The organism is Pseudomonas sp. Tav-5-1A (assembly GCF_055755055.1).
Window position 1 is genome coordinate 2,419,016 of the sequence record NZ_CM146901.1, and the last position, 54,826, is coordinate 2,473,841.

A 54,826-nucleotide genomic window follows, 5' to 3' on the forward strand; every position below is an offset into this window, starting at 1 on the left:
GTTCAGGAATGGAAAGACGTGCTGCTGCGCGGCAAGCAACCTGCGGACCTGGCCAAGTACTGGGGCCAGTTCGAAGACCGCCAGCGTGACGTGCAGGAAATCCTTGGCCGCCTCGTGGCCCAGCCGGGCATCGATGCCAACCTGAAAGCCGATATCCAGGGCCTGCGTGACAAGCATCGGGCGCTGGAGCAGGACTACCAGCGTGGCCGCGATGCCTTCGTGGCTGCGGGCGCCGACCCGGCCGCCGGCGATGCAGCGGTGAAGGGCGTGGACCGCGCCGTGAGCGAGCAGATGAGCGCGCTGGTGAGCCAGATCCGCAAGGCCGGCGAGCAGCAGGCTGCGGCCATTCGTGACTCGGCCAACACCACGGTGTGGGGCGGCCTGCTGGTGCTGGTGGTGTCCGGGCTGCTGATCGGCCTGCTGAGCCTGGTGCTGGTCAGCCGCTACCTGGTGGTGCCTATCCAGCAGCTGATCGAGTACGTGGCCGACCTCAGCCGCGGCCAGTTCAACCAGCGCGTGGACAGCCATCGCCAGGATGAACTGGGCCGCCTGGCCGTGGCAGCCAATACCCTGCGCGACTTCCTCGCCGAGACCTTCACCGGCCTGAAGCGCAACGCTGGTGACCTGGATGGCGCCAGCGCCGACCTGCACGGCATTGCCGGGCAGATGTCGCAAGGCACCCACGACCAGTTCAACCGCACCGACCAGGTGGCCACGGCCATGACCGAAATGTCCGCCACCGCCCAGGAAGTGGCACGCCACGCCGTGGACGCGGCCCAGGCGGCCGACCAGGCCGATGCCTCCGCGCACCGGGGTGAGCAGGTGATGCGCGCCACCATCGAGACCATCACTCACATGCGCGGCGAGATCACCACCACCGCCCAGGTCATCGGCAACCTGGAAAACGACAGCGCACGCATCGGCAAGGTGCTGGAAGTGATTCGCGGCATCGCCGAGCAGACTAACCTGCTGGCCCTCAACGCCGCCATCGAGGCGGCCCGCGCTGGTGAGGCAGGGCGTGGCTTTGCCGTGGTCGCCGACGAGGTCCGCAGCCTGGCCCAGCGCACGGCTGCGTCGATCATTGAGATCAACCAGATCATCAACGCCGTGCAGGCCGGTGCCAGCGACGCGGTGAAAGCGATCCAGAGCGGCCAGGCGCGCAGCGAGGAGGGCGTGGCCCAGGTGACCCAGGCCGGTGACATGCTGCGCCAGATCACCTCGGCGGTGGAGGCGATCCGCGACATGAACCGGCAGATCGCCACGGCGGCCGAGGAGCAGACCTCGGTGGCCGAGGACATCTCGCGCAACCTCACCGACATCACCGAGATCGCCAGCACCAACCAGGGCAACGTGCAGCGCACCGAAGTGGCCAGCCGGCGGCTGCACGACCTGTCGCGTCAACTCAACGAGGTGACCGCGCGGCTGGGGGCATAAGCCTCAGTTCGCGGCTTGCAACTCGCCGATGGCCTGCCACAGGCGCTCGTCGTTGAAGTCCTCGATCACCAGGTGCGCGCCGGCCGCCAGCAGGGTCTCGCGGCTCTGGCTGGTGGTCAGGGCCACGGTGAAAATACCGGCCTTGACCGCCGCGGTCAGGCCCGGCACCGAGTCCTCGAAGGCGATGGCGTCGCTGGCGCGGGCGCCCAGGCGTTCCAGGCCGGTGAGGTAGGGCAGCGGGTCGGGCTTGGCCCGTGGCAATTCCTCGGCCACCACCACGCTGTGGAAGCGCGGCGCAATGCCCAGCGCGCCCAGCATGTGGTCAGCGTTGGCGCGCGGGGCGTTGGTGACCACCACCTTGCCGATGCCCTGGGCTTCTGCGAAGTCCAGCAGGCGCGGCAGGCCGGCCAGCGGGGCCAGTTGCGGCGACAGCTCGCGGAAGCGCGCTTCCTTGCGGTCGGCGAACAGTTGGTGCTCGGCCACCGAGCGCTCCGGGAACAGGTTGCGGCACATGTTCGGGTTGGCCTGGCCGCTGCAGTGCTTGACGAAGTCTTCCTCGGTAAAGTCGCGGCCTTCTTCGGCCAGCAGTTGCTGGATGGCCAGCAGGTGCAGCTTGTCGGTGTCAGTCAGGGTGCCATCAAGGTCAAACAGCAAGGCGGTGAGCATCGCGATATCCATTCAGGGTGGCTGAAAGCTTTAAGCGCGTAATCCTATCAGGTGATTACCCTAACGTCAGGGCGAAGGCGGCCGATAAAACCTTGTCACCGATCAGTTTGTGGTGATGTTAATTCGCTATTATGTGACGACCGTTCGTTGCCTGACCGGCCCTGCAGGAGTTACACATGCTTCAACACGCTTACGCCCAGCCATCGGCGGCTTCGCGGCTGGACCCCATCAGTGGCCTGCCCAATCGCGAACAGTTCGCCATCGATCTGGGCGTATTGGCCAGCCAGCACCCGGGCGAGGCACGCACCCTGGTGTTGATCGATGCGCTGGACATGCACTGGGCCCATGACATGACCCTGGCCATGGGCCTGGCGCCGTTCGAGGGCATCATCCGCTGCATTTCCGCGCGGTTGAACCAGCAACTGGACGGTGTGGCACGTTTGTACCATATCGGCGTCAAGCGCTTCGCCTTCGTGATCAGCGCCGGCCTGGATGACTTCCCGGCGTTCATCGAAGGCCTGGTGGACACCCTGCGCCAGCCGGCCCTGCTCGACACCGTGCCGATACACCCCACGGTGCGCGCCGGCAGCGTCGACTTCGCGCTGGAGGCCGACGCCCTGCGCGACGTGCTGCGCAAGGCCATGTACGCCACTGAGCTGGCGGTGCTGGCAGGCCAGCGCTGGGCGGCGTATGACCCGGTGCGCGACGCCGAGTACCGGCGCAGCTTCTACCTGGCCGCCGACATCACCGAGGCCATGGCCGACGGGCAGTTGAGCCTGCACTTCCAGCCGCGCTTCGCCATTGGCGACGGCGCCCAGGTCAGCGCCGAGGTGCTGCTGCGCTGGCAGCACCCGCGCCTGGGACGGGTGTCGCCGGCCGAGTTCATTCCGGTGCTGGAACGCAACGGCATGATCCACGAGGTCACCCGCTGGGTCATCGACACGGCCCTGGGCAAGCTTGCCCAGTGGCGCGGCCAGACGCTGAGCCAGCTGTCCATCAACCTGTCGCCGATGGACTTCGACGGCCACGATGTCAGCGGCACCCTGCGGCGCCTGTGCCAGCAGCACGGCATCGACCCGCAGCGGGTGGAAGTGGAGATCACCGAGGGCGAATGGCTGCGCTCCAACCCCAAGGTGCTGGGCGAGCTGGCGCAGATTCGCGGGCTGGGCATGGACGTGGCCATCGACGATTTCGGCTCGGGCTACAGCAACTTTTCGTACCTGCACGAAATTCCCGCCAACGTGGTCAAGCTCGACCGTTCCATGGTGACCGGCATCGAGGACAACCCGCGCTACCAGAAGATCGCCCGTTCGATTCTCAAGCTCGCCAGCGAGCTGGGCTACCGCACGGTGGCCGAGGGCGTGGAGACGTTCCGCTGCCTGCAACTGGTGCGTGAATACGGTTGCGACGAGGCCCAGGGGTATTTCTTCGCCCGGCCGATGGACGAGGCGCAGTTCCTGGCGTGGAGCGAGTGCGGCGAGTTTCCGCTGGCGTATTGAGGGCAGGCACGGCCCCCGTAGCAGCGGCCGTCTTGTGGGAGCTGGCTTGCCAGCGAGCTTTTATGGCCCCAACAGCTCGCTGGCAAGCCAGCTCCCACAGGAGGTAGTCAACGCCGCAAGTAGGCCGCGAAGTCGATCTCGCCAGCGCTGAGAATCGCCTGCACCCGATTGTGCACGTTGAGCTTGCGCAGGATCGCCGACACATGGGCCTTCACCGTGGTCTCGGCGATTTCCAGGTGCCAGGCGATCTGCTTGTTCGACTCGCCCTTGGTCATGCGCTCCAGCACCTGCAACTGCTTGCGGGTCAGCGCCTCCAATAATGCCACCGACAACCCCGGCGTCGGCGTGCCGGCCTGCACCGGGCGGCCAGCGCCGCTGCGGATAATGTCCGCCGGCAGGTACACGTCACCCTCCAGCACCTGGGTCAGGGCGCTGGTCATCTGCGCCCGCGGCGAGGACTTGGTGATGAAGCCGGCGGCGCCGTAGGTGATGGCCTGCAGCACCACCTGCTTGTCCTGTTCGGCCGACACCACCACCACCGGGATGGTCGGCGCCTCGTTGCGCAGGTTGAGCAGGCCGCCCAGGCCGTGCATGCCCGGCATGTTCAGGTCCAGCAGGATCAGGTCCAGGTCATCGTGCTGCTGGGTCAGCTGCAGGGTGCTGTCCAGGTCGGCGGTTTCCAGCACTTCGCAGCCCTCGAAGGCGTCGAGCAGCACGCGGGCCATGGCTTCGCGGAACAACGGGTGGTCGTCGGCAATCAGGAATCGGTACATGGGCGTCGGCTGTTCTTGTTGTGGGCAAAGGGCCTGGAACAGGGTATCACAGGGCGTGCAGAACCTTGCCGCGGTGGCCGGGCGGCGGGGTGTCGGCGTGGGCAACGTTGGCGAGGAGGCAACCGAACGCCAGGCCGAGCGCGGCTTGGCAGAGCAGGGGGGCAAGGAAGCGAATCATGGCGGCGATGCTCTTTCTAGTTATGGGGGCATTACAGGGCGCATCGCAGGCTTTGCAAATGCTCCTTTGGGCCTGCCGAACCAGTACCAAAGTAGTAGGCGGGCAGGGCTGGCCAGGCTGCGCATTGGCCCGGCAATGCATTACCCTGACGCCAACTGTCCCTGCCAGAAGAACAGACATGAGCCCTGCCATCAGCCAGCTGCGCAAATTCGTCTCCCCGGAAATCATCTTCGGCGCCGGTTGCCGCCATCACGTTGCCAACTACGCGAAGAACTTCGGTGCCCGCAAGGTGCTGCTGGTCAGCGACCCGGGGGTGGTGGCGGCCGGCTGGGTCGCCGACGTCGAGGCCAGCCTGGCCGGCGAGGGCATCGACTACTGCCTGTACAGCACGGTGTCGCCCAACCCACGGGTGGAAGAGGTGATGCTGGGCGCCGAACGCTACCGCGCCGAGCACTGCGACGTGATTGTCGCGGTGGGCGGCGGCAGCCCCATGGACTGCGCCAAGGCCATCGGCATCGTCGTCGCCCATGACCGCCACATCCTCGAGTTCGAGGGCGTGGATACCCTGCGCGTGCCCAGCCCGCCGCTGATCCTGATCCCCACCACCGCCGGCACCTCGGCGGACGTCTCGCAGTTCGTCATCCTCTCCAACCAGGAGCGGCGCATGAAGATCTCCATCGTCAGCAAGGGCGCGGTGCCCGACGTGGCGCTGATCGACCCCGAGACTACCCTGAGCATGGACCCCTTCCTGTCCGCCTGCACCGGCATTGACGCGCTGGTGCACGCCATCGAAGCCTTCGTGTCCACCGGCCACGGGCCGCTCACCGACCCCCATGCCCTGGAAGCCATCCGCCTGATCAACGGCCACCTGGTGCAGATGATCGCCAACCCCCACGACCTGGCCCTGCGCGAAAAGGTCATGCTGGGCAGCATGCAGGCCGGGCTGGCGTTCTCCAACGCCATCCTTGGCGCGGTGCACGCCATGTCCCACAGCCTGGGCGGCTTTCTCGACCTGCCCCACGGGTTGTGCAACGCGGTGCTGGTGGAGCACGTGGTGGCCTTCAACTACAGCGCCGCGCCCGAGCGCTTCCAGGTCATTGCCCAGACCTGCGGCATCGACTGCCGCGGCCTCAACCACGCGCAGATTCGCCAGCGCCTGGTGGAGCACCTGATTGCCCTGAAGCACGCCATCGGCTTCCACGAGACCCTGGGCCTGCATGGCGTGCGGGTGGCGGACATTCCGTTCCTGTCGCACCACGCCATGCACGACCCGTGCATCCTCACCAACCCGCGCCAGTCCAGCCAGCGCGATGTCGAGGTGGTCTTTGGCGAAGCCCTCTGACCCGCGCCAACAAGCCCTGGCCGGGCTGCTGGGGCTGACCAACCATTCGGTGCGCAAAAGCCATTACCCCGAGCTGGCCGCACGCCTGCAGGAACTGGAAACCGAGCGCAACCGCTACCAGGCGCTGTCCCTGCGCCTGCAAGAGCTTAACGACGAACTGGAGCGGCGCGTCAGCGAACGCACCGAGGAACTGCGCGAGGCCCGCGACGCCGCCCAGGCCGCCAACCTCAGCAAGGACAAGTACCTGGCCGCCGCCAGCCACGACCTGCTGCAACCGCTGAACGCGGCGCGGCTGCTGATTTCCACCTTGCGTGAACGACCGTTGCCCAGCGCCGAGAAGGGCCTGGTGGAACGCACGCACCAGGCGCTGGAAGGCGCCGAGGACCTGCTCACCGACCTGCTGGATATCTCGCGCCTGGACCAGGCCGCGATCAAGCCGGATGTCGATGTGTACCGCCTGGAGGAAGTCCTCGCGCCGCTGGCCTCGGAATTCCAGCCGGTGGCCGAAGCCGCCGGGCTAAGCCTGAGCCTGCGCTGCGGGCGCTTCGCCGTGCGCACCGACCTGCGCCTGCTGGCGCGCATCCTGCGCAACCTGCTCAGCAACGCCTGCCGCTACACCGAACGGGGGCGCATCTTGCTGGGCGCGCGGCGGCGCGGCGACCAGTTGCGCATCGAGGTGTGGGACACCGGGCGCGGCATTGCCGCCGACCAGTTGCAAGCGATCTTCCTCGAGTTCAACCAGCTGGAAGTGGGCCGCGCCGCCGAGCGCAAGGGCGTCGGCCTGGGCCTGGCCATCGTCGAGCGTATCGCCCGCATCCTCGACACTGGCGTGCAGGTGCGCTCCACCCCAGGGCGTGGCTCCTGCTTCAGCCTGCTGGTGCCCCTGGCGGCCCAACCGCCGGCGCCCAGCCCGGTGCCGCAGCCGCGCCTGGGCAACCCGCTGCCGGGGCGGCGCCTGCTGGTGCTGGACAACGAACCGGACATTCTGCGCAGCATGGCCGACCTGCTCGGCCAGTGGGGTTGCCAGGTGATCACCGCCACCGACGAGACCGCCGCCCTGGCGGCCCTGCACGGCCAGGCCCCGGAGCTGATCATCGCCGACTACCACCTGGACCATGGCGTCACCGGCTGCGAAGTGGCCCGCCACCTGCGCGAACACTTCGCCCAGGCCATCCCGGTGGTGGTGATCACCGCCGAGCGCAGCGACCAGTGCCGCCGGCAGTTGCAGCGGCTCGGCGCGCCGTTGTTGAACAAGCCGGTGAAGGCGGGGAAGTTGCGGGCGGTGTTGAGTCAGTTGTTGGGGTGAGCGGGGCCGGCCGCCGGCGGCTTGCCCATTCGCCAACCCAACCACCCGCCGGCCAGCGCGCCGGCAAGCATGACCAGCGGCATCATCGGTGCAATCAACGCGGCCGCCAGCCCTGCCGCTGCGCCACCGCTCAGTGCGGTCGCCAGGCGGGTTGCGATGTGAGGGTCGACTTCCGGGGCATCTGCAGGTGGCTCGAAGCGCTCCAGAGTACTTTTCAAGGCATCGATATCCGGGGCCCGTGCGCTGGGGTGGGTGATGCGGTAGTAGTTGAGGATGGTGTCGACTTCTGCGGGGGTCAGCGACGGGGCGGGCGTGCCTTTCATTGCAATTCTCCAGTGATCATGGTTTGCGCCTGGTATCCGGCGCACAAAATGACGATGACCAGCAAGACCGAGAAGGTTTTTAGCCGGGCGGGTGGCAACCAGCCCTGATTTTTCCCGCGTTCGGTCATTGCAGCCATCAAGATCAGCAGGCAGACAGCGGAGACGGTGAAGCAGGCAGCAGGTAGTACCCCAGGCTCCTTGAGTGACAACGTTTTGATGCCTGCCTGTACGGCGATGATAGTGCCGCCGTAAAGCCAGCCCAATGGATCGAAGGCCTGGACCCAATGAAACGTGAACCTGCCCTGGCTGCTGACCACATAACTGGAGAGCCCCATCAGCAGGTAAAGAATGGCGGCACCCAGCAGTGGAAGGATGCCTTCGAGCAGAAGCCATTTTGTCGCGTTGTCCATCACCATTACCGCGTCCCTGATACCCGTGCTGGTTAGGTGCGATAGCGTGTTGGTGTTTAGGCTGTGGGTCAATCCGACAGATACAAAACACTACACTTTTGCTGGGGCATAGGGCGCGGACGCAGCCTGGCGGCAGCTGCTACGTGAAGGTGTTCATGCCGGCCCCGCGTTAATCCTCGAAGCCCACCTGCTCATGCATCTCGTCCACCTTCAACTCCAGCCGGTAGGCCACGGCGATGAACAGCGCCTGGCACAGGCACAGGGTGGCGCTCAGGGAGCGGAAGGCGAAGGAGCTGCCTTCGTTCACCAGCAGCACGCTGTTGGCGCGCTTGGCCAGGGGTGAGAGGTTGGAGTCGGTGATGATCAGGGTCTTGGCCAGGTGGTGCTGGGCAATGCGCAGGCAGTGCTGGGTTTCCTTGCCGTAGGGGGTGAAGCTGATGGCGATGACCAGGTCGCCCTGGCGCACGCTGCGCATCTGCTCGCGGTAGCTGCCGCCCAGGCCGGACACCAGGTGGATGCGCTTGTTGGTGTGCTGCAGGTTATAGACCAGGTAGTCGGCCACCGCGAACGAGCGGCGCACGCCCACCACGTAGATGTTCTCGGCGTTGACCACCAGGTCCACGGCCTTCTCGAAGGCCACGTCGTCCAGTTCCCCGCCCAGGCGCTCGATGCCCGACAGGGTGGCGTCGATGCACTCGCGCGCCAGGTCCGCGCCGCTGGCCTTCTGCGACTTGTTGGCGATCAGGTTGCGAATGCGCTGCTGGTAATTCTGTACCGGCGTGGCCTTGTGGGTGTAGGCCTCGCGGAACAGCGCCTGCATTTCGCTGAAGCCGCTGAAGCCGAAGCGCTGGGAAAAGCGCACGATGGCCGAGGGGTGCACCTCGCATTCGCCGGCGATGTCGCTGATGCGGTCGACCATGATGCGGTCGCTCTGCTGGCTCATGTAGCTGGCGATGCGCTTGAGCTGGCGCGGCAGCCCTTCGTACTCACGGGTGATCAGTTGCAGCAGCTGCTCGGCGGTGGCCGGGGCGCTGGCGGCGGTTGGCTCGCTGAGGGCCGGCTGATCGGGGCGGGACATGTGCTTATCCTTCTTGGGGTTGGAGCTGTTGGCTCGCGCAGTCTACAGGGTAGGCAAGAAAAAAAACCTGAGCAAAAGGTCCAGTTCCCGTGGCAAACCCGCCAGAAACGCTCAAGCCCAGTATGCGCGATAGAAAATAGAAAATAAATTCCGCATAAAATTTTTATGGAAAAAAAGTTGATCCGATGGAAAAGCCGTTCTAATCTGGACCCAAGACAACGACATCGGCCGCCATTGGCCGGTGCGCAGGCTGATAAAAATAACAGGAGCCAGCATGGGCCAGACTCGTTTTGCCACTGGGCGTCAATTGGATCTGATTTGTCTGGGGCGCCTGGGCGTCGACCTCTACGCCCAGCAGGTGGGCGCCAGGCTGGAAGACGTCGCCAGTTTCGCCAAGTACCTGGGCGGCTCGTCCGCCAACATCGCCTTCGGCACGGCGCGGCTGGGGCTCAAGTCCGCCATGCTGAGCCGGGTAGGGGACGACCACATGGGCCGGTTCCTGGTGGAGTCGCTGCAACGTGAAGGCTGCGACACCTCGGCCATCAAGGTCGACCCCGAGCGCCTCACCGCCATGGTTCTACTGGGCCTCAAGGATCGCGAAACCTTCCCCCTGGTGTTCTACCGCGAAAACTGCGCCGACATGGCCCTGCGCGCCGAAGACGTGCGCGAGGACTTCATCGCCGCCAGCAAGGCGCTGCTGATCACCGGCACGCATTTCTCCACCGACGGCGTGTTCAAGGCCAGCAGCCAGGCGCTGGACTACGCCGAACGGCACAACGTCAAGCGCATCCTCGACATCGACTACCGCCCGGTGCTGTGGGGGCTGGCGGGCAAGGCCGATGGCGAGACGCGCTTCGTCGCCGACCACAAGGTCAGCGCCCACGTGCAGCGCATCCTGCCGCGCTTTGACCTGATCGTCGGCACCGAGGAGGAATTCCTCATCGCCGGCGGCAGCACCGATTTGCTCACCGCCCTGCGCACCGTGCGTGAACTGAGCGCCGCCACCCTGGTGGTGAAGCTCGGCGCCCAGGGCTGCACGGTGATCCACGGCGCCATTCCGGCGCGCCTCGAGGACGGCGAGATTCACCCCGGCACCCGCGTCGAAGTGCTCAACGTGCTGGGTGCCGGCGACGCCTTCATGTCCGGCTTCCTCAGCGGCTGGCTGAACGATGCCGACGACGCCCGCTGCTGCCAGCTGGCCAATGCCTGCGGCGGCCTGGTGGTGTCGCGCCACGCCTGTGCCCCGGCCATGCCCACGCCTGCCGAGCTGGACTACCTGTTCAACAGCCCGGTGCCCATCACCCGCCCGGACAAGGACGAAACCCTGCAACGCCTGCATCGGGTCACGGTGCCGCGCAAGCAGTGGCAACAGCTGTTCATCTTCGCCTTCGACCACCGCGGGCAGTTGGTGGAACTGGCGCAGCAGGCCGGCCGCGACCTGGCGACCATTCCCGCGCTGAAGCAGCTGTTCCTGCGCGCCATTGAAGAAGTGCAAGCCGACCTGGCCAAGCGCGGCATCGCCGCCGACGTCGGCCTGCTGGCCGACCAGCGCTTCGGCCAGGACAGCCTCAACGCCGCCACCGGCCGTGGCTGGTGGGTGGCCCGCCCGGTGGAGGTGCAGGGCTCGCGGCCGCTGGCCTTCGAGCATGGCCGTTCGGTGGCCAGCAACCTGATTGCCTGGCCCAGCGAGCAGATCATCAAGTGCCTGGTGCAATTCCACCCCGACGATGAGCCTTTGCTGCGCCTGGAACAGGAAGCGCAGATCCGCGGCCTGTACGAGGCGTCCATCGCCAGCGGCCACGAGCTGCTGCTGGAAGTCATCCCGCCCAAGGACCTGCCCGGCGCCCACCCCGACGTGCTCTACCGCGCCATCAAGCGCCTGTACAACCTGGGCATCTACCCGGCCTGGTGGAAAATCGAGGCCCAGGACGCCGCGCAGTGGCAGGCCCTCGACGCGCTGATCAACGAGCGCGACCCCTATTGCCGCGGCGTGGTGCTGCTGGGCTTGAACGCGCCGGCCAGCGACCTTGCCGAGGGCTTTGCCCAGGCGGCCGCCAGCACCACCTGCCGCGGCTTTGCCGTGGGCCGCACGATTTTCCATGAGCCCAGCCGCGCCTGGTTCCAGGGCGAACTGGACGACGCCGGCCTGATAGCCGCGGTGCGCCAGCGGTTCAGCCAATTGATCGAAGCCTGGCGCTCGGCCCGTCACGGTCGCTGAGCGTCACCCCACCGATAACAACAACAGGTGCAGCCATGCCATCCGCGATTCGTATCGGCATCAACCCGATTTCCTGGAGCAACGACGACCTGCCGTCCCTGGGCGGCGAAACCCCGCTGAGCACGGCCTTGAGCGAAGGTAAGGCCATCGGCTACGCAGGCTTTGAACTCAACGGCAAATTCCCCAAGGACGCCCAGGGCGTGGCCCAGGTGCTCAAGCCCTATGACCTGGCGCTGGTGTCGGGCTGGTATTCCGGGCGCCTGGCCCAGCGGTCGGCCGCCGAGGAGATCGACGCCATCGCCAGCCACGTGCAGCTGCTGGCCGCCAACGGCGCCAATGTGCTGGTGTACGGCGAGGTGGCCGACTCCATCCAGGGCAGCCGCATCCGCCTGGTGGAGCGCCCGCGCTTCCACAGCGAAGCGGCCTGGAAAGCCTACGCCGCCAAGCTCGACGAGCTGGCCAGCTATACCCTGAGCCAGGGCGTGCGCCTGGCCTACCATCACCACATGGGTGCCTACGTGGAGGCGCCCGAGGACATCGACACGCTGATGGCCCTGACTGGCGAGCAGGTGGGCCTGCTGTTCGACGCCGGGCACTGCTTCATGGGTGGCGGCGACCCGCTGGCGGTGTTGCGCAAGCACATCAAGCGCGTCTGCCACGTGCACTTCAAGGACGTGCGCCAGCCGGTGGTGCAGCTGGCGCGCAACAACCTCTGGAGTTTCCCCGACTGCATCGTCAACGGCACCTTCACCGTGCCGGGCGATGGCGACATCGATTTCGCGTCGCTGCTCGACGAGCTGCTGGCGGTGGACTACAACGGCTGGCTGGTGGTGGAGGCCGAGCAAGACCCGGCCGTGGCCCCTAGCTATTTCTACGCCAAGAAAGGCTACGACACCCTGAGCACCTTGCTTGCCCAGGCCCGGCAACGGAGGACTGCAGCATGAGCCTGTTGGTGAAGAGTAATAAGCAGGGCCAGGAAGTGGTACGCCTGGCCGAGGGCGCTCTGGAATATGTGGGCTTCAGCGCCCACCGCCTTAGCCTGGGCGAAAGCCTGCCGCTGCACGCCGGCAGCCAGGAACTGTGCGTGGTGCTGCTCAGTGGCCGCGCCAGCGTGGCCGGCGAGGCGCCGGTGCAGGGCGCGTTCAGCTGGGACAACCTGGGTGAACGGCAATCGGTATTCGAGGACAAGTCGCCGTGGGCGGTGTACCTGCCCAGCGGCAGCCAGGCGCGCCTGCAGGCGCTGAGCGATGTGCAGGTGGCGGTGTGCGCCGCCCCCGGTGCGCCGGCCGGCGAGTTGCAGGCGCGGGTCATCAGCGCCCAGAGCATGAAGCGCAGCACCCGCGGCAAGGGCGCCAACACCCGCTACGTCTGCGACATCCTGCCGGACACCGAAGTGGCCCATTCGCTGCTGGTGGTGGAGGTACGCACGCCGTCGGGGCACAGCTCCAGCTACCCGCCGCACAAGCACGACCGCGACGCACTGCCCGCCGAAAGCTTCCTGGAAGAGACCTACTACCACCAGGTCAACCCGCCCCAGGGCTTCGTGTTCCAGCGCGTGTACACCGACGACCGCAGCATCGACCAGGCCATGGCCGTGGAGAACAACGACCTGGTGGTGGTGCCCGAGGGCTACCACCCGGTCAGCGTGCCGTATGGCTACGAGAGCTACTACCTGAACGTCATGGCCGGCCCACGCCGGGTATGGCAATTCAACAACGACCCGCAGCACGAGTGGCTGCTGGACCTCTGACTGCGCCCGCTTGCCCCACACACGGTTTGCCAACTCAGGAGAACAACAAGAATGCGCCAGCCCCTGCGTTTCGCCCTCAACCGCATGGTTGCCCCGCGCCTGCCCCTGGCTGAGTTCATCCAGCTGGCGGTGGCGCTGAAGGCCGATGCCATCGAGATCCGCAACGACCTCAAGGGTGTCGAGATCGAAGACGGCACGCCCGCCGAGACCGTGCGCCAGCTGTGCGCCGCCGAGGGCATCAGCGTGCTGTCGATCAACGCCCTGTACCCCTTCGATGTCTGGAACGACCAGCGCCGCGCCCAGGCCCTGAAGCTGGCGGCCTATGCCCGTGGCTGCGGTGCCCGTGGCCTGGTGCTGTGCCCGTTCAACGAGGCCGACAGCCGCAGCAGCGCCGAGCGCGCCGCCGGCCTGCGCACGGCGCTCACCGAGCTGGCGCCGATCCTGCGCGAGCATGGCCTGCTGGGCTTTGTCGAACCGCTGGGCTTCGAACAATCGGCCCTGCGCCGCAAACGCACTGCGGTGGAGGCGATCAAGGCCATCGGCGGCCTGGACGTGTTCCGCCTGGTGCATGACACCTTCCACCACCACCTGGCCGGCGAGCAGGAGTTTTTCCCGGCGCTGACGGGCCTGGTGCACATCAGCGGCGTGGAAGACAGCCAGGCGCCGCTGGCCAGCATTCTCGACGGCCACCGGGTGCTGATCGGCGACGGCGACATCCTCGGCAACGCCGAACAGCTCGACAGCCTGCTCAGCAGCGGCTACGACGGCTACGTGTCGTGGGAGCCGTTCGCCGACAGCGTCCAGGACCTTGCCGACATCCGCACGGCGCTGGGGCAGAGCATGGCGTACCTCAATCGCCAGCTGGCGCCCTGACCTGCGGCCGCTCATTTTCGAACAATAAAAGGTGCAAGCATGAGCACGACACGATTGACCATGGCCCAGGCCCTGGTGCGCTTTCTGGACAACCAGTACATTGAAGTCGACGGGGTGCAGAGCAAATTCGTCGAAGGCGTGTTCACCATTTTCGGCCACGGCAACGTGCTGGGCCTGGGCCAGGCGCTGGAGCAGGACCGTGGCCAGCTGGTGGTGCACCAGGGCCGCAACGAGCAGGGCATGGCCCACGCCGCCATCGGCTTTGCCAAGCAGCACCTGCGCCGCAGGATCTACGCCTGCAGTTCGTCGGTAGGGCCTGGCGCGGCGAACATGCTCACCGCCGCGGCCACCGCCACGGCCAACCGCATTCCCTTGCTGCTGTTGCCCGGCGACGTCTACGCCAGCCGCCAGCCCGACCCGGTGCTGCAGCAGATCGAGCAGTTCCACGACCTGAGCATCAGCACCAACGATGCGTTCAAGGCCGTGAGCAAATACTGGGACCGCATCAACCGCCCCGAACAGCTGATCAGCGCCGCCCTGCAGGCCATGCGCGTGCTCACCGACCCTGCCGAGACCGGCGCGGTGACCCTGGCGCTGCCCCAGGACGTGCAGGCCGAGGCCCACGACTACCCCGACAGCTTCCTGGCCCGGCGCGTGCACCGCGTGGAGCGGCGCCAGCCGGGCGAGGCCTCGTTGGCCGATGCTGTGGCGCTGCTGGCCAGCAAGCGCAAGCCGTTGATCATTTGCGGCGGCGGGGTGAAATACGCCGGCGCCGCCGACACCCTGCAGGCCTTCGCCGAACGTTTCGACATTCCCTTCGCCGAAACCCAGGCCGGCAAGAGCGCCATCGTCTCCAGCCACCCGCTGAACGTCGGTGGCATTGGCGAGACCGGCTGCCTGGCGGCCAACCTGCTGGCCAGGGAGGCCGACCTGATCATCGGCATCGGCACCCGCTACACCGACTTCACCACTTCGTCGAAGTGGCTGTACCAGCACCCCGAAGTGCAGTTCATCAACCTCAACGTCAACGGCGGCGACGTGCTCAAGCTCGACGCCGTGCAGCTGCTGGCCGACGCCAAGCTGGGCCTGCAGCAGCTGGCCGAACCGCTGGCGCGCCAGGGCTACCGGGCCGGCTGGGGCAACCAGGTGATCGAGGCGCGCGGCCAGTACCACGCCGAGGTCGAGCGGGTGTACGCGGCGCACTACAGCAGCGAGGACTTCAGCCCGGAGATCACCGACCACCTGGACCCGGCGGTGCTGCGCGAATTCATCGAGCTGACCGGCTCGGCGCTGACCCAGAGCCAGGTGCTGGGGGTGATCAACCGCGAGCTGGACGCCGATGCGGTGATCGTCGCCGCCGCCGGCAGCCTGCCCGGCGACCTGCAGCGGGTGTGGCAAAGCCGCAGCGTCAACAGCTACCACCTGGAGTACGGCTACTCGTGCATGGGCTATGAGGTCAACGCGGCGCTGGGGGTCAAGCTCGCCGAGCCGGCGCGCGAGGTCTACGCGCTGGTGGGCGATGGCTCGTACCTGATGCTGCACTCGGAGCTGGCCACCTCGATCCAGGAGCGCCGCAAGATCAACGTGCTGCTGCTCGACAACATGACCTTCGGCTGCATCAACAACCTGCAGATGGGCCATGGCATGGGCAGCTTCGCCACCGAGTTCCGCTACCGCAACGCCGAGACCGGCAACCTGGACGGCGGCTTCGTGCCGGTGGACTTCGCCATGAGCGCAGCGGCCTACGGCTGCAAGACCTACAAGGTCAGCACCCTGGAGCAGTTGCACGCGGCGCTGCGTGACGCCCGCCAGCAGACGGTGTCGACGCTGATCGATATCAAGGTACTGCCCAAGACCATGATCCACGGTTACCTGTCCTGGTGGCGGGTGGGCGTGGCCGAAGTATCCACCAGCGCGCGCACGGCCCAAGCCAGGCGCGCGCTCGACGAACAGCTGGCCAAGGCGCGCCAGTACTAGGGCCTGCACGAACACTTGAGGGTGGGTACGTGGTGTGGGAGCTGGCTTGCCAGCGAGCTTCGCAGCGCCACAACAGCTCGCTGGCAAGCCAGCTCCCACATTTATCGATTTCGTACTGGGCCGACTCGCCACACGGGAGAATGATCATGCGTATCGGATTAGTAGGTTACGGCCGCGGCGGCCGCGTGTTCCATGCACCGCTGCTGGCCAGCCTGGGCGGCGCCCGGTGGGTGGGCGTGGTGACGCGCTCGGCCGAGCGCCGAGCGCAGCTGGCGGCGGATTTCCCCGGCGTGCCGGCCTTTGACAGCCTGGCGCAGCTGGTGGAGGCAGGCGTTGACGCGGTGGTGATCTCCACCTCGCTCAAGGGCCGCCCGGCGCTGGTGCTGGAGGCCATCGAGCATGGCGTGGCGGTGGTCAGCGACAAGCCCTTCGCCGCCGATGCCCAGCAGGCGCAGGTGCTGGTGGAGTCGGCCGAGCGCCAGGGCGTGCCCATCAGCGTCTACCAGAACCGCCGCTGGGATTCGGACTTCCTCACCGTGCGCAAGCTGCTGGACAGCGGCGTGCTGGGGCGGGTGCAGCGCTTCGAGTCGGCGGTGGAACGCTACGAGCCGCAGAACCTGGGCAACGACAGTGGCGGCGGCTGGCTGCGTGACCTGGGCAGCCACCTGGTGGACCAGGCGCTGCAGCTGTTCGGCCCGGTGACCCAAGTGTACGCCGAGCTGGCGCTGGCGCCCGGGCAGACCGTCGACCACGGTTTCTTCGTGTCCCTTACCCACGCCAGCGGCACCATCAGCCACCTGCACGGCAACGGCCTGCAAAGCGCGCCACGCCCACGCTTCCGGGTGTGCGGCGAGCATGGCAGCTACAGTGTCGAGGGCCTGGACGTGCAAAGCGAGCAGGCCGAGGCCGGGCTCACCCCGGCCAGTGCCGGCGATAACTGGGGCGTGGAGGAACACCGGCGCTGGGGTTGGTTCGAGCAGGGCGCGGAACGCGAGAAGGTGCCCTCGGAACGCGGCAACTGGCTGCAGTTCTACCAGCAGTTGCAGGCCGCCGTGGACCAGGGCGCGGCGCTGCCGGTGGACGCCCGCGACGCGGTGCAGGTGCTGGTGGTGCTGGACGCCGCGCGCCGCAGCGCAACCCTGGGTGAGGTGGTGAAATTATAGGATGCAATAAAATTCTAAATTCATTTGATATGGAATTTATTTTCTACTAGAGTCAATTGCAGGTTCCGACTTTCACATCCGCCGCCCAACCGGCGCGGCGGATGAAAAAAACCAAGCACAACAATAAAAAGGTGCCGTCGATGAAAACCTTCACCCCGCAAGCCTCCCGGCTGCGTTCCACCCGCACGTCCCCCGTTCGCCGCCTCTGCCTGGCAATTGCCCTGACCATGGCCAGTGGCGTGGCCCTGGCCGACATCAAGGTCGGCGTGGCCATGTCGCAGTTCGATGACACCTGGCTGACCTACCTGCGCGAAGCCATGGGCGCCAAGGCCAAGGCCATGCCCGACGGCGTCTCGCTGCAGTTCGAGGACGCCCGCGGCGACGTGGTCAAGCAGCTCAGCCAGGTGGAAAGCTTCATCAGCCAGAAGGTCGACGCCATCATCGTCAACCCGGTGGACACCGCCGCCACCAAGCGCATCACCGACGAAGCCACCCAGGCCGGCATCCCGCTGGTGTACGTCAACCGCAGCCCCGACGACCCCAACCAGCCCAAGGGCGTGGTCGTGGTGGCCTCCGATGACATCAAGGCCGGCGAAATGCAGGCCCAGTACCTGGCCGACAAAATGGGCGGCAAGGGCAGCGTGGTGATCCTGCTGGGCGACCTGGCCAACAACTCCACCCAGAACCGCACCAAGGGCGTGAAGGAAGTGCTGGCCAAGTACCCCGGCATCAAGATCGACCAGGAACAGACCGGCATCTGGCTGCGCCAGAAGGGCATGGACCTGGTCAATGACTGGATCACCCAGGGCCGCGAATTCAACGCCGTGCTCTCCAACAACGACGAGATGGCCATCGGTGCCGCCATGGCGCTCAAGCAGGCGGGCGTGGAGAAAGGCAAGGTGCTGATCGGTGGCGTCGACGGTACGCCCGACGGCCTCAACGCGGTGAAGAAGGGTGACCTGGCCGTGTCCGTGTACCAGGACGCGAAAGGGCAGGCCGACGCCTCGGTGGAAGCCGCGGTGAAAATGGCCCACAAGGAAACCGTGGCGCCCCGGCTCATGGTTCCGTACCAGCTGATTACCGCGGACAACGCCGACCAGTTCAAACACTGATCGCCCGCCCAGCCTGTGGAGTGCACCTCGATGCTTGCCTTTGCCAACGATCCAATCGAACACGAATGCCTGCTGGAAGTCACCGGCGTGACCAAGCGCTTCCCCGGCGTCACCGCCCTGGACAACGTGCGCCTGAGCGTGCACCGCGGTGAGGTGCTGGCGCTGATGGGCGAGAACGGCGCCGGCAAGTCGACGCTGATGAAGATCATCGCCGGCATCCACCAGCCCGACAGCGGCGAGCTGCGCCTGCGCGGCGAGCCGCTGGTGATGGACAACCCGCTGGCGGCGCAGCTGGCCGGCATCGCCATGATCCACCAGGAACTCAACCTGATGCCGCACATGAGCATCGCCGAGAACATCTGGATCGGCCGCGAACCGCTGACCCCCTGGCACCTGGTGGACCACGGCGCCATGCACCGCGCCACCGCGCAACTGCTGGAGCGCCTGCGCATCTCGCTGTCGCCCGACGACCTGGTGGGCGAGCTGAGCATCGCCGCCCGGCAGATGGTCGAGATCGCCAAGGCGGTGAGCTACGACTCCGACATCCTGATCATGGACGAGCCCACCTCGGCCATTACCGAGAAGGAAGTGGCGCATCTGTTCTCCATCATCCAGGACCTCAAGGCCCAGGGTAAGGCCATCGTCTACATCACCCATAAAATGGACGAGGTGTTCGCCATCGCCGACCAGGTGGCGGTGTTCCGCGACGGCTGCTTCATCGGCCAGTACCCGGCGCACAGCCTCGATGGCGACCAGTTGATCACGTTGATGGTCGGCCGCGAGCTGACCCAGCTGTTCCCTCAGCGCACTCAGCCGCTGGGGCCGGTGCGCCTGGCCGCGCAGAACCTGGGCCTGGCCGGGGTGTTCGAGGGCGTGTCCTTCGAGCTGCACGCCGGCGAGGTGCTGGGCATCGCCGGGCTGATGGGGGCAGGGCGCACCAACATCGCCGAGACCCTGTTCGGCATTACCCCCGCCACCCAGGGCGAGATTTTCGTCGACGGCAAGGCGGTGCGCATGAGCGACCCGGGCCAGGCCATTCACCTGGGCCTGGCGCTGCTGACCGAGGACCGCAAGCTGACCGGGCTGTTCCCGTGCCTGTCGGTGCTGGAGAACATGCAGGTGGCGGTGCTGCCACACCATGTGGGCCACGGTTTCGTCCACGAGAAGACCCTGCGGCTGCTGTGCGAGGACATGTGCAAGCGTTTGCGGGTCAAGACCCCGTCGCTGGACCAGTGCATCGACAGCCTCTCGGGTGGCAACCAGCAGAAGGCCCTGCTGGCGCGCTGGCTGATGACCAACCCGCGGGTGCTGATCCTCGACGAGCCCACCCGTGGCGTCGACGTCGGCGCCAAGGCTGAAATCTACCGCTTGATCGCGCAGCTGGCCGACGAAGGCCTGGCGGTGATCATGATCTCTTCGGAACTGCCGGAAGTGCTGGGCATGAGCGACCGCGTGCTGGTGATGCACGAAGGCCACATGACCGGCATCCTCGACCGCGCCGACGCGACCCAGGAGCGCATCATGCACCTGGCCTCCGGCGTGACCGCAGCGGCGCCCAACCCTGCCGCGCCTGCGCACGCCCAATAGGAACCCTGCCATGACTACCCTGACTGAAAACAAACCTGTAGCCGCACCGCCCAGCCGCTCGCGGCGTCGCATGCCCACCGAGCTGAGCATCCTGCTGGTGCTGATCGGCATTGGCCTGGTGTTCGAGGTGTTCGGCTGGATTGTGCGCGACCAGAGCTTCCTGATGAACTCACAGCGCCTGGTGCTGATGATTCTGCAGGTCTCCATCATCGGCCTGATCGCCATCGGCGTGACCCAGGTGATCATCACCACCGGCATCGACCTGTCGTCGGGCTCGGTGCTGGCGCTGTCGGCCATGGTCGCCGCCAGCCTGGCGCAGAGTTCCGACTACGCCCGGGCAGTGTTCCCGCACCTCACCGACCTGCCCGTGTGGGCGCCGGTGATTGCCGGCCTGGCGGTGGGGCTGCTGGCGGGGGCCATCAACGGCAGCATCATCGCCATGACCGGCATCCCGCCCTTCATCGCCACCCTCGGCATGATGGTCTCGGCCCGCGGCCTGGCGCGGCTGTACACCGAAGGCCAGCCCATCAGCATGCTCTCGGACAGCTACACGGCGATCGGCCGCGGGGCCATGCCGGTGATCATCTTCCTGGTGGTGGCGGTGATCTTCCACATCGCCCTGCGCTACACCCGCTACGGCAAGTACACCTACGCCATCGGCGGCAACATGCAGGCGGCGCGCACCAGCGGCATCAACGTCAAGCGCCACCTGATCATCGTCTACAGCATCGCCGGCCTGCTGGCCGGGCTGGCAGGCGTGGTGGCCTCGGCGCGGGCGGCCACCGGCCAGGCCGGCATGGGCATGTCCTACGAGCTGGACGCCATTGCCGCGGCCGTGATCGGCGGCACCAGCCTGGTGGGCGGGGTAGGGCGCATCAGCGGCACGGTAATCGGCGCGCTGATCCTCGGGGTGATGGCGTCGGGCTTCACCTTCGTGGGGGTAGATGCCTACGTGCAGGACATCATCAAGGGCGTGATCATCGTGGTGGCGGTGGTCATCGACCAGTATCGCAACAAACGCATACTCAAACGCTGACTTCGCTGCGGCTTTTCGCCCGCGTCGCATCGCTCCCGGTGCCTCGCGGGCTTTTTTACATTTGGCCACTTGTTACCGGCCTGATCGCCGTCAATTCCCGCAAATTTCCCAAGCACAATTCGCCTATGGGGTGTATTTTTGGCCTCCGCCATCCACCCGATTGCGTTTATATAGCGGTTATTGGTCAAATCTACCGTCAATTCAGTTGCTGCGCGCGAAAACCGGCCTTAGACTGCCGCCCCTCATAAATTGAGTGCCAGTTGGCGCTTGAAGAATTCCGTGAGGTCGGGCAAGGCCCGGTCACACCTTTTGATTCGCCTTAATGCACGTATTTTTTATAGAGAAATCAATGACAAAGGAAAAGTTGCTGGCCATGCCGGCCGATGACTACATGAATGCTGAGCAACTGGCATTCTTCACCGAGCTGCTGCAGGCGCTGAAGGTGGAAACCCACGAGCGCATCGAGCAGAGCCGCATCGCCATCGAGAGCCTGGACACCCCGGCTGACCCGGCCGACGCCGCTTCCGTGGAAGAAGAGCGCCACTGGCTGGTGAACGTCATCGACCGCGACCAGCGTTCGCTGCCGCAGCTGGAGCAAGCCCTGGGCCGTATCGCCGACGAAAGCTTCGGCTGGTGCGACGACAGCGGCGAGCCAATCGGCCTGAAACGCCTGCTGATCAGCCCGACCACCAAGTACTGCATTGAAGCGCAGGAACGTCACGAGCAGATCGACAAGCACCAGCGCCAGGCTTGATGCCTCGGACGCGGCCTGCGGCCGCTGCTACGGGCCCTTGTAGCAGCGGCCGCCGGCCGCGTCAAAAGGGCATAACACGCCCACCCGTTGCTCCCAAGTGGTCATAGCCAATTGCCATCACTTGACGTTTAATGACGTCAAAACAACGACAATAGCTATGGAGTACTTGCCATGACGAGAGACGGATCTCTGCTCGACGCTGCCCGGCCTTCGGCCCCAGGGGGCGTTTTCGCCTGGTTGTCGCGCCTGCGCAGGCCCGCCAGCGCACCGTCAGCCGCCGGGCCCGACCCGCTGGCCGCGCTGACCCGCGACCTGTCCCACAGCACCAGCCACAACGCCCTGTCCGCCGCCGGGGTGGCCTTTGCCGTGCGCCAGCTGGCCGCGCGCGTGCAATCCCAGCTGGGCGCCGCAGCGCAGATCGTCAGCAGCGCCGAGGTGATGATCGGCACCGAACAGATTACGTCGCAACTCAGCCAGCAAGCCCTGGGCGCCGCCAGCGAAGCTCACCGCCACAGCGTGGCCGGGCGCGAGGTGCTGGCCGAGTCCATCAGCCGCATGCACCAGCTCAGCGCACGGGCGACTGCCAGCCGCGAGCTGATCGAGGCCCTGAGCCAGCGCAGCGAAGACATTCAGCGGGTGACTGCTGTGATCCAGTCCATCGCCAGCCAGACCAACCTGCTGGCCCTCAACGCCGCCATCGAGGCGGCCCGCGCCGGCGAGTACGGCCGTGGCTTCGCCGTGGTCGCCGACGAGGTGCGCGGCCTGGCCGGGCGCACCGCCACTGCCACCGAAGAAGTGGGGCAGATGGTCGCCGACATCCAATTGCGCACCGCCCAGGTGGTGGAGCAGATCCGGGAACTGGCCAGCGACCTGGGCGCCGGCGTGGTGCAGGTCGAGCGCACGGGCGAGCAGCTGGAAACCATCGCGGCGCTGGCCGCCGGGGTGGAAACCCAGGTCGGCGAGATTGCCCGCGGCGCCGAGACCAACCGCGTGCAACTGGCCAGCCTGTTCCAGGCGGTAGAGCAGGTGCGCGGCGACCTGGCAGTGAGCGACGGCCAGACCCGCAGCCTGGCCGACGCCGCCGTGCAAATGGAAGCCCAGGCCGAGCGCATCAGCGAGCGCTTGGCCGAGGTGGGCATGGATGACTACCACCAGCGCATCTATGACCTGGCCCGCGAAGGCGCGCGGCAGATTGGCGAGCGCTTCGAGCAGGATGTGGAGCAGGGGCGTATCAGCCTCGACGAGCTGTTCGACCGTCAGTACCAGCCCATCGCCAACACTCACCCGACGAAGTTCCACACCCGTTTCGACCGCTACGCCGACCAGGTGCTGCCGGCGATCCAGGAGCCATTGCTGGCGCGTCATGAAGGGCTGGTGTTCGCCATCGCCTGTACGCCCCAGGGCTACGTGCCCACGCACAACCGGGCGTTCAGCCAGCCGTTGACCGGCGACGCCGCCCACGACGCGCTGCACAACCGCACCAAGCGCCGTTTCGACGACCGCACCGGGGCGCGCTGCGGCAGCCATCAGCAGCCGTTGCTACTGCAGACCTACACCCGTGACACAGGTGAGCTCATGCACGACTTGTCCGTGCCGATAACCGTAATGGGGCGGCACTGGGGCGGGCTGCGGCTGGGATATACACCGCAAAAGGCTCGAGGATAACGGCCGTTTGTTACCGTTGCTGTAATGAAGCTGTACCAGGTTTGGCTGTTTCTTGAGCAATGGAGGCATTAAGATGGCCATATTGTTAGGTTGCTAATGAAATCTCGGGAGGGAAATCATGCAAACCCAAGTTGATGTGGCCGTGATGATCGGCAGTGGTGTACCGGCCAGCCTCCAGGCCATCGGCAAGCGCGTGTGCTGGGTGGTGTTGGTCAACGGCGAGCGACGCGGCACCGCCTTCGCCAGCCGCGCCGAAGCCGTGGAGTGCCGCGAGGCCTGGCTGGCGCAGTTGGCGGTGGACCCCAGCCTGATGCCGGCGCGTCAGGCCTGCTGATGCAGGCGAACGTTCAATTCGTCGATGGGAATGGCCCAGTCGCCGCCATCGGCGCGTAGTTCCTCTTTCAGGAAGCTGGCCTGGCGTTCGTTCCAGAATGGGGCATCGATGAGCTTCACGTCCGCCGCCAGCGGGTGGGCGGCGATGAAGCGGTCGATGCTGGCGGGGTCGCCGTCCAGGCCCAGTTGCTCGAATAGCGTACCCAGGTTGGTGTGTTCGGTTTCCATGTCATCTCCTTGGCTGTGTGGTGCCGTACCTATCCTCTGAAAGGTCGGCGAGCCAGGAGTTCACCCCGCTGCACGCTACGCGTCGGTATCGATACTGCGCGAATCGATGTTCTGCATGGGCGCATTCTGCTGCGGCCGGGAGGGCACCGAGGTTGCCAGGTTGCTGGCGATGCGGGCGGCCATCATGCTGGCCTTGGCGCGAATCAGCGCCAGGTTGCGCTCGGCCACGCTGCGGTACTCGGCGTTCTGTACCGCCATGAACTCATGCTGCTCATGACGCGCCTGGCTCTTCAGGTCGGCGATCTGCTGGTTGTGCTTGCGCGCGCGCCGGTTGGCGGCCGCCTGTTGCGCCTGGCGCTTGGCGGCCGCAGCCTTGTCGGCGGCCGCCTCGGCTTCGGCGCGCACTTTGGCCGGGTCATCGGGGGCAAGGCCGAACAGCGCGGCGACGGGGTTGATATCCATCATGGGCGACCACCTCCTTGGGGTTCGCTCATTGTATCGGCGTCATTACAAACTCCTTGAGGCCCGTGGTGTTTTCCAGTTGCCGTGCCAGCGCGCAGGCGGCCAGGTGCCCGCAGCGAAACCCCAGAGTGCGGCCCGAGTCCAGTTCGCGTATATGAAAAAAGTCGCGACCGGCGGGAATCACGTGACAACGCAGCGTGTTACGGTAGCCCTGCGGGACCTCCAGCCGGTACAATGCAGCGCCGAAGTCGATAGCCGCGTCAGCCGTGTCGATATTCCCTCGACGGCTTTCCATTGATTCGTGCATATTCGTTCCTTCCTGTGGGGACTGTCTGCTGTCGCGTTGACCCTCATGGTCGAGCGAGTTGCATAGCTATCGCACTTTTTACTTCGTCACGATGTAGGAAATGGCGCTTTAACCTGCGGCGTATTGCTGATTCCAGCAGTTGGGCAATGGCCGACGCGTTCCTGTGCCTTCTCCTTCAAGGGCAGTCTCTATCCGTGAGCGTCCCAGCCGGGGGGCTTTCTTGTAGGCTTGTGCCGCGCGCCTGCCCATGGACTTGTTTACATGTTGTTCCGCACCTTGGTTATCGGGTGTGGACAGGTTCAGTTCAGCTGCCCACGTTTTCACGGGCGGTTTTTCATTTCGAGGATTTTTTAATTGGCAGTAAGTAATCTGGAAATGCACGCCTTGTTCGTGCTGGGCGATCTTCGCGCCAAACTGGTGAAACTCTTTCAATCGCGTTTCGTGTATGTCACCGAGCAAACGGCCGAAGGTATCTACATGGCCGAGATCGACACTGAAAGTGCATTGGTGGTCGATGACAAGCAGCGCCTGGAACTCAAGGTTGGCGACCACTTCCGCGCCGCAGTATTGCCCAGCCGTGAAGGCGGCAAGTTTGAAATCAAGTTCCGCGAGATCAAGTTGGCGGTGTATGGCCTGGGTGAATATGCGTTTGTCAGCACCGCTGACGGCGAAGGCATCGTGTTCAAGGAAAGCCAGACCGTGGTCATGGTCTTCGCCGCCAAGGAACAGCTGCAGGTAGGCCTGGCCAAGACCCTCAAGGCCGCCTCGTCCAAGGCCGCCAAGTGGCGCAAGGGCGAGTTGACCTTCAAGCCCAGCGAATAAGCCGTTGGCACTGGTCTACAGTCAGTGAGTCCTGACTGTAGAGACCGTGCCCAATGAAACTGATCGTTCCCGTTGTATTCTGGTGCCTGGCACTGGTGGTGGCGCCCCTGCGCGCGGCCCCGGCGCCTGTGCACTTTGCCGACCTGAACTGGGAAAGCGGTAGCCTGATCACCGAGCTGCTGCGCATCGTGGTGGAAAAAGGCTACGACATTCCCACCGACACCCTGCCAGGCACCACCATCACCCTGGAAACCGCGCTGGCGAAAAACGACATCCAGGTGATCGCCGAGGAGTGGGCGGGGCGCAGCCCCGTGTGGGTCAAGGCCGAGGCGGCGGGCCAGGTCAAGGGCCTGGGCAACCTGGTGGCCGGCGCCACCGAAGGCTGGTGGGTGCCTGAATACGTGATCAAGGGCGACCCCGCGCGCGGCCTCAAGCCGCTGGCGCCGGACCTGCGCAGCGTCAGCGACCTGCCACGCTACAAGGCGGTGTTCCGCGACCCGGAGAACCCCGACAAGGGCCGTTTCCTCAACAGCCCCATCGGCTGGACCTCCGAAGTAGTCAACGGCCAGAAGCTCAAGGCTTATGGCCTGACCGACACTTACAGCAATTTCCGCTCCGGCAGTGGTGCGGCGCTGGACGCCGAGATCACTTCGCAGATCAAGCGCGGCCAGCCGGTGCTGTTCTACTACTGGTCGCCGACGCCGCTGCTGGGCCGCTACAAGCTGGTGCAGCTGCAGGAACCGCCGTTCGACCCTGAGGCCTGGAAGACCCTGACCCAGGCCGACAACCCGGCGCCAAAGCCAACGCGGTCACCGCCCTCGATTCTGTCGGTAGGGGTGTCGTCGGCGTTCGCCCAGCAGTACCCGCAGCTGGTGGCGTTCTTCCAGCAGGTGCAGCTGCCCATCGACGACCTCAACAAGGCGCTGGCGACCATGAGCGAGGGCCATTTGCCGCCACGCCAGGTGGCGACCGAGTTCCTCAAGGCCCACCCGCAACTGTGGCGTAGCTGGGTGCCAGCGCCGGTGGCCGACAAAGTCGCCGCAGCCCTGGCAACTCCGTAGCAGCTGCCGCAGGCTGCGTCGGGTTCACCACAGTGTCCCTGAACAGCGCGGCGCCTTGGACGCGGCCTGCGGCCGCTGCTACAGAAACCGCGTTGCCTGCGATAGGAGCAGACGACGCGATCAGCGGGTTGCGCGCGCCCGTAGCAGCTGCCGAAGGCTGCGTCCGGCACACCGCAGGGCTTGTGATCAACGCCGGCTGCTAACCTCGCCAGGCACCGCCTCGCCGGCCATGCGCTTGCGGAACAGCGCCGTGCGCGCCAGCAGCAGCGTGGTCACCGGCACGGTGATGGCCAGCAGGATGGGGATCAGCCACGCATGCAGCACCGGGCTTTGTTCCCGGAAGGAAAAGTACAGGATCGACGCCAGCGCCACGCACCAGGCGCCAAGGGTCGAGGCCAGGGCCGGCGGGTGCATGCGCTGGAAGAAGTCTTTCAGGCGCACCATGCCGATGGCCCCCAGCAGCGCGAACAGGCTGCCCAGCAGCAGCAACGCGCCGATAGCCGCCTGCACCCAGATGGGTAACTCGTTCATTCGATCACCTCGCCACGCAGCAGGAACTTGGCCAGGGCGAACGAGCCGACAAAGCCGAACAGGGCAATCAGCAACGCCGCCTCGAAGTAGGTTTCGCTGCCATAGCGAATGCCCAAGGTGAGGATGGTCAACATGCCCAGGATGCTCAGGTAATCCAGCGCCAGCACCCGGTCCTGGGCCGAGGGGCCCTTGAACAGCCGGTACAGGGTCAGCAGCATGGCCACGGCGAAGATCGCCAGGCTCAGCACGATGACAGGGTCAAGCAGGGCGCTCATTCGAAGATCTCCATCAGCGGGCGTTCGTAGGTGGCCTTGAAGTGCGTGATGAAGCGCGCCTCGTCGTCCAGGTCGAACACGTGCAGCAGCAGGACGCTGCGGTCCAGCGCCAGTTCGGACCACACCGTGCCCGGCACCACCGTGGTGATGGCCGACAAGGCGGCCAGGCCGTTGGCGTCGCGCAGCTCCAGCGGCACCTTGACGAACGCCGAGCGCGGCGGCCGGCGGCCCAGGTTGAGCACGCCCCAGGCCACCTGCAGGTTGGACGCCACCACATCGATGCCCACCCGGCCCAGCAGGCGCAGGATGGTGCCTGGCTTGCGAATGCGCACCGGCAGCGGCCGCAGCGAGGTCATCAGCAGCGGCGCCAGCACGCCCAGCAGCGCCGCCAGCAGCAGGTTGCCCGGGCTCAGTGACAGGTTCAGCAGCAGCCACAGCAGGGCGCAGGCCAGGCTCAGCAGCGGCGCGGGGAGCAGGCGCTTCATGGGCGCACCTCGGCGGCCATCACGGCCTCGATGTACTGGGCGGGGTCGTCCAGCCGGGCAGCGGTGTCCTGGGTGAAGCGCAGCAGCGCCTCGCCCTGCACGGTCAGCAGCAGGCACAGGCCCAGCAGCACCACGATGGGCACGCACTCGAAGCGACGCAGTAGCGGCGATGGCCGCTCCTGGGGCGTCCAGAAGCGCTGCACGCCGACGCGGGTCATGGCCAGCAAGGTCGCCAGCCCCGAGAGGATCAGCAGCGTGACGAACGCCCACGCGGCTGGGCTGGCGTCGCCGAACAGCAGGCGGATCAGGTTCAGCTTGGCGATGAACCCCGACAGCGGCGGCATGCCGATCACCAGCAGCGCACAGGCGATGAAACTCAGGCCCAGGAACGCCATGGTCCAGGGAATCACCTGGCCGACCACCGCCTTCTGCTCATCGTCCAGGTTGATGCCCTTGGGCGGGTGCAGCGACTCCACCGGGCGCGGCAGCAGGTCGCCGTCGTCGTCCAGGGGAATGTCGTTGGCCGAACGCGAGCGCTCGATCAGCTCGGCCAGCAGGAACAGCGCCGCCAGCGCCAGGGTGGAACTGACCAGGTAGAACAGCGCGCCGCCGGTGATCGCCGGCACGCCGAAGCCAATGGCAGCCAGCAGCGTGCCGGCCGACACCAGGATGCTCAGGCTGGCCATGCGCTCCAGGCGCTGGGCCGCCAGCACGCCCACCGCTGCCACGGCGATTGTCACCAGCCCGCCGTACAGCAGCCAGGCGCCGCCGAAATGCGCCGAGGCCCCGGCCTGGTTGGAGAACAGCAGGGTCCACAGCCGCAGCAGGGTATAGACCCCCACCTTGGTCATGATCGCGAACAGCGCCGCCACCGGTGCGCTGGCCGCGGCGTAGGCGGGCACCAGCCAGAAGTTCAGCGGCCACATGCCGGCCTTGGCCAGGAACGCCGTGGCCAGGATCGCCACGCCAGCGTGCAGCAGGCCGCGGTCGGCTTCCGGCACCAGCGGGATCTTCAGCGCCAGGTCGGCGAGGCTGAGGGTGCCGGTGACGCCGTAGATCATCGCCGCGCCGATCAGGAACAACGACGACGCCAGCAGGTTGATGGCGATGTAATGCAGCCCCGAGGACACCCGCGCGCGCCCCGAGCCATGCAGCAGCATGCCGTAGGACGCGGCCAGCAGCACCTCGAAGAACACGAACAGGTTGAACAGGTCGGCGGTCAGGAAGGCGCCGTACAGGCCCATCAGCTGGATCTGGAACAGCGCATGGAAGCTGGCCCCGGCGCGGTCCCAGCGCGCCATGGCGAACAGCAGGGCGGCGCTGGCGACGATGCCGGTGAGCACCAGCATCAGCGCCGACAGGCGGTCCAGCACCAGCACGATGCCGAACGGCGCCGGCCAGTTGCCCGGCAGGTACACGCCAATGGCGCTGGCTGGGCCCTGCTGTTGGGCGCCGTGCAGCAGCAGCGCGGCGATGCCCAGGCCGGCGAGGGTGGACAGCAGGTTGATACGGGCTTTCAGGGGGCGGTGTTTCTCGCCCAGCAACAGCATCACCGCGGCGGTCAGCAGCGGCAGCAGTATGGGCGCGATCAGCAGGGACGGCATCAGGCTCATTCCTGACGCTCCCGGCCGTCCACATGGTCGGTGCCGGTGAGCCCGCGCGAGGCCAACAGCACCACCAGGAACAGCGCCGTCATGGCGAAACTGATGACGATGGCCGTGAGCACCAGCGCCTGGGGCAGCGGGTCGGTGTAGTGCAGCAGGTCCTGGGGCACGCCGTCCTTGATGATCGGCTCCTTGCCGATGAACAGGCTGCCCATGCTGAAGATGAACAGGTTCACCCCGTAGGACAGCAGGCACAGGCCCATCACCACCTGGAAGGTCCGCGGCCGCAGGATCAGCCACACCCCCGAGGCAGCCAGCACGCCGATGGCAATTGCGATGACTTCTTCCATCAGGCACTCCCTTGCGGTACGGCAATGGGCTTGGGCAGCCCGGTGGGTTTGTGGCTGCGTACCGACTGGTGCGCCAAAGCGGTGAGGATCAGCAGCGTGGAACCGACCACCACGCTGAACACGCCGATGTCGAAGAACAGCGCACTGGCCACGTGCACTTCGCCCAGCAGTGGCAGGTGCAGGTGCGCGGTGTGGGTGGTGAGGAACGGATAGCCCAGCAGCATCGCGCCCACCCCGGTCAGCGTTGCGAACAGCAGGCCCACGCCCATCCAGCGCAGCGGCCGCAGGCGCATCTGCGCCTCCACCCACTGGGTGCCGGCCACCATGTACTGGAGGATGAACGCCACTGCCATCACCAGGCCGGCGACGAAGCCGCCGCCGGGCTGGTTGTGGCCGCGCATGAACAGGTACATGGCCACCACCAGGGCGATCGGCAGCAGCAGCCGCACCAACACCGCCGGCACCATCATGAAGCCCAGGGCGGTGTCGCTGGCCTGGCGCGGGTTGACCAGGTCGGTGACCACGTCAGGCGCCAGCAGGCGCTGCTGGGCCGGCAGCTGGATGCTCTCGCGCGGTGGCCGGAAGCGCCGCAGCAGGGCAAAGATGGCCAGGGCCGTGGCCGCCAGCACGGTGATCTCGCCCAACGTGTCGAAGCCGCGGAAGTCCACCAGCATGACGTTGACCACGTTGCTGCCGCCGCCCTCGGGCAGCGCCTTGCGCAGGTAGAACTCGGAGATATGGTTGGGTGTGGCGCGGGTCAGCATGGCGTACGACAGCGCCGCCATGCCGCCGCCCACGGCGACGGCCAGCACCAGGTCGCGCAGCCGGCGCAGGCGGGCGCGGCCTTCGCTGCCGGGCAGCGGCAGGGCGTCCTCGATACGCCGTGGCAGCCAGCGCAGGCCCAGCAGGATCAGCACCGTGGTCACCACCTCGACCACCAACTGCGTCAGGGCCAGGTCCGGCGCCGAGAACCAGATGAACGTGATGCAGGTCATCAGCCCGCAGACGCTGACCATGGTCAGGGCCGCCAGCCGGTGGTACTTGGCCTGCCAGGCAGCGCCCAAGGCGCAGGCAATGGCGATCAGCCACAGGGCGACGAACACCCCCGAGCCGGCGATTTTCGGCCGCAGGCCCCAGCCCAGGCCGCTGTGCAGCAGCGGGATGAGCCCGGCCACCACGGCCACCAGCACCAGCATGAACAACTGCGGTTGCAGGCGCCGGGTGGTCAGCCAGCGTTCGCTGCGCCGCGCCAGGCGCATCAGCAGCACCAGGCTGCGCTCGAACAGGCGCTTGCCGTTGAACCGGCCCACCAGTGGCGGCCGCTGGAAGCGCCCGCGTTGCAGCTGCCCGCGCAACAGCAGGTACAGCAGCACGCCGGCGCCCATGGCGATCAGGCTCATGATCAGCGGTGCGTTGAAGCCGTGCCAGATCGCCAGGCTGTACGCGGGCAGCTCGCCGCCCACCACCGGCAGCGCGGCGGCGGCCAGCAGCGGCCCCACCGACTGCGCCGGGAAAATGCCCACTACCAGGCACAGCAGCACCAGCAACTCCACCGGTGCGCGCATCCAGCGTGGCGGCTCGTGGGGCTGGTGGGGCAGGTCGGTGGCGGGCGGGCCGAAGAACACGTCGACGGTGAAGCGCAGGGCGTAGACCACGCTGAAGGTGCCGGCGACGGTGGCGATGGCCGGCAGCGCCGCCTCGACCCAGGCGGTGGAGGTGATGAACACCGTTTCGGCGAAGAACATTTCCTTGCTGAGGAAGCCGTTCATTAGCGGCACCCCGGCCATGGCGGCGCTGGCCACCATGGCCAGGGTGGCGGTAAAGGGGATCAGCCGGAACAGCCCGCTCAGGCGGCGGATGTCGCGGGTGCCGCTTTCATGGTCGATGATGCCGGCGGCCATGAACAACGAGGCCTTGAAGGTGGCGTGGTTGAGAATGTGGAACACCGCCGCCACCGCTGCCAGCGGGCTGTTGAGCCCCAGCAGCAGGGTGATCAGGCCCAGGTGGCTGATGGTGGAGTAGGCCAGCAGGCCCTTCAAGTCATTCTGGAACATGGCGCAGTAGGCGCCCAGCAACAGGGTGCAGGCGCCAGCGCCGCTGACCATCCAGAACCACTGCTCGCTGCCCGACAGCGACGGCCACAGCCGCGCCAGCAGGAACACCCCGGCCTTGACCATGGTTGCCGAGTGCAGGTACGCCGACACCGGCGTGGGCGCGGCCATGGCGTGGGGCAGCCAGAAATGGAAGGGGAATTGCGCGCTCTTGCTCAGGGCGCCAATCAGGATCAGCGCCAGCAGCACCGGGTACAGGTGGCTGGCGCGGATCTGCGCGCCGGCCGCCAGCACCGTGTCCAGGTCGTAACTGCCCACCACCTGGCCCAGCAACAGCACCCCGGCCAGCAGGCACAGGCCGCCGGCACCGGTCACCGCCAGGGCCATATAGGCGCCGCGGCGGGCGTCGGCGCGGTGGTGCCAGTAGCCGATCAGCAGGAACGAGAACAGGCTGGTCAGCTCCCAGAAAAACACCATCTGCACCAGGTTGCCGGAAATCACCAGGCCGAGCATGGCGCCCATGAACGCCAGGAAAAACGCGAAGAAGCGCGGCACCGGGTCGTCCGGCGACATGTAGTAGCGCGCGTACAGCGACACCAGCGTGCCGATCCCCAGCACCAGCAGCGAGAACAGCCAGGCGAAGCCGTCCATGCGCAGGGTGAAGTCCAGGCCCAGGCTGGGCAGCCACGCGTAGGTCTCGCGGATGACACCGCCGTGGGCGATCTGCGGGTACATCGATGCCACCGCGACGGTGCCCGTCAGGGCCACCACGCCGGCCAGGATCGACTCGCGGTTGCGCGCGTCGTGGGGCAGCACCGCTGCCAGGCAGCTACCAATGAAAGGCAGAAGCAGTAGGACTATCAATGACATAGCGATCTGATCTGCTGGAGGGGATAAAGGATCATACGGTGCCGGGCGGGCATCACCAACCGCGAAGCTGTGCCAGAACCTTACAATAGTGGTCTATTTGCCAGCTTTTTCATGACAAAATTTTACAAGCCTTCGGTTTTCGTTGGCGTTGACGGTATTTGTGGGAGCTGGCTTGCCAGCGAGCTTTCAGGGCCTCGACAGCTCGCTGGCAAGCCAGCTCCCACAAGGGGGGTAATGCAATATACTGCGCATATTTTGCCCCAGAGCCGAACCCCGTGCCCCCAGACTCCCCCTCCCGCGCCTCGGTGCTGCAACACGTCAGCCACAACGTGCGCCGCCTGCGCCATGCCGCCGGCCTGAGCCAGAGCGCCCTGGCCGAACGCTCCGGGGTCAGCCGGCGCATGCTGGTGGCCATCGAGGCCGGCGAGAAGAACGTCAGCCTCGGTACCCTGGACCGCGTGGCCGAGGCGCTGGACGTCGTGTTCAGCGACCTGATCCGCGCCCCCGACAACCGCGACCCCAACCGCATCAACGAACTGGCCTGGGCCGGTAGCCAGCCCGGCAGCAAGGCCGTGCTGCTGGCCAGCGCCCCGGCGCGGCGCGAGGTGGAGCTGTGGGAGTGGTGCCTGGCACCAGGTGAACGCTATGACAGCAGCTGTGATGGCGAGGGTTTCAGCGAGCAGGTGTTCGTCTACGAAGGCTGCCTGACCCTGGAACTCGACGGTGCTACCCGACAGATCGCCGCCGGCGAGTTCTGCATGTTCGCCAGCCAGCGTCCCCATGGCTATCGTAACGAGGGCGAGGTGGCCGTGCGCTTTGTGCGCAACGTGGTGTTCTAAAGCACTTCTCTGCCCCCACCCAGTTTCGGTAGCATGTGCCTATTCGCGCAAAGGGCAGTGAAAAATGACAGACATCCCCGAACCTTCGACGCTGCGCCTGGGCCTGCTGCAATACCCCGGTGCCCAGCCCTCCAGCACGGCAGGGCTGCTCGACCTGTTTGCCTGTGCACAGCAGGTGAGGGCAGAGCTGGGCATGTCGAAAACGCCAACCGTGCGGGTAGACAGCCTGGCGGACTCGGACGCAGGCGCTGTGCCAGCAGTGGTGTTCGTGCCGCCGCTGGCCCAGGCCGGCGTGCCTGATGCCGAGGCCCTGGCGCCGGTGCTGCAGGCGTTGCGCCGCTGGCATGCCGGCGGGGCGATGCTGATGGCCGTCGACAGTGGCGCCTGGCTGCTGGCCATGGCCGGGCTGTTGCAGGGCCGCCGGGCTACGCTGCACTGGGACGCGGCCATGGCCCTGGCCGCGCATTACCCGCAGGTGCGGGTGTTGCCCCAAGAGCCGATGGTGGACGAAGGCGACGTGGTCACCGCGGCGGGCAGCCAGGCCTGGCAAGAGCTGGGCCTGGCGGTGCTGGCGCTGTACTTCGGCGCATCGCTGGCGGTGGAGACCCACGCCATGCTCAACGTGCCGCCGCGCGACCAGCCGCTGCCCCCCAGCCCGTTCCAGCCGCGCCTGGACCACGGCCACGCGGCGGTGCTCAAGGTGCAACTGTGGCTGCAGGACAACCGCGCCATGGGCGTGACCCTGGATGACATGGCCGCCTGCGCCGGGCTGGAGCCGCGCACCTTCCTGCGTCGTTTCCACGCCAGCACCGGCCTCAAGCCCACCGAATACTGCCAGCACCTGCGCATTGCCCGCGCCTGCCATCTGCTGGAAACCAGCCAGCGCAACGTCGACCAGATCGCCGCCAGCGTGGGCTACCAGGACGTCGGCGCGCTACGCAAGATCTTCCTGCGGGTGACGGGGCATGCGTTGAGCGAGTATCGCGAGAAGTATGGCTTGCGCACCCTGTACCGCCCAATCGCGTTGCGCGGCCGGGCCTGACTGGTACGCCTTAACGTAGCAGCTGCCGCCAGGCTGCGTCCGGGCACACGCGGTGTTTGCGGACGCGGCCTGCGGCCGCTGCTACTTCAACGGCTCCTCGATCCGCAGCAAGCGCCCGGCATTGCCCAGCACCAGCAGCGTGCTGAGGTTATGCAGCAACGCCGCCACCACCGCGCCCGCCACACCCAGCATGCCGAAGGCCGCCGCCGCGACGATGGCCAGGGTCCAGCCCAGGCCGATGGCGACGTTCACCTGCAAGGTGCGGCGGCACTGGCGGCTCAGGCGCACGCAGGTGCCCAGGCGGCGCAGGTCGCTGCCGATCAGCACGATGTCGGCCGAGGCCAGGGCGATGTCGGCACCGCCGGCGCCCATGGCCACGCCCACCACGCCAGCTTTCAGCGCCAGCGAGTCGTTGATGCCGTCACCCACCACCAGCGGCCGGAAGCCGTTGCCGATTTCGTCGGTGACCCGGTGCAGCTTGTCTTCCGGCAGCGCCTGGGCCACCACGTTGGTGATGCCCACCTCGGCGGCCAGGGCGTTGGCCACCGGCAGGCGGTCGCCGGTCAGCAGCAGCTGCCGGCCCAGGCCCAGTTCACGCAGGTCAGCCAGCGCCGCGGCGGCCTCCGGGCGCACCTGGTCGGCCAGTAGCAGCCAGGCCAGGAAGCGCCCGTTCAACGCCAGGCCGGCGATCGGCCCGTCGTGCTCGGGCACCGGCGGCAGGTCCACGCCCAGCTGCTGGAACAGCTCGGCGCGGCCCAGGGCCGCTTCGCCCTGCGGGGTCTGGGCGATCACGCCCAGGCCCTGGCGCTCGCGCAACTGCTCCAGCGGGTGGTAGGCGTCCTGGGGCACCAGGGTGGCCAGGGCGCGGCTCACCGGGTGGCTACTGGCCGCGCCGAGGCTGGCGGCCAGGTGCAGCAGGGTCGGCTCGTCGGCGCTGCACTCGGGCACCACCTGCAGGCGCTGCAGGTGCAGGGCGCCGTAGGTGAGGGTGCCGGTCTTGTCGATCACCAGCGAGCTGAGGTCGGCGAACTCTTCCAGGAACGCCGAGCTGCGGATCAGGATGCCATGGCGCGCGGCCACGGCGATGCCGGCGATGGCCGTGGCCGGCGCCGACAGCACCAGCGCGCACGGGCAGGCGGCCACCAGCACGGCGAGCATCGCCTGCGGGTCGTTGGTGATGAACCAGGTGACGGCGGCAATCAGCAGCACCAGCACCATGTACTGGCCGGCGTAGCGCTCCAGCAGACGGGTGATCGGCGGCTTCGACTGCTCGGCCTTCTGCATCAGCGCGATGACCTTGCCCAGGGTCGAGTCTTCGCCGGTGCGCGACACCTCGATGCGCAGCAGGCCATCGAGGTTGATGGCGCCGCCGAACACGTCCATGCCCGGCGCGGCCTGCACCGGCACCGATTCGCCGGTGATGGGCGCGGTGTCCAGGCTGGCCTGGCCTTCCAGCACGCGGCCGTCGGCCGGCACGCGGTCGCCGGCGCGCACTTCCACCTGGTCGCCGGCCTTGAGGCTGGCGTTGTCCACTTCACGGATGCTGCCGTCGGCGCCGATCAGCCGCGCATGGCTACGGGTCAGCTTGCCCAGGGACTCGATGGCCTCCTGGGAGCCGATCACGCTGCGTTCCTCCAGCACGTGGCCGAAGATCATCAGGATCGGCAACAACGCCGCGGTCAGCAGGTCGCCGGTGGCCCAGGCGCCCAGCAGGGCAATGGCCACCAGTTGGTCGGTGAGGCCGTGCAGGCTGGGGTGGCGGATGCTGAACCAGGCTGAACGCAGCACCGGAATGGCCACCAGCAGCGAGGCCACGCCGAACAGGATCTGCGCCACGCCGTCCTGGGCCGGGTCGAACCAGTGCCAGCCCAGCCCCAGCGTCAGTAGGCCGAGGGCGACCATGGCCAGGGTCAGCTGGCGGGCGGCGCTGCGGCGCTCGTCGACGCTGAGCATGCCGCCGGTGAGGTGGCCATGGGAGTGCCCGTGGTGGGCGTGGCCGTGGTGATGGTGGGAATGCGCACTCATGGTTGGCTGCCTTGCAGAATCAGACGGGCGTCGTCGTGGGGATCGACGGTGGTGACCGAACCTGCCTTCTGCAGGATGGCCGGGACGCGCTCGCGGTACAGGCGCATCAGCAGGCCCGGGTCGCTGTGGTCGCGCTGGGTCTGGGCCAGGCTGGCGATGGTGGCGGTGTCGGCCTGGGCCTTGGCCAGGCGCTCGCTGGCCTGGGCGTGGGCCACCTGCAGGGTGCGGTCGGCCTCCTGGGTGGCGGCCTGGGTCACCTTGGCGGCGTCGTTGCGGGCCGAGGCAATGTTCTGCTCGGCCTTCTGGCTGGCGGTGAGCACGGCGTTGAAGGCGTTGACCGCGCCATCGGGCAGGCTCGACTGCAGGTCGACGCGCTCGATGTGCACGCCCAGGCCGGCGCCCTGGGCCTGCAAGGCGTCAAGGCTGTGGTTGATGCCCTGCATCAGGTCGCCACGCAGGCGCTCGCGGCGCTCGGCGGCCTGGCTGTCGCTGCCCACCAGTTCCGGCCGGGCCACCAGGATGGTGTCCAGGTCGCGGGAGGCGGACACGGCCACGGCGCTGCGGGCGACCAGGCGGTCCAGTGCGGCGGTCATGTTGGCGCTCTGCAGCACGTACTGGTACGGGTCCACCACCTTGTAGAAGATGCGCACGTCCAACTGCACCACCCCGGCGTCGCCGGTCAGCAGGTAGCCGGCGCCGGCCACCGCGTCGCTGTTGGGCGAGGTGTTGGGGTCGATGCCGCGGGTCTGGTTCTCGCGCAGCAGGGTTTCCACCCGCTGCTCGATGACGCGGTCAGCCGAGGGCAGCATCACCACCTGCTCGAACGGCCGCGGCCAGGCCATGAGCAGGCCGGCGCTGTGGATACGCTCCAGGGCGCCCATGCGCAGCACCACGGCGCGGCTTTCCGGGCCCACCTGGCGAATGTTCGACACGGCCCAGCCGAACGCCGCCAGCAGGGTGACGCCATACAGCGCCAGGAACGTCAGGCGGCCGGCCTGCAGCCAGGGGCTGGGCAGCCGTGGGGCGGGGGCGGCACCACTCATGGCTTGGCACCGCTGGTGGCGGCGGGGGCGGCCAGCTGTGGCGGGCCGTCGACCAGGGCGCGGAACGGCGCCGCATCGGTACGCAGCACCAGGCGCGTGCCCGAGTTGACGATGGTGCCCAGGGTGTCCAGCGAGCGTAGCAGGTTGTACAGCTCAGGCGAGCCGGCGTACGCCTTGCCGTAGATCTGCGCGGCTTCCACCCGCGACTGCGCTTCCACATCGGCCGCCTTCACCGTGGCGTCGGCCTGCAGGATGCGCGCGTCACGCTCGGCGCCGGAGCGAATCTCCGCCGCCTGGCGCTTGCCTTCGGCAGTGCGTTCGGTGGCGATGGTCTCGCGTTCGGCGCGCATGCGCTCGACGGTGGCGTTGAGGGTCACGGCGGGCAGGGTCAGGCGTTCGATACCCACCTGCAGCACGCGCACGCCATAGGTGTCGAGCAACTGCTTGGCGATCTGCTGGCGCACATGGTCTTCGAAGTCGGCGATCTGCACCTTGTTGGCGTCGGTGTTCACCAGGCTCGACAGGTCGAAGCCGCTGGCCGAGGTTTCCAGCGCCGAGCCGAGGAAGGTGCGAATCTGCCGCGCGGCTTCGTCAGGCTGGTTCTGCACCGCGCGCATGAAGCGCTGCACGTCGGCGTTGTCGGCCTGCACCTGCCACGCCACGTAGGCCTGGACGATGATCCGCAGGCCGTCGCGGGTGCCCACGTCCTGCAGGCCGCTGGAGGTGGTGCGCAGGCGCAGGTCCACCGGCACCGCCGATTCGAACGGGATCGGCAGGCGCCAGTTCAGGCCCGGCGCCAGCAGCACGCGCGAGGGGTTGCCGAAGCGGGTTATGACAGTGGCTTCGCCGCTGCGCACCTGCACCAGGCAGGCGGTGGCGATGGCGAACAGCACCAGCAGGGCGGCGATGCCGATGCGCTTCCAGGGGCGCGACGGCGCGCCGTCGTCGTGGTCATGGCCGTGGTCGTGGTGTGCATGGTCATGATGATCGTGGCCGTGGTCGTGGCCCGCGTGGTTGTGCGATGTACTCAAAATCAAAACTCCTGCAGGCCGTTAGCGGCGTGGCTGGCCGGGGTCGACCGGCGCGGCGAAGGTTCTCAGGTCCAGGGTCGGCGGCTCGTCCCGGGCAATGCGATGGTCAAGGATCAACGCCTTGGCATTGGCCATGCCCTGGGCCAGCTGGCTGAAATACTGCTCGTTGATGAACGCCTGGCCAGCGCTGTGCCAGGCTTGCAGTTCAGCGCTGAAGCGCAGGTCGGCGGCCTTGGCGGCGCCCAGGTTCTCGGCGCTGGTGGCCTGGGCGTTGTCGGTGGCCATGCTGGCGTCGGTGCGCGCCTGGTTGCTGGTGACGCTGGCGTTGCCGCGCTCGCGGGAGATCAGCGCCTGGGCGCCGATCTGCGCGGCCTGCACGCCGTGGTAGGCGTCGGCGGCGCCGGCCGGTGGGTGAATGGCTTCCACCACGGTGGCCAGCAGCTCGACGCCGCTGTCGAGGCGGTCGAGGTCGGCCTGCACCTGCTTGCCGATGTCCTCGCCCAGTTGCGCGCGGGCCTCGCCGAGCATGTCGTCCAGCTCACGGCCGGCCAACTGGTGCACCAGCACGCGGCTGGCGGTGCTGCGGATCAGCGCCGGCACGTCGGCGCTGTTGTAGGTGGCAGCCAGGGCGGCCTTGTCGGTCAGGCCGATGCGGTAGACGAAGCGCACGTCCATGTTCACCACCTGGAAGCTCTGCTTGTCGCCGGCGCTGCTGGCGATGACCTGGGATTTCTCGGCGCGGTGCGAGGCGTCCCACAGGCGGTTGGCGGTGACGGGCGCCGGGCCGTCGGCGCTGCTGGTTTCATCGCCGGCGCCGCCTTCGGCGCTGGTGGCCAGCTCATGAATCACCCCGTTCTCCACGGTGCGCGCCTGGCCGAACGGCCACGGCAGGCCCACATGCAGGCCCGGGGCGTAGACGGTCAGCGGCTTGCCGAACTGCTCGTACACGGCGCGGCCGTTCATGGGCACTTGGGTGACGCCGCTCAGCAGCCAGCCGATCAGGGCGATCAAAGCCAGCACCGGCAGGCTGGCGCGGCGCATGAAGCCCAGCGCCCAGATCTGCCGCAGGTCGATGCCGAAGCGTTGCTGCATTTCATCCTGCAGGCGCCGCAGCGGGCGCGGCGGCCAGTTCAGCAGGCCGGCGAACAGGCTGTCGGCGACGATCTGCGGTTCCAGGGTCAGGCGCTGCGGGCTGAACACCGACAGTAGAGCGCGCACCAGCAGCTCCAGGGCGCCCAGGGCCGGCAGCAGGCCGGCCAGCACCGCCAGGCGCAGCGGCCACACCGCCTCGCCGTTGGCGAAGAACAGGCACACCGCGGCCAGCAGCAGGCTGGCCAGGGTGATGCGCAGTTGCAGGGCCAGGCCCGAGGCCTCGGGCCACTCCACCGGGTCGCAGGCGTTCAGGTGGCGCTCCAGCACCAGCAGGGCGAAGGCCACCACCAGCAACAGCCCGGCGACGGCGTAGGCGGTCTGGCCCAGGGCCTGGGGCGCCAGGTTGAGGTTCCAGCCGTAGTTCACCAGCAGCAGCGCCAGCACGCAGCCGGCCATCAGCCACAGTGCCGCCACGCCCAGGCGTTGCAGCCACACCGCCAGGGTGTCGCCGACGCGGTCCAGCAGGCGGTCGTAAGCGCCGCGAGGCTCGTCCTGCACCCACTCGGTGACCGGTTCCAGCGGCTCGCCGTTGAGCGCGGCGGCGCGCCACCGGGCAATGCGCCAGGCCCACTGGCTGCTGCCCAGCAGGGTCAGGCAGCTGGCGCTGATGCCGCACAGCAGCGGCACCCACAGCGAATCACGGGTAAACAGCTCAACGAAAATACCGGCCACCAGGGCCAGCATCAGCAGCGCCCCCAGCCCCAGCATCAGGCCGAACAGGCGGCGCGCCTGCCAGGCCGCGCGCACGAACCGCGGCAGGGCGTGCAGATCCCCAGCCGGGGCATCCAGGTCAACTCTCATCACTTCTCCATACGCTCGCACAGGCAGGTGCGCGACCCGGCCAGGGTCGTTGCGGTTTACCGTTGAATAAAAACAGACGCTCAGGCGACCGGGCAGTCTACCCATAAAAAGTAACTGTATAACGCTGGCCGTGAAATTTTCGTCCCACGCCCGCGCCGCCACTGTTGCCCAGCCAACAGCCGCGCAACAGTTTGCTGGCCAACAGCAAGCCCGTGCCGCCCCGGCTTATGGCCATGGCCCCGCAAACATGGGGCGCGGCGAAGCGGCACGCACTGTGCAATGACCTGCTCATCAAGTGTATGAATCTTTGTTCAGTTTGGAGAGCTGCATGTCGCGTGAAATCCGCCTCAACGCCTTTGACATGAATTGCGTGGGCCATCAGTCCCCAGGCCTGTGGGCGCACCCGCGGGACCGCTCGTGGGAATACAAGGACCTGGCCTATTGGACCGACCTGGCTAAAATCCTCGAGCGCGGCAAGTTCGACGGCCTGTTCATCGCCGACGTGCTGGGTATCTACGACGTGTACCAGGGCAATGGCGACGCCGCCATTCGCCAGGCCACCCAGGTGCCGGTCAACGACCCGCTGCAGCTGATTCCACCCATGGCGATGGTCACCGAGCACCTGGGGTTCGGCCTCACCGCGTCGCTGTCGTTCGAGCACCCGTACCCGTTCGCCCGGCGCCTGTCGACCCTGGACCACCTGACCCAGGGCCGCGCCGGCTGGAACATCGTCACCTCGTACCTGGAGAGCGGCGCCAAGAACATCGGCCAGGCCGCACAGACCGAGCACGACGCGCGCTATGACTACGCCGAGGAATACCTGGAGGTCTGCTACAAGCTGTGGGAAGGCAGTTGGGAGGAGGACGCGGTGCTGCGCGACCGCGAGCGGCGCCTCTTCAGCGACCCGAGCAAGATCCACCCCATCAACCACCACGGCAAGTACTTCCAGGTGCCCGGCATTCACCTGTGCGAACCGTCGCCGCAGCGCACGCCGCTGCTGTACCAGGCGGGCGCGTCCAGCCGGGGCAAGCAATTCGCCGCCGAGCATGCCGAGTGCGTGTTCGTTGCCGCGCCGTCCAAGGTGCTGCTGAAGAAGACCGTGGCCGACATCCGCCGCCGCGCCGCCGAGGCCGGGCGCGATCCGCGCAGCGTGCTGATCTTCAACCTGCAGACGGTGATCGTCGACGAGACCGACGCCAAGGCCCGGGCCAAGTTCGAGGAGTACAAGTCCTGGGTCAGCTACGAGGGCGCCATGGCGCTGATCAGCGGCTGGACCGGCATCGACTTCAGCCAGTTCCAGCCCGGAGAGGCCCTGCGCCACGTCAAGACCAACGCCATCCAGTCGGCGGTGGAAGCCTTCAGCACCGCCGACCCGGACACGGTCTGGACCCCCAACGAGCTGGCGGACTGGGTGGGCATCGGCGGCTTCGGCCCGCTGTTCGTCGGCGGCCCCGAGACCGTCGCCGACCTGCTGGAGGAGTGGGTGGCCGACACCGACGTCGACGGCTTCAACCTGGCCTACGCGGTGACCCACGAGACCTTCAGCGACGTGGTCGACCACCTGGTGCCCGAACTGCAGAAGCGCGGGGTGTACAAGACCCAGTACCGCAGCGGCACCCTGCGCGAGAAGTTGTTCGGCGAAGGTGCGCGGCTGCCCGGCAATCACCCGGCGGCGGGCTACCGAAAACCGTGAAGCTGTTTATGATGTTCCCGGCAACCCCACTGCTAACAGTGAGCACCCCATGCAAGACATCCTGATCATCGGCGGCGGCCTGTCCGGCACCCTGCTGGCCGCGCAACTGCTGCGCCAGCCCGGCCAGCGTCGGCTGCGGGTGTTCGAACCGCGCCCCGAACTGGGCCGCGGCGAAGCCTACAGCGCCACCGAGCTGGGCCACACCCTCAACGGCAACGCCGCGCGCATGAGCGTGGACCCCGACAACGCCGAGGACCTGACCCAGTGGCTGGCTGCGCACATCGCCGCCGGCGGCTGGCCCGAGTCCGACCGCCAGCACGTGCCGGTGGCCGAGTTGTTCCCGCCGCGCGGGTTGTTTGGCGTCTACGCCCAGCAGCACCTGGCGGCGGCGCGAGCAGCGGGCGCCACCTGGGGATCGACCCTGGAGCATGTGCGCAGCGAAATCGTCGACCTGCAGGTGGACGCCGATGGCGTGCGCCTGACCCTCGCCGACGGCAGCCAGGTGCACGGCAGCCAGGCGGTGCTGGCCACCGGCATGTTCCCGGCGGCGCGCACCCGCCAGCGCCAGTCCAGCGGCCTCAACGCCGCGGCGGTGGACCCATGGGACGTGCAGGCCATGGCTGGCCTCGACCCAGACGGCCGGGTGCTGATCATCGGCTCCGGGCTGACCATGGTCGACGCCGTGGTGTCCCTGGAACAGGCCGGGCACCGCGGGCCGATCCAGATCTATTCGCGCCATGGCCTGTTGCCCCAGGTGCGCCGGCAGCCGCCGGCGTGGCCGGACTTCCTGGCCGCCGACCCCACCCTCCGCACGCCGTTGCAGGTGTGGCGCGCGCTGCGCCGGCAATGCCGCGAGGCCCAGGCCGCCGGCATCGACTGGCAGGCGCCGCTGGACACCGTGCGCGCCCACATCGGCCGGTTGTGGAGCGGTGCCAGCGATTGGCACAAGCGCCAGTTCGTGCGCCATGCGCGGCCGTGGTGGGAAAGCCATCACCACCGCTCGCCGCCGCCCAGCGATGCATTGCTGCAGCGCTTGCTGGAAGAGGGGCGGGTGCGCATCGACGCCGCGCAACTGCTGGGCCTGGCCCCCACCGAAGACGGCCTGGTGGGCATCCGCGTGCGTGACCGCGGCCAGGCCGCCGAGCGCATCGATACCGGTGTGGCGCTGATCAACTCCACCGGCATCGAATACGACTGGCGCCGCGTGGACCGGCCGCTGCCCCGGCAGCTGCTGGCGCGCGGCCTGATCCGCCCCGGCCCGCTTGCGCTGGGCATCGCTGCCCAAGCCAACGGCGCCGTGCACGACGCCGCCGGCCAGGCCTCGCCCCGGCTGTTCGCCATGGGCCCACCGCTGCGCGGCCTGTGGTGGGAAAGCACCGCCGTCACCGACGTGGCGCTGCAAGCCAAGGCCCTGGCCAATACCCTGGTCACACAATCCCCGTAGCCGCTGCCGCCAGGCTGCGTCCCGGTCACCACGGTGTGGCCTGACGCAGCCTGGCGGCAGCTGCTACGGGCGTGGGCAATCGTGCCCGCAGCGGCGCGCTTGAATACTTTTTGACCTGACTGGACAGGTGTCAGCCCCGCAGCCACAGTCATGGGTACCCGGCCCATGGAGTGTGTGCATGCCCACCACCACGCGCACGCTGTTGCGTGACTACCGTTTCTGGCTGTTGCTGCTATTGGCCACGGCCGTGCGGTGCTGGCAGCGGCCGCTGTCGGGCGATGAGGGCTACAGCCTGCTGCTCAGCCAGATGAGCCTGGACGATATCGTGCACTGGACAGCGCTGGATGCCCATCCGCCGCTGTACTACTTCCTGCTGCACGGCTGGTTGGAACTGGTGGGGCACAGCGTCGCGGGGGTCCGGCTGCTGAGTGTGCTGCCCGGCGTGGCCAGCGTGTTCGTCCAGGCCTGGCTGATGGATCTGCTGGCCGGCCGCCGGACGGCGTGGCTGGCGGGCCTGCTGTTGGCGGTGGCGCCGTTCCTGGTGCGCTACAGCCAGGACGTGCGCATGTACAGCTGGTTGGCCTTGTGGCTGTGGTCGGCGACCCTGGTGATGGTGTTGTGGCTGCGTTCGCCGGGGCGCTGGCCCCTGTTGCTGCTATACAGCGCACTGATGAGCGCCGCCTTGTACAGCCATTACTTCGCTGGCCTGGCCCTGGCCAGCCACTGGTGCTACCTGGCATGGCTGTGGCTGCGCCGCGGCCGGCGCGAGTTGATGGCGCCCCAGTGGTGGGCCGCTACCGGGCTCGTGGCGGTGCTGTTCGTGCCCTGGCTGCCCAGCCTGCAACAGCAACTGCAGCACACCGGCTGGACCCTGGGCTGGGTGCCGCCGGTCACGGCCGCCAGCCTGCCGGACCTGATCTGGACCTTTACCTTGCTCGGCGACGCCCACGCCTGGCCCACCCTGCTGTGGCTCGCCTGGCCGCTGGCGCTGCTGGCCGTGGCCATCGGGTTGCTGGTGCGGCGGCGCCAAGCCCTGGAGCCGGCGGCGCTGTTGGTGGCGAGCGTGCTGGTGCCGATCGTCCTGGTGCTGGCCGTGTCCTGGAAGGTGTCGATGTTCTACCCCCGCTACCTGATCTACCCGGCGGGTGCGTTGCCGCTGCTGCTGGCGCTGGCACTGGACCAGGCATTGGCGCGCCACAAGGCCTGGGCGGCGGCAGGGCTGGCGGTGCTCGCCGGCCTGTCGGCAGTGGGGCTCCACGCGTTGTTCACCGGCAACGATCGCGTCGAGAAGCTGCCGCGCGCCGACGAGCGCGTGCCCTTCGTGGCCCACTACCTGGGCGCTCGCCTGCAACCCGGCGACCTGGTGCTGACAGACAGCATCTACAGTTATGCCAGGGTGTTTTTCTACTTGCCGGAGGGGGTGGCCATGCAGGTACTGGCCGGGCCGCAGTTGCCGTTTGCCTACGGCTACTCGGGTTTGCTGTATCGCGATGGGGCGGCGGACCTCCTGCGTTCGCTGGCCGACGTGCCTACAGACGTCCACCGGTTGTGGTGGCTGGATTTCGCCCACGACGCTGCAGCCCTGGCCCCGTTCTCGAAGGGTGGCTGGCGGTTGGTGGATCACCTGCAGGGGCAGACCCCCGAAGTCTGGCTGTACCAGCGCGAGGCCCGGCCGTGAGCCTGGCACGGTTCGGCCTCGCGGGCCTGGCCAACACGTTGCTGGACGCGCTGTTGTTCAACCTGTTGAGCGCCGATTGGCTCGGGTTACCGGTGATCGCCGCAGCGGTGGTCGCTGGCAGCGTCGCCATGCTCAACGGCTTTGTCCTGCACCAGCGCTTCACGTTCCGGGTGGCCGGCACGCCCTGGCCGCGCAGGCTACTCTTCGTGGTGCTGACGGCCGCCAGTGTCTACGGGCTGCGGCCCTTGCTGATGGCCTGGGTGCTTGGGGCCGGCGAGGCCTGGGTGCGCTGGCTGCCGGTGGCGCCGGCCGGCCAGGCGTTGTTGCTGCGCAACCTGGCCTGGTTCATCGCTGTCGCCCTGGTGATGCTGTTCAACTACCTGGGCTACCGGCGATGGGTGTTTGTCGCCAGCGCCCGGGCGCCCGAGGGTTCACCGTGAACACACCCGTCGTCGACCTGTCCATCATCATCCCCACCTACAACGAGGCGATGCCGGTCGCGGGTGTGCCGCGCCTGGAGCGCAGCCTGGAGCAGCTCAGTGTTTACCTGGCGCGGCATGCCTCGCAACTGGCGGTGGACATCGTGGTGGTGGATGCGCGCAGCCCCGACGGCACGGCGCAGGTGGTGCTCGCCCACCCTGGCGTGCAACTGATCGACGCCGGCCCCAGGCCCGCCGGGCAGTTTACCAAAGGCCGCCAGGTGGCCCTGGGCATGCTGGGCGCCCGCGGCCAGTACCGACTGTTCATGGATGCCGACCTGGCCACCCCCTTGCACCACCTGCAGCAGGTGTTCGCCCTGATGGCCCGCAACGAGCCGCTGGGCATCGGCGTACGCCCGTTGGGCGTGACCCATCGCGGCGTGCGCCAGCACATCTCGCGCAGTGGCAATTACCTGGCCCAGTGGCTGCTGGTGCCGGGCATCGAGGACACCCAGTGCGGCTTCAAGGTGTTTCGCGCCGACGTGGCGCAGGCGTTGTTCAGCCGCCAGCGCATCGGCGGGTTCGGCTTCGACCTTGAGGTGCTGGCCCTGGCCCGGCAGTTGGGCTACCCCTGTACCGTGCTGCCGATCGACGATTGGCGCGACGTGAAGCAGGGCAGCAAGCTGGGCGGCGTTGCCATTGCCAAGGTGGCAGTGGGCGTCCTGGCAGACATCGCCCGCATCCGCTGGGCGCTGCACAGCGGGCTGTACGACGAGCCTGCCAGCGCGTGCCCGTGACGCCGCCTTGGGCAGCTGCTACGTGGCGGAGGGGCCGTTGCCGATCTGCCACACGAACGGCGGTTCGGTGCCGTTGATGGCCCAGTCACCGACGATGCGCGCCTTGTAGATGGTGGGGTTGTGCGAGGACACCGTGCGCGCGTTGCGCCAATGGCGGTCCAGGGACTTGCCGGTGCGCACGTCCGAGGCGCCCAGGGCGTCGAACAGCGTGGTGGTGGCGCGCTGGATCAGTTCGGTGACCGCGACCTGGGCGCGCGCCGATTCCAGCTCGGCGTCGACGTTGGCCTGGTGCTCGGCAGCCGCGTCGTTGCCGAAGCGTGCCAGGTAGGCGCGCTGTGCCGGCTGCGTGGCGCGCAAGGTAGCGGCTTCGGCGGCGTACACCCAGGCGGCGATTTCGCCCACCACCTGCTGCACTTGCGCATCCTGGCTGACCTGCGGCGCGTTGCCGTGGCTGTAGATGCGCCGGCGCTGGCTGACGCCCTGGCTCACGTCGCGCAGGGCGGCGCGGCCGATGCCTGACAGGGTGGCCAGCAGCACCAGTTGGTAGAACGCGGTCTGGTACTTGAAGCGGCTGGCGAAGTCGATCACGTGCTCGGCCTCCACCACCGCGTCCACAAAGCGCGAGCTGCCGCTGCCGGTGGTGCGCTGGCCGAAGCCATCCCAGTCGTCGGTCTGGACGATGCCCGGCTGGTTCGTGCGCACGGCGGCGATGACATCGGCGCCGGTGTCACTGCGGCGGGCGAACACGTCGATCCAGTCGGAAAACAGGCTGCCGGTGCTGTAGAACTTCTCGCCGTGGAGGCGCCATTGTTCGCCGTCGGGGCTGACTTGGGTGATCACGTCGCCGATGTTTACCGCGCCGATCTCGGTCCAGGCACAGCCGACGATATCGCCGGCCACGAAGCGCGCGAACCAGCGGTCGCGGGCCGGCGAGGGCGGGGCGTTGAGGCGGTCTTCGGCGAAGGCGAAGTGCCCGCGCAGGGCCTGGGGTACGTTGGCGTCGGCCTCGGCCAGTTCAATCAGCAGCTCGAACAGTTGCGGCAACGAGGCGCCGCCACCGCCGTACTCCACCGGCACGCGCACGGCGCCGAAACCGGCTTCCTTGAGCCAGCGAATCGGTTCGTGGGGCAGGGTGCGCTGCTGCTCGCGGGCTACGGCGCCTTCGGCGATGCGCGCGAAGATCGGCCGGAAGCGGGCGGCCAGGGCCTGGTAGTCGGTGCCGGTGGCCAGCGGGTTGATGATCTGATGGTCGGTCATGGCAAGGTTCTCTGGTTCGATACCAGCGCGTTGCAGGCATCGTGCCGCGTCGCACCGCCCCGTTTTCCGGGGCGATGCGCGTGCCAGGTGGCCTGGCGCTGTTGGCGTGGCAGCAGCGGATCAGCAAAGCGTGGGCCTGACGACACTGGACGGATGCGCCGCCCTGCACTGAACTGGTCGCAGGAACCGTTTTCTGAAGTGGAGCCTTCGATGCCGCAACCGCACGATACCGACCTTGCTGAAATGCCCATTGTCAGTGGCGCGCGCCTGGGCCGCCTGTTGCAGACCCTGGCCAGCCAGCCGCTGACGGCGCTGCAGGTGCTACTGTTCTACCTCGCCGCGCTGGGCCTGTACGTGCTGCCGCTGATCCTCGACAACGTGCTGTTCATCGACGACAACCTGCGGGAAATGCAGGCGGCCACCTGGTGGAAGCCCGAGGGCCGGCCGCTGGGTGACTACCTGTTCAACGCCGTAAGCTTCACCCCCGGCACCCCGGATTTCTTCCCGCTGTCGATGCTGCTGGCGATTTTGGTGATGGCCGTGGCCCTGGCCCACCTGGCGTTCCACTGGTTCCGGCGGCCCACCCTGAGCCACTGCTTGGTGTTGCTGCCGCTGTGGTACAACCCGTTCTACTTGCAGGAACTGTCGTACCAGTACGAATGCCTGACCCTGAGCCTGGGCGTGGCCCTGGTGGTGCTGGCCATCAGCTTCAGCCTGCGCGCGGCGGGGTGGCAGGTGCTGGTGCGCGGCGCCATGCTGGCGGCGGCCATGAGCCTGGACCAGCTGCCGCTGAACGTGTTCGTCGGCCTGGCCTGCGTGGACCTGCTTCGTCACACCACCATCCCCGCCACGTTCAGGGCGCTGCTGTGGGAGCCGCTGCAACACCTGGCCGTGCTGCTGGCCGGCGGCGTGTTCTATTACCTCACGGCCTACCAGTTGCTGATGAACGACCGCGGCGGCGTGGTGTGGCCGACGCTGCACGAGTGGGGCGTGCGCCTGGGCGCGCTGGCCGGCAAGGTCGGGCTGTTCATCACCCCGGCCAACGGCTGGGTGTTCGCCCTGCTGGCGCTGTGCGCCCTGGCCGGGCTTGGGCTGACGCTGGCGACGGCGCTGCGCACGCCGGTGCGCGCGGGGCTGAAAGCCGCGTACCTGGCCATCACCGCATTGGCGGCTGTGGGCGCGGTGCTGGCGGTGGGCGGGTTGCTGCTGGTGCTGTACGACTTCGGCAACAACTCCGACGCCCGTACCCTGGTGGGCGTGGCGCCGTTGCTGGTGGCGCTGCTGCTCCTGGCCCATGGCTTCATCGCGCGCCTGGCAGTGCGCTGGACCCTGGTGCTGGCGTTGCCGCTGGCGGTGTTCCTGTCTTTCGCCTACGTCTACGGGCAGTACCTGCGCGAGCAGAACGAGCTGCAGCAGTTCGTGCGCACGCTGGTGGTGACGGACATCTTCAACCACCCGCAGGTGAGCCAGGCCACCAGCATCAGCGTGCTGGAGGACAACAACAACGACATCAACAACGTCTTCGCCCGCGTGTGCGTGCAACGCATGCTGCCGGCACTGCGCTTTATCGCCGCCAACGACTACCAGTTCCTGCCCGAGCAGCTGCGCAAGTGGGGCGTGACCACCCTGGCCGATGAGTCGGTGGACCTCGCCACCCTGGGCGCGCCGGTGGTCAGCCGGCCGTTCTATGGCCTGTACGTGCTGGGGGACAAGGCCTACATCCGCTTCGCCGCGCGGGTGTCGCAGCCCGAATGCCCGGCGCTGGAGTGAACTGTTGGTGGGCCAACAGTGATTCAGCAATTGCATCCGGGCAGACAGCTGCTCGGATTGCCTTTGCATCCAACTGATTGAATTTCATAGGTTTTAATGTTTGGCACGGTTGCTGCTCCGGGTACTTCACCTTTGTCCCGAAGAGCGAACCGACATGAGCCATACCCCCGTGAAATTTGCCTACTGGGTGCCCAACGTCAGCGGCGGCCTGGTGGTGAGCAAGATTGCCCAGCGCACCAGCTGGGACATCGACTACAACCGCAAACTGGCGCAGCTGGCCGAGGCCGCCGGTTTCGAATACGGCCTCACCCAGATCCGCTTCACCGCCGGCTACGGCGCCGACAACCAGCACGAGTCGGTGGCGTTCAGCCACGCGCTGCTGGCGGCCACGCAAAAGCTGAAGGTGATCGCGGCGATTTTGCCTGGCCCGTGGCAGCCGGCGCTGGCCGCCAAGCAGCTGGCCACCATCGATCAGCTCACCGGTGGGCGCATCGCCGTGAACATCGTCAGCGGCTGGTTCAAGGGCGAGTTCACCGCCATCGGCGAGCCGTGGTTGGAGCACGACGAGCGCTACCGCCGTTCGGAAGAGTTCATCACCGCGCTGAAGGGCATCTGGACCCAGGACCATTTCACCTACCGCGGCGACTTCTACCGCTTCAACGACTACACCCTCAAGCCCAAGCCGCTGCAGCAGCCGCACCCGGAGATCTTCCAGGGCGGCAGTAGCCGGGCGGCGCGGGACATGGCGGCGCGGGTGTCGGACTGGTACTTCACCAATGGCAATACGGTGGAAGGCATCAAGGCCCAGGTCGACGACATTCGCGCCAAGGCGGCCGCCAACGGCCACTCGGTAAAGGTGGGCGTCAACGCCTTCGTCATCGCCCGCGACACCGAGGCCGAGGCCCGCGCGGTGCTGGCCGAGATCATCGACAAGGCCGACTTCGAGGCGGTCAGCGCCTTCGGTGCGGCGGCCAAGCAGGCCGGCAGCGCCTCGCCCGAAGGCGAGGGCAACTGGGCCAAGTCCAGCTACGAAGACCTGGTGCAGTACAACGACGGCTTCAAGACCAACCTCATCGGCACGCCGCGGCAGATCGCCGAGCGTATCGTCGCGCTGAAGGCGGTGGGCGTGGACCTGGTGCTGGCGGGGTTCCTGCACTTCCAGGAAGAGGTGGAGTATTTCGGCAAGCACGTGTTGCCGCTGGTGCGCGAGCTTGAAGCTTTGCGGGTGGCTGAGCCTGCCTGAGTAGCGGGGGGCGGAGACGCAGCCTTCGGCAGCTGCTACGGGGGCCCGTAGCAGCTGCCGAAGGCTGCGTCCTGCCACTGTCAGATTGAAAGCTGCAGTACCCGGTCCTGCTGGATGGTCTCGCCCGGCCGGCGCTTGTTCACCGCCAGTTCGCCGATCTTGATCAGCCGCGTGCGCGTGACGTTGCGGGTCAGGCCCAGCAGGTTGGCGGTGTGCACCTGGTTGTAGTGGCTGAACTTGTAGGCCGCGCGCAGCAGCGCATCCTCGACCTTCTCGTGCAGCGCCCCGGCCTGTTCGGCGAACAGCTTCTGGAAGGCCCGCTCCAGCAGTGCTTCGGCCGAGTCGTCGCAGGGCTGGCTGTCGTCCTGGCGCTCGATGCGCATGTGCGACAGGCGCAGGTCCTCGGGCTGGATCACGCCGTTGCGGCAGATCAGCAGGGTGTGGTGAATCACGTTCTCCAGCTCGCGGATGTTGCCCGGCCACTGGTAGGTGCGCAGCTTGAATTCGGCTTCCGGGCTCAGGGTCACGGTGCCGTAGCCCAGGCGCTGGCTGTAGGCGTTGATGAAGTGCCGGGTCAGCGGCAGGATGTCGCCGGGGCGGTCGCGCAGCGGGCTCAGGTCCATGCTCACCACGTCGAGGCGGTAGTACAGGTCTTCACGGAAGTGCCCGGCGTTGATCGCCCGCTCCAGCTGCACGTTGGTGGCTGCCAGCACGCGCACGTCGATGGGAATGGACTTGCGCGAGCCCAGGCGCACCACCTCGCGTTCCTGCAGCACCCGCAGCAGCTTCACCTGGATGGCCATGGGCAGGTCGCCGATCTCGTCGAGGAACAGCGTGCCGCCGTTGGCTTCCTCGAACCAGCCGGCCTTGGCCGCCAGGGCGCCGGTGAAGGCGCCTTTCTCGTGGCCGAACAGCTCGGCCTCCACCAGCGACTCCGAGAACGCCCCGCAGTTGACCGCCACGAACGGCCGGTTGCAACGGCCGCTGAGGTTGTGAATGTGGCGGGCCACCAGCTCCTTGCCCGTGCCGGTCTCGCCGATGATCAGCACGCTGGCCTCACTGGGGGCGATCTGTTGCAGGTGCGCCAGCAGGGCCCGCGACTTGGGGTCTTCGAACACTTGGGCGGTGGCGCGGATGGAAGTCGCGAGGGCGGGCGAGGGCGGCAAGGTCAATAGCTGCATGGGCTTCTCTAGGAATAAAAAGTGGGAATCGGCAGCGTCCGGTTCAGGGCCCAGTCGCCGAGTTCGTGAAGCTTGTAGTCGATAGGGTCGTGCAGGCTCTGGGTACGCAGGTTGCGCCAGTAGCGGTCCAGGCGCAGCGAGGCGTGGGTGGCGCGGGCACCGGTGGCTTCGAACAGGCGGCTGCAGATCTCCAGGCCGTGGCGGCTGGCGGCCACCTTGGCGGTGGCGATGGCCACGGCCAGGTGCCCGCGTTCGTCTGCGGTCAGCGCCGGGCCACGGGCCCAGGCCTGGTCCAGCAGGTGGGTGGCGCGCTCCACCAGCAGGCGCACCGACTCCAGCGCCACCCAGAACTCGCCGTAGTGGGCCAGCACGTAAGGGTCGTGGCGCGCCTCCTGGCTGCCGGACTTGAACCATGGCCTAGTCTCGTGCAGCGTGTAGTGCCGCGCTTCTTCCACCGCGCCCTCGGTGAGGCCGAGGAACATGTGGGTGAAGGTCAGCTGCGCGATCAGCGGCCGCAGGCAGGCGAACGGCGTGCTCAACGGGCCGGGGTCCAGCAGCAGCTCGGACTGCTCCACCCGCACCCGCTCGAAGCTGGCGCTGCCGCTGTCGGTCTGGCGCTGGCCGAAGTTGTCCCAGTCGTCGTGCAGGGTGATGCCGCTGCGGCTGCTGGGGATGGCGGCGATCAGCAGCTTGCCGCCCGCCGTCTCATCCACCGCCGAGGCAATCAGCATCTGCGAGTCGCTGGCGCCGGAGCAGAAGCTCTTCTTGCCGGAAAACTCGCACCAGCCGTTGAAGTGGCGCACCACGGTGCGGGTGTCCAGCGGGTTCAGGGCATTGCCCCAGAACCACTGCTGGCGGGCGGTCTGCTCGAACCAGGGCTGCCACTGCTCGGGGCGGGCGAACAGGCGCACGGTGGCCAGCATCAGGTGATGAAAGCCGAACACGTGGGCGATGGAACTGTCGACCCGCGCCAGCTCGCGCACCACGCCCAGGGTCTCGGTCCAGCTGGCGCCCTGGCCACCGAACGCCTGGGGAATGCTCATGGCCAGCAGGCCGCTGCGGCGCAGGGCGTCGCGCTCGGCCTTCGGCGTGCCGCCGCGCAGGTCACGCTCCACGGCGGTTTCGGCGAAGTCGGCGGCCAGGGCGCGGGCGATCTCCAGGGGCGTATTCAACTCGCTCATGGCGTGGCCTTGGCGGCGGGCAGCACGTCGTTGGCGATCATCTCGCCGAACGGCCCGGTGAGGTTGGTGATGCCGCGGCCGGCCAGGCTGGCGTAGGGCTCGGGCAGCAGCGGGAACACCAGCTCGGCGAAGCGGTAGGCCTCTTCCAGGTGCGGGTAGCCGGAGAAGATGAAGCTCTCGATGCCCAGGTCGGCGTATTCCTTGATGCGCGCGGCCACCTCTTCAGGGTTGCCCACCAGCGCAGTGCCGGCGCCACCGCGCACCAGGCCGACGCCGGCCCACAGGTTGGGGGCGATTTCCAGGCCGTCGCGGCGGCCACCGTGCAGCGCCGCCATGCGCCGCTGGCCTTCGGAGTCGAAGCGCGCGAACGACTGCTGGGCGGCGGCGATGGTGTCGTCGCTGATGTGTTCGATCAGGCGGTTGGCAGCGTCCCAGGCCTCTTCGCTGGTGGGGCGCACGATCACGTGCAGGCGGATGCCGAAGCGCACCTGGCGGCCATGGCGGGCGGCGCGTTCGCGAATGTCGGCGAGCTTGGCGGCCACCGCGGCCGGCGGTTCGCCCCAGGTCAGGTAGACGTCCACCTGCTCCGCGGCCAACGCGTGGGCGGCCTCGGAAGAACCACCGAAGTACAGCGGCGGGTAGGGCTTCTGCACCGGCGGGTAGAGGGCCTTGGCGTTCTGCACGTGCAAGTGCTTGCCTTCGAAATCCACGGCCTCGCCTTGCAGCACGCGGCGCCAGATGTGCAGGAATTCGTCGGTGACCTCGTAGCGTTCGGCGTGGGTCAGGAAGCTGCCGTCGCCACGGTTTTCGTCAGGGTCACCGCCGGTGACCACGTTGATCAGCAGGCGGCCGTTGGACAGCCGGTCGAGGGTGGCGGCCATGCGCGCCGACACCGTGGGCGAGATGATGCCCGGGCGGATCGCCACCAGGTAGCGCAGGCGTTCGGTGAGCGGCACCAGCGCCGAGGCGATCACCCAGGAGTCTTCGCACGAGCGGCCGGTGGGAATCAGCACGCCGTGGTAGCCCAGGTCGTCGGCGGCCTGGGCCACCTGCTTGAGGTAATTGAGGGTCACCGGGCGGGCGCCCTGGGTGGTGCCCAGGTAATGGCCGTCACCGTGGGTGGGCAGGAACCAGAAAACATCCATGTCAGGCCTCAGGCAATTTTCAGCAGGTGGTTGGACAGGCCGCCGAACAGCGGTGCGGCACGCTCGGCCGCCAGGCGAATGCGCGCCTGCAGCAGCTCGCTGGTGATCTGGTAGTTACTGAAGTCGGCCTCGGTGGCGTACACGCCGATCGGCAGGGTCAGCGCCTGGAAGAAGCTGAACAGCGGGCGCAGCTGGTGGTCGAGCACCAGCGCGTGGCGGTCGCTGCCGCCGGTGGCGGCCAGCAGCACCGGGGTGTCGATCAGGGCATTGAGGTCGACCAGGTCGAACAGGTGCTTGAGCAGGCCGGGGTAGGAGCCGCGGTACACCGGCGAGGCGACGATCAGCAGGTCGGCGTTTTCGATGGCGGCCAGGCTGGCTTCCACCTCGGCAGCGGCTTCCTGGCGCGACAGCGCGGCGCCCAGGGGGCGGGCGATGTCGGTGAGTTCGATGACCTGGGCCTGGATAGGCAGCAGCTCACCCAGTTGGGCGACGATGGCCTGGGTGAGCACCAGGGTGCGCGACGGGCGCCAGGTGCCCCCGGAGACGGCAACAACGTTCAATG

At 67.5% G+C, this 54,826-nt stretch carries 51 protein-coding genes and 1 pseudogene (1 of these 52 only partly in view); 28 read left to right on the forward strand and 24 right to left on the reverse strand.

What is annotated here, in order from left to right; genetic code table 11:
* Window positions 1–291: 291 nt before the first annotated feature.
* Both AC0J42_RS11045 and AC0J42_RS11050 read left to right on the forward strand, forming a co-directional pair.
* Window positions 292–501, forward strand: a pseudogene (locus AC0J42_RS11045) (methyl-accepting chemotaxis protein); the annotation flags it as partial.
* Window positions 502–729: 228 nt separating this feature from the next.
* A complete protein-coding gene (locus AC0J42_RS11050) occupies window positions 730–1,434 on the forward strand; it encodes a methyl-accepting chemotaxis protein (RefSeq protein ID WP_473006843.1) in 705 nt (234 codons plus the stop codon).
* A 3-nt stretch (window positions 1,435–1,437) separates the two neighbouring features.
* Here AC0J42_RS11050 and AC0J42_RS11055 read toward each other — a convergent pair whose 3' ends face one another.
* Window positions 1,438–2,100 carry an HAD family hydrolase gene (locus AC0J42_RS11055; RefSeq protein ID WP_473006163.1) on the reverse strand — a complete coding sequence of 221 codons (663 nt, stop codon included), beginning with the start codon at window positions 2,098–2,100 and terminating at the stop codon, window positions 1,438–1,440.
* 176 nt (window positions 2,101–2,276) lie between these two features.
* Between AC0J42_RS11055 and AC0J42_RS11060 the strand changes: the two genes are divergently transcribed.
* Window positions 2,277–3,599, forward strand: a complete 1,323-nt coding sequence (locus AC0J42_RS11060) for a putative bifunctional diguanylate cyclase/phosphodiesterase (protein ID WP_473006164.1) — start codon at window positions 2,277–2,279, stop codon at window positions 3,597–3,599.
* Window positions 3,600–3,706: 107 nt separating this feature from the next.
* Here AC0J42_RS11060 and AC0J42_RS11065 read toward each other — a convergent pair whose 3' ends face one another.
* Both AC0J42_RS11065 and AC0J42_RS11070 read right to left on the reverse strand, forming a co-directional pair.
* Window positions 3,707–4,372, reverse strand: coding sequence for a response regulator (locus AC0J42_RS11065; protein ID WP_473006166.1), 666 nt, complete (start codon window positions 4,370–4,372; stop codon window positions 3,707–3,709).
* A gap of 46 nt (window positions 4,373–4,418) precedes the next feature.
* On the reverse strand, window positions 4,419–4,550 hold the full coding sequence (locus AC0J42_RS11070) for a hypothetical protein (protein ID WP_473006167.1): 132 nt from the start codon (window positions 4,548–4,550) through the stop codon (window positions 4,419–4,421).
* Between the two features lie 178 nt (window positions 4,551–4,728).
* Between AC0J42_RS11070 and ercA the strand changes: the two genes are divergently transcribed.
* Both ercA and AC0J42_RS11080 read left to right on the forward strand, forming a co-directional pair.
* Window positions 4,729–5,892, forward strand: a complete 1,164-nt coding sequence (gene ercA, locus AC0J42_RS11075) for an alcohol dehydrogenase-like regulatory protein ErcA (RefSeq protein ID WP_416423607.1) — start codon at window positions 4,729–4,731, stop codon at window positions 5,890–5,892.
* Window positions 5,876–7,198: a hybrid sensor histidine kinase/response regulator gene (locus AC0J42_RS11080; protein WP_473006168.1), complete on the forward strand. Its 1,323-nt coding sequence runs from the start codon at window positions 5,876–5,878 to the stop codon at window positions 7,196–7,198. The genes ercA and AC0J42_RS11080 overlap by 17 nt, the downstream gene beginning before the upstream one ends.
* On the opposite strand, the gene AC0J42_RS11085 is transcribed toward AC0J42_RS11080, so the two are convergent.
* The 3 genes from AC0J42_RS11085 to AC0J42_RS11095 all read right to left on the reverse strand — a co-directional run bounded on the left by AC0J42_RS11085 (window position 7,183) and on the right by AC0J42_RS11095 (window position 9,009).
* Window positions 7,183–7,521 (reverse strand): hypothetical protein, encoded by a 339-nt coding sequence (locus tag AC0J42_RS11085; RefSeq protein WP_473006170.1) that lies wholly within the window; start codon window positions 7,519–7,521, stop codon window positions 7,183–7,185. The two genes, AC0J42_RS11080 and AC0J42_RS11085, sit on opposite strands and share 16 nt — an antisense overlap.
* Window positions 7,518–7,937, reverse strand: a complete 420-nt coding sequence (locus AC0J42_RS11090) for a hypothetical protein (RefSeq protein ID WP_473006171.1) — start codon at window positions 7,935–7,937, stop codon at window positions 7,518–7,520. Before AC0J42_RS11090 ends, AC0J42_RS11085 begins: the two co-directional genes overlap by 4 nt.
* Before the next feature lie 163 nt (window positions 7,938–8,100).
* A complete protein-coding gene (locus AC0J42_RS11095) occupies window positions 8,101–9,009 on the reverse strand; it encodes a MurR/RpiR family transcriptional regulator (RefSeq protein WP_416423610.1) in 909 nt (302 codons plus the stop codon).
* A gap of 274 nt (window positions 9,010–9,283) precedes the next feature.
* On the opposite strand from AC0J42_RS11095, the gene AC0J42_RS11100 reads away from it, so the two are divergent.
* The 12 genes from AC0J42_RS11100 to AC0J42_RS11155 all read left to right on the forward strand — a co-directional run bounded on the left by AC0J42_RS11100 (window position 9,284) and on the right by AC0J42_RS11155 (window position 23,478).
* Window positions 9,284–11,227 (forward strand): bifunctional 5-dehydro-2-deoxygluconokinase/5-dehydro-2-deoxyphosphogluconate aldolase, encoded by a 1,944-nt coding sequence (locus AC0J42_RS11100; protein WP_416423611.1) that lies wholly within the window; start codon window positions 9,284–9,286, stop codon window positions 11,225–11,227.
* A gap of 35 nt (window positions 11,228–11,262) precedes the next feature.
* Window positions 11,263–12,171, forward strand: a complete 909-nt coding sequence (gene iolE, locus AC0J42_RS11105; RefSeq protein ID WP_473006172.1) for a myo-inosose-2 dehydratase — start codon at window positions 11,263–11,265, stop codon at window positions 12,169–12,171.
* The gene (gene iolB, locus AC0J42_RS11110) at window positions 12,168–12,977 is read left to right on the forward strand and encodes a 5-deoxy-glucuronate isomerase (RefSeq protein WP_473006173.1); all 810 of its coding nucleotides are present in this window, start codon (window positions 12,168–12,170) and stop codon (window positions 12,975–12,977) included. Before iolE ends, iolB begins: the two co-directional genes overlap by 4 nt.
* Window positions 12,978–13,028: 51 nt before the next feature.
* On the forward strand, window positions 13,029–13,850 hold the full coding sequence (locus tag AC0J42_RS11115; protein WP_473006174.1) for a TIM barrel protein: 822 nt from the start codon (window positions 13,029–13,031) through the stop codon (window positions 13,848–13,850).
* Between the two features lie 39 nt (window positions 13,851–13,889).
* On the forward strand, window positions 13,890–15,827 hold the full coding sequence (gene iolD / locus AC0J42_RS11120) for a 3D-(3,5/4)-trihydroxycyclohexane-1,2-dione acylhydrolase (decyclizing) (protein ID WP_416423615.1): 1,938 nt from the start codon (window positions 13,890–13,892) through the stop codon (window positions 15,825–15,827).
* A gap of 146 nt (window positions 15,828–15,973) precedes the next feature.
* The gene (locus AC0J42_RS11125) at window positions 15,974–16,990 is read left to right on the forward strand and encodes a Gfo/Idh/MocA family protein (RefSeq protein ID WP_473006176.1); all 1,017 of its coding nucleotides are present in this window, start codon (window positions 15,974–15,976) and stop codon (window positions 16,988–16,990) included.
* Between the two features lie 227 nt (window positions 16,991–17,217).
* Entirely contained in the window at window positions 17,218–18,102 is an 885-nt protein-coding gene (locus AC0J42_RS11130; RefSeq protein ID WP_416427578.1) for a sugar ABC transporter substrate-binding protein, read from the forward strand.
* A 30-nt stretch (window positions 18,103–18,132) separates the two neighbouring features.
* Entirely contained in the window at window positions 18,133–19,689 is a 1,557-nt protein-coding gene (locus AC0J42_RS11135; RefSeq protein ID WP_473006177.1) for a sugar ABC transporter ATP-binding protein, read from the forward strand.
* Between the two features lie 10 nt (window positions 19,690–19,699).
* Window positions 19,700–20,725: an ABC transporter permease gene (locus AC0J42_RS11140; RefSeq protein ID WP_416423617.1), complete on the forward strand. Its 1,026-nt coding sequence runs from the start codon at window positions 19,700–19,702 to the stop codon at window positions 20,723–20,725.
* 349 nt (window positions 20,726–21,074) lie between these two features.
* On the forward strand, window positions 21,075–21,479 hold the full coding sequence (locus AC0J42_RS11145; protein WP_027979546.1) for a TraR/DksA family transcriptional regulator: 405 nt from the start codon (window positions 21,075–21,077) through the stop codon (window positions 21,477–21,479).
* 438 nt (window positions 21,480–21,917) lie between these two features.
* Window positions 21,918–23,144 (forward strand): methyl-accepting chemotaxis protein, encoded by a 1,227-nt coding sequence (locus AC0J42_RS11150; RefSeq protein WP_473006844.1) that lies wholly within the window; start codon window positions 21,918–21,920, stop codon window positions 23,142–23,144.
* Window positions 23,145–23,262: 118 nt separating this feature from the next.
* A complete protein-coding gene (locus tag AC0J42_RS11155) occupies window positions 23,263–23,478 on the forward strand; it encodes a hypothetical protein (RefSeq protein WP_416423618.1) in 216 nt (71 codons plus the stop codon).
* Here the strand turns inward: AC0J42_RS11155 and AC0J42_RS11160 are convergent.
* The 3 genes from AC0J42_RS11160 to AC0J42_RS11170 all read right to left on the reverse strand — a co-directional run bounded on the left by AC0J42_RS11160 (window position 23,466) and on the right by AC0J42_RS11170 (window position 24,474).
* The gene (locus AC0J42_RS11160) at window positions 23,466–23,705 is read right to left on the reverse strand and encodes a DUF2789 domain-containing protein (RefSeq protein WP_473006179.1); all 240 of its coding nucleotides are present in this window, start codon (window positions 23,703–23,705) and stop codon (window positions 23,466–23,468) included. The two genes, AC0J42_RS11155 and AC0J42_RS11160, sit on opposite strands and share 13 nt — an antisense overlap.
* Before the next feature lie 75 nt (window positions 23,706–23,780).
* Window positions 23,781–24,170 carry a hypothetical protein gene (locus tag AC0J42_RS11165; RefSeq protein WP_473006181.1) on the reverse strand — a complete coding sequence of 130 codons (390 nt, stop codon included), beginning with the start codon at window positions 24,168–24,170 and terminating at the stop codon, window positions 23,781–23,783.
* Between the two features lie 25 nt (window positions 24,171–24,195).
* Window positions 24,196–24,474: a hypothetical protein gene (locus tag AC0J42_RS11170; RefSeq protein ID WP_473006182.1), complete on the reverse strand. Its 279-nt coding sequence runs from the start codon at window positions 24,472–24,474 to the stop codon at window positions 24,196–24,198.
* 354 nt (window positions 24,475–24,828) lie between these two features.
* Between AC0J42_RS11170 and AC0J42_RS11175 the strand changes: the two genes are divergently transcribed.
* The gene (locus tag AC0J42_RS11175) at window positions 24,829–25,296 is read left to right on the forward strand and encodes a hypothetical protein (protein ID WP_473006184.1); all 468 of its coding nucleotides are present in this window, start codon (window positions 24,829–24,831) and stop codon (window positions 25,294–25,296) included.
* Window positions 25,297–25,349: 53 nt separating this feature from the next.
* A complete protein-coding gene (locus AC0J42_RS11180; RefSeq protein ID WP_473006185.1) occupies window positions 25,350–26,357 on the forward strand; it encodes an ABC transporter substrate-binding protein in 1,008 nt (335 codons plus the stop codon).
* 186 nt (window positions 26,358–26,543) lie between these two features.
* On the opposite strand, the gene AC0J42_RS11185 is transcribed toward AC0J42_RS11180, so the two are convergent.
* Genes AC0J42_RS11185 through AC0J42_RS11210 form a run of 6 tightly spaced genes read right to left on the reverse strand, consistent with a single transcriptional unit; the run spans window position 26,544 to window position 32,523 of the window.
* The gene (locus AC0J42_RS11185; RefSeq protein ID WP_416423624.1) at window positions 26,544–26,888 is read right to left on the reverse strand and encodes a Na+/H+ antiporter subunit G; all 345 of its coding nucleotides are present in this window, start codon (window positions 26,886–26,888) and stop codon (window positions 26,544–26,546) included.
* Window positions 26,885–27,163 (reverse strand): K+/H+ antiporter subunit F, encoded by a 279-nt coding sequence (locus AC0J42_RS11190; protein ID WP_416423625.1) that lies wholly within the window; start codon window positions 27,161–27,163, stop codon window positions 26,885–26,887. Before AC0J42_RS11190 ends, AC0J42_RS11185 begins: the two co-directional genes overlap by 4 nt.
* On the reverse strand, window positions 27,160–27,648 hold the full coding sequence (locus AC0J42_RS11195) for a Na+/H+ antiporter subunit E (RefSeq protein ID WP_473006188.1): 489 nt from the start codon (window positions 27,646–27,648) through the stop codon (window positions 27,160–27,162). The genes AC0J42_RS11190 and AC0J42_RS11195 overlap by 4 nt, the downstream gene beginning before the upstream one ends.
* Window positions 27,645–29,261 carry a monovalent cation/H+ antiporter subunit D gene (locus AC0J42_RS11200; protein ID WP_416423627.1) on the reverse strand — a complete coding sequence of 539 codons (1,617 nt, stop codon included), beginning with the start codon at window positions 29,259–29,261 and terminating at the stop codon, window positions 27,645–27,647. The genes AC0J42_RS11195 and AC0J42_RS11200 overlap by 4 nt, the downstream gene beginning before the upstream one ends.
* Window positions 29,258–29,602, reverse strand: coding sequence for a Na+/H+ antiporter subunit C (locus AC0J42_RS11205; protein WP_416423628.1), 345 nt, complete (start codon window positions 29,600–29,602; stop codon window positions 29,258–29,260). Before AC0J42_RS11205 ends, AC0J42_RS11200 begins: the two co-directional genes overlap by 4 nt.
* The gene (locus AC0J42_RS11210; protein ID WP_473006189.1) at window positions 29,602–32,523 is read right to left on the reverse strand and encodes a monovalent cation/H+ antiporter subunit A; all 2,922 of its coding nucleotides are present in this window, start codon (window positions 32,521–32,523) and stop codon (window positions 29,602–29,604) included. The genes AC0J42_RS11205 and AC0J42_RS11210 overlap by 1 nt, the downstream gene beginning before the upstream one ends.
* 275 nt (window positions 32,524–32,798) lie before the next feature.
* On the opposite strand from AC0J42_RS11210, the gene AC0J42_RS11215 reads away from it, so the two are divergent.
* Both AC0J42_RS11215 and AC0J42_RS11220 read left to right on the forward strand, forming a co-directional pair.
* Window positions 32,799–33,362: a helix-turn-helix domain-containing protein gene (locus AC0J42_RS11215; RefSeq protein ID WP_473006191.1), complete on the forward strand. Its 564-nt coding sequence runs from the start codon at window positions 32,799–32,801 to the stop codon at window positions 33,360–33,362.
* A gap of 64 nt (window positions 33,363–33,426) precedes the next feature.
* Complete coding sequence (locus AC0J42_RS11220) at window positions 33,427–34,404, forward strand: GlxA family transcriptional regulator (RefSeq protein WP_473006192.1); 978 nt, start codon at window positions 33,427–33,429, stop codon at window positions 34,402–34,404.
* Window positions 34,405–34,485: 81 nt separating this feature from the next.
* Here the strand turns inward: AC0J42_RS11220 and AC0J42_RS11225 are convergent, their stop codons facing one another.
* The 4 genes from AC0J42_RS11225 to hflK (AC0J42_RS11240) all read right to left on the reverse strand — a co-directional run bounded on the left by AC0J42_RS11225 (window position 34,486) and on the right by hflK (AC0J42_RS11240) (window position 40,456).
* The gene (locus AC0J42_RS11225; protein WP_473006845.1) at window positions 34,486–36,357 is read right to left on the reverse strand and encodes a cation-translocating P-type ATPase; all 1,872 of its coding nucleotides are present in this window, start codon (window positions 36,355–36,357) and stop codon (window positions 34,486–34,488) included.
* Between the two features lie 68 nt (window positions 36,358–36,425).
* Window positions 36,426–37,472 carry a protease modulator HflK gene (gene hflK / locus AC0J42_RS11230; RefSeq protein WP_473006193.1) on the reverse strand — a complete coding sequence of 349 codons (1,047 nt, stop codon included), beginning with the start codon at window positions 37,470–37,472 and terminating at the stop codon, window positions 36,426–36,428.
* Entirely contained in the window at window positions 37,469–38,509 is a 1,041-nt protein-coding gene (hflC, locus tag AC0J42_RS11235; RefSeq protein WP_473006194.1) for a protease modulator HflC, read from the reverse strand. Before hflC ends, hflK (AC0J42_RS11230) begins: the two co-directional genes overlap by 4 nt.
* A 15-nt stretch (window positions 38,510–38,524) precedes the next feature.
* Entirely contained in the window at window positions 38,525–40,456 is a 1,932-nt protein-coding gene (hflK, locus tag AC0J42_RS11240) for a protease modulator HflK (RefSeq protein ID WP_473006195.1), read from the reverse strand.
* 328 nt (window positions 40,457–40,784) lie between these two features.
* Here hflK (AC0J42_RS11240) and AC0J42_RS11245 point away from each other — a divergent pair, with 328 nt between their 5' ends.
* From AC0J42_RS11245 to AC0J42_RS11265, 5 genes are all read left to right on the forward strand, one after another.
* Window positions 40,785–42,149: an LLM class flavin-dependent oxidoreductase gene (locus AC0J42_RS11245; protein WP_473006196.1), complete on the forward strand. Its 1,365-nt coding sequence runs from the start codon at window positions 40,785–40,787 to the stop codon at window positions 42,147–42,149.
* Between the two features lie 49 nt (window positions 42,150–42,198).
* A complete protein-coding gene (locus tag AC0J42_RS11250; protein WP_473006197.1) occupies window positions 42,199–43,593 on the forward strand; it encodes an FAD/NAD(P)-binding protein in 1,395 nt (464 codons plus the stop codon).
* A 178-nt stretch (window positions 43,594–43,771) separates the two neighbouring features.
* Entirely contained in the window at window positions 43,772–45,271 is a 1,500-nt protein-coding gene (locus tag AC0J42_RS11255) for a glycosyltransferase family 39 protein (RefSeq protein WP_473006199.1), read from the forward strand.
* Window positions 45,268–45,711 (forward strand): GtrA family protein, encoded by a 444-nt coding sequence (locus tag AC0J42_RS11260; RefSeq protein ID WP_416423638.1) that lies wholly within the window; start codon window positions 45,268–45,270, stop codon window positions 45,709–45,711. The genes AC0J42_RS11255 and AC0J42_RS11260 overlap by 4 nt, the downstream gene beginning before the upstream one ends.
* Entirely contained in the window at window positions 45,708–46,487 is a 780-nt protein-coding gene (locus AC0J42_RS11265; protein WP_416423639.1) for a glycosyltransferase, read from the forward strand. Before AC0J42_RS11260 ends, AC0J42_RS11265 begins: the two co-directional genes overlap by 4 nt.
* Before the next feature lie 18 nt (window positions 46,488–46,505).
* Here the strand turns inward: AC0J42_RS11265 and AC0J42_RS11270 are convergent, their stop codons facing one another.
* A complete protein-coding gene (locus AC0J42_RS11270) occupies window positions 46,506–47,744 on the reverse strand; it encodes an acyl-CoA dehydrogenase family protein (protein ID WP_473006200.1) in 1,239 nt (412 codons plus the stop codon).
* Window positions 47,745–47,954: 210 nt separating this feature from the next.
* Here AC0J42_RS11270 and AC0J42_RS11275 point away from each other — a divergent pair, with 210 nt between their 5' ends.
* Together AC0J42_RS11275 and sfnG are read left to right on the forward strand one after the other, a co-directional pair.
* On the forward strand, window positions 47,955–49,514 hold the full coding sequence (locus tag AC0J42_RS11275; RefSeq protein WP_473006201.1) for a glucosyltransferase domain-containing protein: 1,560 nt from the start codon (window positions 47,955–47,957) through the stop codon (window positions 49,512–49,514).
* A 154-nt stretch (window positions 49,515–49,668) separates the two neighbouring features.
* Window positions 49,669–50,757, forward strand: coding sequence for a dimethylsulfone monooxygenase SfnG (gene sfnG / locus AC0J42_RS11280; protein ID WP_416423642.1), 1,089 nt, complete (start codon window positions 49,669–49,671; stop codon window positions 50,755–50,757).
* A gap of 80 nt (window positions 50,758–50,837) precedes the next feature.
* Here sfnG and AC0J42_RS11285 read toward each other — a convergent pair whose 3' ends face one another.
* The 4 genes in view from AC0J42_RS11285 to msuE are tightly spaced (at most 8 nt apart) and all read right to left on the reverse strand, a layout consistent with a single transcriptional unit that may run on beyond the window.
* On the reverse strand, window positions 50,838–51,938 hold the full coding sequence (locus AC0J42_RS11285) for a sigma-54 interaction domain-containing protein (protein ID WP_416423643.1): 1,101 nt from the start codon (window positions 51,936–51,938) through the stop codon (window positions 50,838–50,840).
* An 8-nt stretch (window positions 51,939–51,946) separates the two neighbouring features.
* Window positions 51,947–53,119 (reverse strand): acyl-CoA dehydrogenase family protein, encoded by a 1,173-nt coding sequence (locus tag AC0J42_RS11290; RefSeq protein ID WP_473006202.1) that lies wholly within the window; start codon window positions 53,117–53,119, stop codon window positions 51,947–51,949.
* A complete protein-coding gene (ssuD, locus tag AC0J42_RS11295; protein ID WP_416423645.1) occupies window positions 53,116–54,264 on the reverse strand; it encodes an FMNH2-dependent alkanesulfonate monooxygenase in 1,149 nt (382 codons plus the stop codon). The genes AC0J42_RS11290 and ssuD overlap by 4 nt, the downstream gene beginning before the upstream one ends.
* A gap of 8 nt (window positions 54,265–54,272) precedes the next feature.
* Window positions 54,273–54,826, reverse strand: the 3' portion of a protein-coding gene (msuE, locus tag AC0J42_RS11300; protein ID WP_473006203.1) for an FMN reductase. The gene runs 10 nt beyond the window's last position; only the last 554 of its 564 coding nucleotides appear in the window; its start codon lies beyond the right edge, outside the window — the gene reads right to left on this strand; its stop codon occupies window positions 54,273–54,275.

What these genes read in the sequence shown, in the direction of transcription:
- AC0J42_RS11220 (WP_473006192.1), top strand. Translation starts at nt 33,427, where the DNA reads ATGACAGACATCCCCGAACCTTCGACGCTGCGCCTGGGCCTGCTGCAA.
- AC0J42_RS11180 (WP_473006185.1), top strand. Translation starts at nt 25,350, where the DNA reads ATGAAACTGATCGTTCCCGTTGTATTCTGGTGCCTGGCACTGGTGGTG.
- AC0J42_RS11090 (WP_473006171.1), bottom strand. Translation starts at nt 7,937, where the DNA reads ATGGTGATGGACAACGCGACAAAATGGCTTCTGCTCGAAGGCATCCTT.
- hflK (WP_473006193.1), bottom strand. Translation starts at nt 37,472, where the DNA reads ATGAGTGGTGCCGCCCCCGCCCCACGGCTGCCCAGCCCCTGGCTGCAG.
- ssuD (WP_416423645.1), bottom strand. Translation starts at nt 54,264, where the DNA reads ATGGATGTTTTCTGGTTCCTGCCCACCCACGGTGACGGCCATTACCTG.
- AC0J42_RS11130 (WP_416427578.1), top strand. Translation starts at nt 17,218, where the DNA reads ATGGCCAGTGGCGTGGCCCTGGCCGACATCAAGGTCGGCGTGGCCATG.
- AC0J42_RS11125 (WP_473006176.1), top strand. Translation starts at nt 15,974, where the DNA reads ATGCGTATCGGATTAGTAGGTTACGGCCGCGGCGGCCGCGTGTTCCAT.
- iolD (WP_416423615.1), top strand. Translation starts at nt 13,890, where the DNA reads ATGAGCACGACACGATTGACCATGGCCCAGGCCCTGGTGCGCTTTCTG.
- AC0J42_RS11150 (WP_473006844.1), top strand. Translation starts at nt 21,918, where the DNA reads ATGATCGGCACCGAACAGATTACGTCGCAACTCAGCCAGCAAGCCCTG.
- AC0J42_RS11285 (WP_416423643.1), bottom strand. Translation starts at nt 51,938, where the DNA reads ATGCAGCTATTGACCTTGCCGCCCTCGCCCGCCCTCGCGACTTCCATC.
- AC0J42_RS11050 (WP_473006843.1), top strand. Translation starts at nt 730, where the DNA reads ATGTCCGCCACCGCCCAGGAAGTGGCACGCCACGCCGTGGACGCGGCC.
- AC0J42_RS11135 (WP_473006177.1), top strand. Translation starts at nt 18,133, where the DNA reads ATGCTTGCCTTTGCCAACGATCCAATCGAACACGAATGCCTGCTGGAA.
- AC0J42_RS11290 (WP_473006202.1), bottom strand. Translation starts at nt 53,119, where the DNA reads ATGAGCGAGTTGAATACGCCCCTGGAGATCGCCCGCGCCCTGGCCGCC.
- AC0J42_RS11255 (WP_473006199.1), top strand. Translation starts at nt 43,772, where the DNA reads ATGCCCACCACCACGCGCACGCTGTTGCGTGACTACCGTTTCTGGCTG.
- AC0J42_RS11250 (WP_473006197.1), top strand. Translation starts at nt 42,199, where the DNA reads ATGCAAGACATCCTGATCATCGGCGGCGGCCTGTCCGGCACCCTGCTG.
- AC0J42_RS11195 (WP_473006188.1), bottom strand. Translation starts at nt 27,648, where the DNA reads ATGAAGCGCCTGCTCCCCGCGCCGCTGCTGAGCCTGGCCTGCGCCCTG.
- AC0J42_RS11165 (WP_473006181.1), bottom strand. Translation starts at nt 24,170, where the DNA reads ATGATGGATATCAACCCCGTCGCCGCGCTGTTCGGCCTTGCCCCCGAT.
- AC0J42_RS11065 (WP_473006166.1), bottom strand. Translation starts at nt 4,372, where the DNA reads ATGTACCGATTCCTGATTGCCGACGACCACCCGTTGTTCCGCGAAGCC.
- AC0J42_RS11060 (WP_473006164.1), top strand. Translation starts at nt 2,277, where the DNA reads ATGCTTCAACACGCTTACGCCCAGCCATCGGCGGCTTCGCGGCTGGAC.
- AC0J42_RS11085 (WP_473006170.1), bottom strand. Translation starts at nt 7,521, where the DNA reads ATGAAAGGCACGCCCGCCCCGTCGCTGACCCCCGCAGAAGTCGACACC.
- AC0J42_RS11160 (WP_473006179.1), bottom strand. Translation starts at nt 23,705, where the DNA reads ATGGAAACCGAACACACCAACCTGGGTACGCTATTCGAGCAACTGGGC.
- AC0J42_RS11245 (WP_473006196.1), top strand. Translation starts at nt 40,785, where the DNA reads ATGTCGCGTGAAATCCGCCTCAACGCCTTTGACATGAATTGCGTGGGC.
- AC0J42_RS11275 (WP_473006201.1), top strand. Translation starts at nt 47,955, where the DNA reads ATGCCGCAACCGCACGATACCGACCTTGCTGAAATGCCCATTGTCAGT.
- iolB (WP_473006173.1), top strand. Translation starts at nt 12,168, where the DNA reads ATGAGCCTGTTGGTGAAGAGTAATAAGCAGGGCCAGGAAGTGGTACGC.
- AC0J42_RS11190 (WP_416423625.1), bottom strand. Translation starts at nt 27,163, where the DNA reads ATGAGCGCCCTGCTTGACCCTGTCATCGTGCTGAGCCTGGCGATCTTC.
- hflK (WP_473006195.1), bottom strand. Translation starts at nt 40,456, where the DNA reads ATGAGAGTTGACCTGGATGCCCCGGCTGGGGATCTGCACGCCCTGCCG.
- AC0J42_RS11070 (WP_473006167.1), bottom strand. Translation starts at nt 4,550, where the DNA reads ATGATTCGCTTCCTTGCCCCCCTGCTCTGCCAAGCCGCGCTCGGCCTG.
- AC0J42_RS11185 (WP_416423624.1), bottom strand. Translation starts at nt 26,888, where the DNA reads ATGAACGAGTTACCCATCTGGGTGCAGGCGGCTATCGGCGCGTTGCTG.
- AC0J42_RS11270 (WP_473006200.1), bottom strand. Translation starts at nt 47,744, where the DNA reads ATGACCGACCATCAGATCATCAACCCGCTGGCCACCGGCACCGACTAC.
- AC0J42_RS11155 (WP_416423618.1), top strand. Translation starts at nt 23,263, where the DNA reads ATGCAAACCCAAGTTGATGTGGCCGTGATGATCGGCAGTGGTGTACCG.
- AC0J42_RS11115 (WP_473006174.1), top strand. Translation starts at nt 13,029, where the DNA reads ATGCGCCAGCCCCTGCGTTTCGCCCTCAACCGCATGGTTGCCCCGCGC.
- AC0J42_RS11210 (WP_473006189.1), bottom strand. Translation starts at nt 32,523, where the DNA reads ATGTCATTGATAGTCCTACTGCTTCTGCCTTTCATTGGTAGCTGCCTG.
- AC0J42_RS11225 (WP_473006845.1), bottom strand. Translation starts at nt 36,357, where the DNA reads ATGCTCAGCGTCGACGAGCGCCGCAGCGCCGCCCGCCAGCTGACCCTG.
- AC0J42_RS11095 (WP_416423610.1), bottom strand. Translation starts at nt 9,009, where the DNA reads ATGTCCCGCCCCGATCAGCCGGCCCTCAGCGAGCCAACCGCCGCCAGC.
- AC0J42_RS11170 (WP_473006182.1), bottom strand. Translation starts at nt 24,474, where the DNA reads ATGCACGAATCAATGGAAAGCCGTCGAGGGAATATCGACACGGCTGAC.
- sfnG (WP_416423642.1), top strand. Translation starts at nt 49,669, where the DNA reads ATGAGCCATACCCCCGTGAAATTTGCCTACTGGGTGCCCAACGTCAGC.
- iolE (WP_473006172.1), top strand. Translation starts at nt 11,263, where the DNA reads ATGCCATCCGCGATTCGTATCGGCATCAACCCGATTTCCTGGAGCAAC.
- ercA (WP_416423607.1), top strand. Translation starts at nt 4,729, where the DNA reads ATGAGCCCTGCCATCAGCCAGCTGCGCAAATTCGTCTCCCCGGAAATC.
- AC0J42_RS11140 (WP_416423617.1), top strand. Translation starts at nt 19,700, where the DNA reads ATGACTACCCTGACTGAAAACAAACCTGTAGCCGCACCGCCCAGCCGC.
- AC0J42_RS11205 (WP_416423628.1), bottom strand. Translation starts at nt 29,602, where the DNA reads ATGGAAGAAGTCATCGCAATTGCCATCGGCGTGCTGGCTGCCTCGGGG.
- AC0J42_RS11200 (WP_416423627.1), bottom strand. Translation starts at nt 29,261, where the DNA reads ATGAGCCTGATGCCGTCCCTGCTGATCGCGCCCATACTGCTGCCGCTG.
- AC0J42_RS11145 (WP_027979546.1), top strand. Translation starts at nt 21,075, where the DNA reads ATGACAAAGGAAAAGTTGCTGGCCATGCCGGCCGATGACTACATGAAT.
- AC0J42_RS11100 (WP_416423611.1), top strand. Translation starts at nt 9,284, where the DNA reads ATGGGCCAGACTCGTTTTGCCACTGGGCGTCAATTGGATCTGATTTGT.
- AC0J42_RS11055 (WP_473006163.1), bottom strand. Translation starts at nt 2,100, where the DNA reads ATGCTCACCGCCTTGCTGTTTGACCTTGATGGCACCCTGACTGACACC.